This window comes from Thiorhodococcus minor (assembly GCF_010820565.1).
Lineage (GTDB): Bacteria > Pseudomonadota > Gammaproteobacteria > Chromatiales > Chromatiaceae > Thiorhodococcus > Thiorhodococcus minor.
Window position 1 is genome coordinate 1 of record NZ_JAAIJQ010000004.1, and the last position, 57,671, is coordinate 57,671.

At 65.4% G+C, this 57,671-nt stretch carries 42 protein-coding genes; 22 read left to right on the forward strand and 20 right to left on the reverse strand.

Annotated features, from left to right (window positions below; translation table 11 throughout):
- The 3 genes from G3446_RS01995 to G3446_RS02005 form a co-directional block, all read left to right on the forward strand.
- The coding region (locus G3446_RS01995) for a tyrosine-type recombinase/integrase (protein ID WP_164450727.1) at positions 1-708 on the forward strand (708 nt) is incomplete at its 5' end.
- 575 nt (positions 709-1,283) lie between these two features.
- Entirely contained in the window at positions 1,284-2,330 is a 1,047-nt protein-coding gene (locus G3446_RS02000) for a thioredoxin family protein (RefSeq protein ID WP_164450728.1), read from the forward strand.
- A 730-nt stretch (positions 2,331-3,060) separates the two neighbouring features.
- The gene (locus G3446_RS02005; RefSeq protein ID WP_209262221.1) at positions 3,061-4,998 is read left to right on the forward strand and encodes a mechanosensitive ion channel domain-containing protein; all 1,938 of its coding nucleotides are present in this window, start codon (positions 3,061-3,063) and stop codon (positions 4,996-4,998) included.
- A 271-nt stretch (positions 4,999-5,269) separates the two neighbouring features.
- Here the strand turns inward: G3446_RS02005 and G3446_RS02010 are convergent, their stop codons facing one another.
- Positions 5,270-6,742 carry a sigma-54-dependent transcriptional regulator gene (locus tag G3446_RS02010; protein ID WP_164450729.1) on the reverse strand — a complete coding sequence of 491 codons (1,473 nt, stop codon included), beginning with the start codon at positions 6,740-6,742 and terminating at the stop codon, positions 5,270-5,272.
- A 240-nt stretch (positions 6,743-6,982) separates the two neighbouring features.
- On the opposite strand from G3446_RS02010, the gene G3446_RS02015 reads away from it, so the two are divergent.
- Positions 6,983-8,167, forward strand: a complete 1,185-nt coding sequence (locus G3446_RS02015; RefSeq protein ID WP_209262222.1) for an ABC transporter substrate-binding protein — start codon at positions 6,983-6,985, stop codon at positions 8,165-8,167.
- Positions 8,168-8,181: 14 nt separating this feature from the next.
- Positions 8,182-10,485, forward strand: coding sequence for an EAL domain-containing protein (locus G3446_RS28910; protein WP_164450730.1), 2,304 nt, complete (start codon positions 8,182-8,184; stop codon positions 10,483-10,485).
- A gap of 1,027 nt (positions 10,486-11,512) precedes the next feature.
- On the opposite strand, the gene G3446_RS02025 is transcribed toward G3446_RS28910, so the two are convergent.
- Positions 11,513-13,618, reverse strand: a complete 2,106-nt coding sequence (locus G3446_RS02025) for a sensor histidine kinase (protein ID WP_164450731.1) — start codon at positions 13,616-13,618, stop codon at positions 11,513-11,515.
- A gap of 174 nt (positions 13,619-13,792) precedes the next feature.
- On the reverse strand, positions 13,793-14,509 hold the full coding sequence (locus tag G3446_RS02030; RefSeq protein WP_164450732.1) for a response regulator transcription factor: 717 nt from the start codon (positions 14,507-14,509) through the stop codon (positions 13,793-13,795).
- 312 nt (positions 14,510-14,821) lie between these two features.
- Here G3446_RS02030 and G3446_RS02035 point away from each other — a divergent pair, with 312 nt between their 5' ends.
- The 6 genes from G3446_RS02035 (at position 14,822) to G3446_RS02055 (ending at position 19,982) form a co-directional block, all read left to right on the forward strand.
- On the forward strand, positions 14,822-15,367 hold the full coding sequence (locus tag G3446_RS02035; protein WP_164450733.1) for a PspA/IM30 family protein: 546 nt from the start codon (positions 14,822-14,824) through the stop codon (positions 15,365-15,367).
- On the forward strand, positions 15,364-15,921 hold the full coding sequence (locus G3446_RS02040; RefSeq protein WP_164450734.1) for a hypothetical protein: 558 nt from the start codon (positions 15,364-15,366) through the stop codon (positions 15,919-15,921). Before G3446_RS02035 ends, G3446_RS02040 begins: the two co-directional genes overlap by 4 nt.
- Before the next feature lie 25 nt (positions 15,922-15,946).
- Positions 15,947-17,170 (forward strand): vWA domain-containing protein, encoded by a 1,224-nt coding sequence (locus tag G3446_RS02045; protein WP_164450735.1) that lies wholly within the window; start codon positions 15,947-15,949, stop codon positions 17,168-17,170.
- Between the two features lie 252 nt (positions 17,171-17,422).
- Positions 17,423-17,593 carry a hypothetical protein gene (locus G3446_RS27425; protein WP_167757058.1) on the forward strand — a complete coding sequence of 57 codons (171 nt, stop codon included), beginning with the start codon at positions 17,423-17,425 and terminating at the stop codon, positions 17,591-17,593.
- A 457-nt stretch (positions 17,594-18,050) separates the two neighbouring features.
- Positions 18,051-18,689 carry a biliverdin-producing heme oxygenase gene (locus G3446_RS02050; protein WP_164450736.1) on the forward strand — a complete coding sequence of 213 codons (639 nt, stop codon included), beginning with the start codon at positions 18,051-18,053 and terminating at the stop codon, positions 18,687-18,689.
- A 621-nt stretch (positions 18,690-19,310) separates the two neighbouring features.
- Positions 19,311-19,982 carry a DUF3334 family protein gene (locus tag G3446_RS02055; RefSeq protein ID WP_342450006.1) on the forward strand — a complete coding sequence of 224 codons (672 nt, stop codon included), beginning with the start codon at positions 19,311-19,313 and terminating at the stop codon, positions 19,980-19,982.
- A gap of 137 nt (positions 19,983-20,119) precedes the next feature.
- Here the strand turns inward: G3446_RS02055 and G3446_RS02060 are convergent, their stop codons facing one another.
- From G3446_RS02060 to G3446_RS02075, 4 genes are all read right to left on the reverse strand, one after another.
- On the reverse strand, positions 20,120-20,557 hold the full coding sequence (locus G3446_RS02060) for a DUF2934 domain-containing protein (protein ID WP_164450737.1): 438 nt from the start codon (positions 20,555-20,557) through the stop codon (positions 20,120-20,122).
- A 195-nt stretch (positions 20,558-20,752) separates the two neighbouring features.
- Complete coding sequence (locus G3446_RS02065) at positions 20,753-23,275, reverse strand: FtsX-like permease family protein (RefSeq protein ID WP_342450007.1); 2,523 nt, start codon at positions 23,273-23,275, stop codon at positions 20,753-20,755.
- Entirely contained in the window at positions 23,272-24,018 is a 747-nt protein-coding gene (locus G3446_RS02070; protein WP_342450008.1) for an ABC transporter ATP-binding protein, read from the reverse strand. The genes G3446_RS02065 and G3446_RS02070 overlap by 4 nt, the downstream gene beginning before the upstream one ends.
- The gene (locus tag G3446_RS02075; RefSeq protein WP_164450738.1) at positions 24,015-24,254 is read right to left on the reverse strand and encodes a hypothetical protein; all 240 of its coding nucleotides are present in this window, start codon (positions 24,252-24,254) and stop codon (positions 24,015-24,017) included. The genes G3446_RS02070 and G3446_RS02075 overlap by 4 nt, the downstream gene beginning before the upstream one ends.
- Before the next feature lie 264 nt (positions 24,255-24,518).
- Between G3446_RS02075 and G3446_RS02080 the strand changes: the two genes are divergently transcribed.
- The 3 genes from G3446_RS02080 (at position 24,519) to G3446_RS02090 (ending at position 28,592) form a co-directional block, all read left to right on the forward strand.
- Positions 24,519-25,865: a polysaccharide deacetylase family protein gene (locus G3446_RS02080; protein WP_164450739.1), complete on the forward strand. Its 1,347-nt coding sequence runs from the start codon at positions 24,519-24,521 to the stop codon at positions 25,863-25,865.
- A gap of 81 nt (positions 25,866-25,946) precedes the next feature.
- On the forward strand, positions 25,947-27,413 hold the full coding sequence (locus tag G3446_RS02085) for a glycosyl hydrolase family 57 (protein WP_164450740.1): 1,467 nt from the start codon (positions 25,947-25,949) through the stop codon (positions 27,411-27,413).
- Between the two features lie 111 nt (positions 27,414-27,524).
- A complete protein-coding gene (locus G3446_RS02090; protein WP_425338377.1) occupies positions 27,525-28,592 on the forward strand; it encodes a DUF2333 family protein in 1,068 nt (355 codons plus the stop codon).
- A 115-nt stretch (positions 28,593-28,707) separates the two neighbouring features.
- Here the strand turns inward: G3446_RS02090 and cysC are convergent, their stop codons facing one another.
- Positions 28,708-29,370, reverse strand: coding sequence for an adenylyl-sulfate kinase (gene cysC, locus G3446_RS02095; RefSeq protein WP_164450742.1), 663 nt, complete (start codon positions 29,368-29,370; stop codon positions 28,708-28,710).
- A gap of 97 nt (positions 29,371-29,467) precedes the next feature.
- Here cysC and G3446_RS02100 point away from each other — a divergent pair, with 97 nt between their 5' ends.
- The 3 genes from G3446_RS02100 (at position 29,468) to G3446_RS02110 (ending at position 33,857) form a co-directional block, all read left to right on the forward strand.
- Positions 29,468-30,220, forward strand: a complete 753-nt coding sequence (locus tag G3446_RS02100) for an ABC transporter ATP-binding protein (protein ID WP_245232247.1) — start codon at positions 29,468-29,470, stop codon at positions 30,218-30,220.
- On the forward strand, positions 30,217-32,580 hold the full coding sequence (locus G3446_RS02105) for an FtsX-like permease family protein (RefSeq protein WP_164450743.1): 2,364 nt from the start codon (positions 30,217-30,219) through the stop codon (positions 32,578-32,580). Before G3446_RS02100 ends, G3446_RS02105 begins: the two co-directional genes overlap by 4 nt.
- Positions 32,581-32,642: 62 nt before the next feature.
- A complete protein-coding gene (locus G3446_RS02110; protein ID WP_164450744.1) occupies positions 32,643-33,857 on the forward strand; it encodes an efflux RND transporter periplasmic adaptor subunit in 1,215 nt (404 codons plus the stop codon).
- A 21-nt stretch (positions 33,858-33,878) separates the two neighbouring features.
- Here G3446_RS02110 and G3446_RS02115 read toward each other — a convergent pair whose 3' ends face one another.
- The gene (locus G3446_RS02115; protein ID WP_164450745.1) at positions 33,879-35,108 is read right to left on the reverse strand and encodes an FHA domain-containing protein; all 1,230 of its coding nucleotides are present in this window, start codon (positions 35,106-35,108) and stop codon (positions 33,879-33,881) included.
- Between the two features lie 1,185 nt (positions 35,109-36,293).
- Between G3446_RS02115 and G3446_RS02120 the strand changes: the two genes are divergently transcribed.
- The gene (locus G3446_RS02120) at positions 36,294-39,092 is read left to right on the forward strand and encodes a 1-acylglycerol-3-phosphate O-acyltransferase (RefSeq protein WP_164450746.1); all 2,799 of its coding nucleotides are present in this window, start codon (positions 36,294-36,296) and stop codon (positions 39,090-39,092) included.
- A 105-nt stretch (positions 39,093-39,197) separates the two neighbouring features.
- A complete protein-coding gene (amrS, locus tag G3446_RS02125) occupies positions 39,198-40,286 on the forward strand; it encodes an AmmeMemoRadiSam system radical SAM enzyme (RefSeq protein WP_164450747.1) in 1,089 nt (362 codons plus the stop codon).
- A 295-nt stretch (positions 40,287-40,581) separates the two neighbouring features.
- Here the strand turns inward: amrS and G3446_RS02130 are convergent, their stop codons facing one another.
- The 4 genes from G3446_RS02130 to G3446_RS02145 form a co-directional block, all read right to left on the reverse strand.
- The gene (locus G3446_RS02130; protein WP_164450748.1) at positions 40,582-41,574 is read right to left on the reverse strand and encodes an alpha/beta hydrolase; all 993 of its coding nucleotides are present in this window, start codon (positions 41,572-41,574) and stop codon (positions 40,582-40,584) included.
- A gap of 72 nt (positions 41,575-41,646) precedes the next feature.
- Positions 41,647-42,261: an AmmeMemoRadiSam system protein A gene (gene amrA / locus G3446_RS02135; protein ID WP_342450009.1), complete on the reverse strand. Its 615-nt coding sequence runs from the start codon at positions 42,259-42,261 to the stop codon at positions 41,647-41,649.
- Positions 42,248-43,033: an AmmeMemoRadiSam system protein B gene (amrB, locus tag G3446_RS02140; RefSeq protein WP_164450750.1), complete on the reverse strand. Its 786-nt coding sequence runs from the start codon at positions 43,031-43,033 to the stop codon at positions 42,248-42,250. The genes amrA and amrB overlap by 14 nt, the downstream gene beginning before the upstream one ends.
- A gap of 110 nt (positions 43,034-43,143) precedes the next feature.
- On the reverse strand, positions 43,144-43,479 hold the full coding sequence (locus G3446_RS02145; protein WP_164450751.1) for a hypothetical protein: 336 nt from the start codon (positions 43,477-43,479) through the stop codon (positions 43,144-43,146).
- Positions 43,480-43,578: 99 nt separating this feature from the next.
- On the opposite strand from G3446_RS02145, the gene G3446_RS02150 reads away from it, so the two are divergent.
- Together G3446_RS02150 and G3446_RS02155 are read left to right on the forward strand one after the other, a co-directional pair.
- Complete coding sequence (locus tag G3446_RS02150) at positions 43,579-45,516, forward strand: transglycosylase SLT domain-containing protein (protein WP_245232248.1); 1,938 nt, start codon at positions 43,579-43,581, stop codon at positions 45,514-45,516.
- Positions 45,517-45,729: 213 nt separating this feature from the next.
- Complete coding sequence (locus tag G3446_RS02155) at positions 45,730-46,362, forward strand: hypothetical protein (RefSeq protein WP_164450753.1); 633 nt, start codon at positions 45,730-45,732, stop codon at positions 46,360-46,362.
- Between the two features lie 22 nt (positions 46,363-46,384).
- Here G3446_RS02155 and G3446_RS02160 read toward each other — a convergent pair whose 3' ends face one another.
- The 6 genes from G3446_RS02160 to G3446_RS02185 form a co-directional block, all read right to left on the reverse strand.
- Positions 46,385-47,662, reverse strand: a complete 1,278-nt coding sequence (locus tag G3446_RS02160; RefSeq protein WP_164450754.1) for a TPM domain-containing protein — start codon at positions 47,660-47,662, stop codon at positions 46,385-46,387.
- Positions 47,663-48,037: 375 nt separating this feature from the next.
- Positions 48,038-48,838 (reverse strand): sulfite exporter TauE/SafE family protein, encoded by an 801-nt coding sequence (locus G3446_RS02165; RefSeq protein WP_164450755.1) that lies wholly within the window; start codon positions 48,836-48,838, stop codon positions 48,038-48,040.
- A gap of 72 nt (positions 48,839-48,910) precedes the next feature.
- On the reverse strand, positions 48,911-50,050 hold the full coding sequence (locus G3446_RS02170) for a helix-turn-helix transcriptional regulator (protein WP_164450756.1): 1,140 nt from the start codon (positions 50,048-50,050) through the stop codon (positions 48,911-48,913).
- 326 nt (positions 50,051-50,376) lie between these two features.
- Positions 50,377-50,811 (reverse strand): phosphate-starvation-inducible protein PsiE, encoded by a 435-nt coding sequence (locus tag G3446_RS02175; RefSeq protein ID WP_164450757.1) that lies wholly within the window; start codon positions 50,809-50,811, stop codon positions 50,377-50,379.
- 71 nt (positions 50,812-50,882) lie between these two features.
- Positions 50,883-53,951: an efflux RND transporter permease subunit gene (locus tag G3446_RS02180; RefSeq protein ID WP_164450758.1), complete on the reverse strand. Its 3,069-nt coding sequence runs from the start codon at positions 53,949-53,951 to the stop codon at positions 50,883-50,885.
- Complete coding sequence (locus G3446_RS02185; RefSeq protein WP_342450010.1) at positions 53,948-55,108, reverse strand: efflux RND transporter periplasmic adaptor subunit; 1,161 nt, start codon at positions 55,106-55,108, stop codon at positions 53,948-53,950. The genes G3446_RS02180 and G3446_RS02185 overlap by 4 nt, the downstream gene beginning before the upstream one ends.
- Positions 55,109-55,402: 294 nt before the next feature.
- Here G3446_RS02185 and G3446_RS02190 point away from each other — a divergent pair, with 294 nt between their 5' ends.
- Entirely contained in the window at positions 55,403-56,125 is a 723-nt protein-coding gene (locus G3446_RS02190; RefSeq protein ID WP_164450759.1) for a class I SAM-dependent methyltransferase, read from the forward strand.
- 237 nt (positions 56,126-56,362) lie between these two features.
- Here the strand turns inward: G3446_RS02190 and cysZ are convergent, their stop codons facing one another.
- Entirely contained in the window at positions 56,363-57,598 is a 1,236-nt protein-coding gene (gene cysZ, locus G3446_RS02195; protein ID WP_164450760.1) for a sulfate transporter CysZ, read from the reverse strand.
- Positions 57,599-57,671 lie beyond the last annotated feature (73 nt).

Sequence of the window (57,671 nt, forward strand, 5' to 3'; positions counted from 1 at the left end):
GCCCTCGAAGTCCCCGAGCACAGTGGCCTGATCGAACGGGTCTTGGCCATCCCGTCCAAGCGCTATGAGCGCGCGCCCATCGCCTACCTCACGCGCGTGGAAAGTGAGGCGCTGCTCGCCGCCCCGGATCTGTCGACGTGGCTCGGACGACGCGACCGCACCCTGCTGTTGGTGGCGCTGCAAACCGGACTGCGCGTGTCCGAGCTGATCGGCCTGCGCTGGCAGGATGTCACGCTCCAAACCAGCGCCCATGTGCGCTGCCTCGGCAAAGGCCGCAAGCAACGCTGTACACCGCTGCGCCCGGAGGCCGCGTCCGCGTTACGGGCTTGGCAGCGCGAGCAGGCTCAGGGATCTTCGGCCATCGTGTTCCCGTCGACTCGAGGAGGAGCACTCAGTCGTGACGCCGTGGCCGATCTGCTGAAGAAGCATCTGGCGCAGGCCCGCCAACAGTGCCCATCATTGGTCGAAAAAGACATCACCCCGCATGGATTGCGCCACTCCGCCGCCATGGCCCTGTTGCATAGCGGCGTCGACTGCGCCGTCATTGCCATGTGGCTCGGTCATGAGTCGATGGACACGACCCAGATCTATCTCCATGCCAGCCTGGAGCTCAAGCAGCAGGCCCTCGATCGAACGACACCACTGAGTGAGGCCCGTGGCCGGTATCGACCGGACGACGACTTGCTCGCCTTCCTGAAGAGCCGCTGATAATGCCGAGTCGAGTGGCCCCGCAGCCCAGTCGCCATACGGTGCTTGCAGGGTGACTCGGCATTATTCGGCACCCGGGATTATGTCGATAATGCCGGGAACGGCATTATCGACATTCCGGCAATACGCACGCGCACACGCCTACCCGGGACTACCGGCCTCGCGCTTTGCGCTTCCCTGGCCGGCAGCGGACGAGGGCCGCCAGCAACCAGCAGCTAGCTTAGGCGAATTCCTAGAATCCTCGTACCAGTCGCCTGCAAGCGAGTCGCCCGCAAGCGGGCTCCTACGAAGACGGCGCCTTGGGAGCCCGCTTGCTGGCGATCCTGGGGCTTAGGCGGGAAAAATGACCGGCGGAGAGCATCCTGCCCTCATCCCGTCACCCGTTTCCTGAGTGTGAAAGGCTGGTAAGAAGATTTCGAGAAGAGGATCCGCGGCGCCCTCGGATGAGCGGTCTCGAGCGCGCCGAGCGTCGAGGGCTCTGGCGTTGCTCCTGTCGTTTACGGCCCGGTCGCTGTTTTTCGGTCGACTGGCCGCACCTCGTCGGTGGACTGATCCAAGAAATGGTGGGAGCGCTCATGAACGTCGCCCGATTCCGTCGTGTCCTCTTCCTCGTTATCCTCTGGGCCGCTAGCCTGGGCGGGTCGCTGGCTGGCGATTTCGAGGACGCGGCCATCATGCACATCGCCTATCCCGAGTGGTTCAAGGAGAGCTTCCTCGAGCTGCCGGAAGACATCGAGGAGGCCATAGCGGCGGGGAAGCGGGGGGTCATGGTGCTGTTCACGACCGAGGGCTGCTCCTATTGCGCCGAATTCATCCGGACCAGCCTGGGTGAGGCGAGTCTGGCCGAGCGCGTCCAGGCCCAGTTCGACGCCATCGGGCTGGAAATCTTCAGTGACGCCGAAATGGTCGCGCCGGATGGCAGTCAGCTGCGGGTGAAGGCATTCGCGGATCGCGCGGGCGCCGGTTTTGCCCCGACCCTGCTGTTCTATGGCGAAGGCGGCGAGCTCCTCTACCGCGGCGTCGGCTATCAGGATCCCGAGCGCTTCGCCAGCGTTCTGGACTATCTCGGCGGACACCAGCAGGAGGGGCAGTCGTTCAGGGACTTCGTCATTGCGCGAAGCGCGGGGCTCCAATCTCCGAGCGAGGGCTATCGGCTCGCGCCAGATCCGCTCTTCTCGCCACCGCCCTACGCCTTGGATCGCAGCCGCATGCCCGCGGATAGGCCACTGCTGGTGATCTTCGAGACCCATGGCTGCGAGCCCTGCGCCGGCATGCACCAGGAGGTGCTGGCGCTGCCTGAGGTTCGCGCGCTCCTGGGGCGCTTCGATGTGGTGCGACTGGACGCCGAGGGTGCGGATACCCCGGTTCTGACGCCGGACGGTCGGCGGACCACTGCTGCGGCGTGGTTTGCGGAGACCGGTCTCACAGGATTGCCGGCGCTCTTGTTTTTCGAGGAGCAGGGCCTGGAGGTCTTGCGAACGGACGCCTTGGTCTTGCGCCAGCGCATGGTGAACGCGCTCATGTATACCTTGGAGCGCGCCTACGACAAGGATTGGACCTATCAGCGATTCGCCCGCTCCAAGGCCTTGGAGCGCATCGAGGGCGAGGAAGCGCAGGAATGAGGCGAGCCCGGCAATCGGGTTGGAATTGGTCGAATGGCCCATAAAACAGGCCGCGGGGAAGACAATACAAGCTCGCCGACAATGACCGACTCATCAGCGCGATCTCTGGCCTCGGTCGTCCGTGGACTGTTAGGGTGGACGAGCCGGAGCCAAGCCCACCGAATTCCGCGGCGGCATTGGCTGGCTGTGCTGCGAGACCTAAAAGAAATTCTGCGTAGGTCGGGCTGAAATGCGAAGCCCAGCATGGCGGCCAGCCTAACGCTTTGATGCTTGGGCAAGGTGCGATCTTCGCGGTGTGCCCGGGATACTTTCGCAGTCTTGGCGCTTGTCCACGCAAAGCGGTCGGGCGAAACGACGGCCGAGGCCGGATTTCGAGAGCCCTTACTGCTAGCCGACGACCTTGGTCATCAGTCGGGCCGGTAGGGTGGGCGAGCGAGAGCGAAGTCCACGGAATGCGGCGCCGGCGTTGGTGGACTGCGCTGCGCTTGTCCGCCCTTCGGAAGACAACTGGCCGAGACGATGATCGGCGCCCAGCCGACAAAGGCATCGACGCTTGCCTTACCGGCGCGCCTGGTCACTCTCAACTTACATGGCTGGACCAGGTCATTGTCCGCCGGTCTCCCGGTGAGCTGACGGCATCCTTCGAGCTTACATTCGAGTCATCGCGGCAGCGGACCTCATCCGCTCAGTCGGCGAGTACTATGAATTCAGATTTCACTGGGGGAAACGCATGTTTGGAAACCGCCTCCTGCACCTGCTGATCGCGTGCAGTCTGAGCGTCTTCGTCGCTACTTCATCCTTGTCTCTGGCCGCTCAAGCCGATTCGGAAGCGACTGCCGCAGCGGCGGCGACCGTCGACCTGTCCGTTCCAGCCGAGGAGCTCGCGCTGCTGCTCAAGCCGATGACGAAGACCGAGCTGCTGGCCGAGGCGGAGGCTTGGCAGGCTGTGCTGCGGACCAAGGCGCAGGAGATCGCCCACGCGGAGATCGCCGTGATGCGCCAGAACAAGGAGATCAAGGCGGCCGAGGTCATTCAGACGCAGGCGGAGGCGGCGCAGGCAGAGCTGAGCGAGGTTCGGGAGAAGGCGCAAGCGGCCAAGGCGTCGGGTGATTCAGCGCAGATTCAAGAGGCCGAGGAAGCGGCGAAAGCGGCGCAGGCCAAGGTCGATCAGCTGGGCGAATCCGTTGACGCTGCCGCGGCGGCTGCCGAGAAGAGTGCCGAGGCGAAGCGGCTGCTGGGCGCGGATGCGGAGGTCAGCCTCGATGCGGTCTCGACGGCCGCCGAGGAGGCGGGTGCCGCGCTGGATCGCGTGAAGAAGGTGGCGGCCGAGGTCGATCCAGAGGACGAGGCTTCGGTCGAGAAGGCGGCGACCGAGGCCAAGCAGGCGACCGTGGAGGCTCAGAGGGCGGCTGCGGAGGCCGAGTCGAGCGCCAGCAAGGCCGTCGCGGCAATCGCCGATGGTGTCGTCGATGGACAGGAAATGGAGGCCGCCGACTCGGCAATGGAGGCCGCGCAAGATGTCCGCAGGGACGAGAAGGCTCGGCTGCTCGAGCGCCTCAATGCGCTGCGTGAGGACCGGACGGTGATCATCGACCACCTCAAGGCGGCGCTCGACGAGCTGGAATCCAAGACCGACAAGGACGACAGCGAGACGCTCGCGAAGATTCAGGACTACAGGCTCTACATCCGCTCTGTGAGTGGTATCCGCGTCGATGTGAAAGACACCACGTCGGCCTGGGTGGCGGTCAAGGGCTGGCTGACCTCGGACGAGGGCGGTCTGCGCTGGGCGATGAATCTTGGCATGTTCGTCGGTATCCTCTTCCTCGCTTGGTTTTTGTCGAAGATGCTCAGCCGGGCCACTCACCGTGCCTTGCGCGTTATCGGCAATGCCTCGCAGCTCCTGGAGGACTTTCTCGTCAGCAGCGTGCGATGGGTGGTGATGGCTGTCGGTCTCATCATGGCCCTGGCCGCGCTCGAGGTGAGCATCGGGCCGCTGCTCGCGATCGTTGGTGCGGCGGGCTTCGTCATTGCCTTTGCCCTGCAGGACTCACTCAGCAATTTCGCCAGCGGGCTCATGATCCTCTTCTTCCGTCCCTTCGATGTCGGGGACATCGTCGACGCCGGTGGGGTGTCCGGCAAGGTCACCGCCCTGAACCTGGTCTCCACCACCATTAAGACGTTCGACAACAAGAACATGCTGGTGCCGAACAACAAGGTGTGGAACGACGTCATCACCAACGCGACCGCGGCGCGCACGCGCCGCGTCGATATGGAGTTCGGGATCGGCTACAGCGACGACATGGATCGCGCCCAGGCCATCCTGGAAGAGCTGGTCGCGGCTCACCCCAAGGTGCTGCGGGATCCGGAGCCCACCATTCGCCTGAGCGCCCTGGGCGACTCCGCGGTGAGTTTCATCTGCCGGCCCTGGGCCAGCACGGCGGATTATTGGGATGTCTACTGGGACATCACCAAGGCCGTGAAGCAGAGATTCGACGCCGAAGGCATCAACATCCCCTTCCCGCAACGGGATGTTCACCTCTACATCCAGGAAGGCGCGAGCGGGGGAGGGGCGCAAGACAAGCTCGGGCGCATCGCTGCGCCAGGGGCTACCGGATCATCCCGGTCGATTCCCGCCGAGGATGACGGAGAGGATCGCGCCGAGGGCTGATCTTGCGGGCAGGGTCTTGGAGCTAGTGAATCCTGTCCGTTCTTCGAGACGCGCTTCCGACGACGGCAGGGCTGTATTCGGACTTCTCAGGCTCGCCTGGTCGGCTGGTGCGTTTAAGGCGGTCGGCCGACCGGCGATGATCGATCCCTGATCGGCTGAGGTGCGGGATCTCTCGGAGCCCACTCCGGTAGCTATTCTTCCCGGCGTCGCCATCGTCTGGGAGGCGCTGCTGGCGCGGGTCCGCCCCCGGAGGATTGACCGCCGGCTGCTCTCACCCCTCGATGTGCCGCTTCGCGGTCCTCCGGTCGAGCCCGGTCACGCGGGCGACCGCCTCATAGGTCCCCAGCTTTTCGTAGAGCCTGCGGCAGTAGCCAGCGAGCAGGCCGGCCGCGTCGAGGCTCCCGGCGTCAGCTCCCGAGAGCCAAGGGTCGGCCTTGGGGTCCTGACTGCCGGGCAGCGCATCCGGGACATAGCGCCCGTTGAGGATGATGCGGCGCAGGGCCTGCTCCAGCTCCCGAACATTGCCTGGCCAGGCGTAGTCCGCGGGAAGCTCGGACAGGGCCTCCATGATGCGCGTCCGCAGGGCATCGGCCGCCTCGCCGACCATGCGGCCGAGGAGGGCGCCGACCAGCTCTTCCAGCTCGTCCGGGGTATCGGCCAAGCGCTCGCGCAGCGTGGGGACGCAGATGATGTTGCCCGAGAGTCGGTAGAAGAAATCGCGCCGGAAATCGCCGCCGCCCAATAGCGCTCCCAGCGAGCGATTCGTCGCCGCCACGATCCGCCCCTCGAAGCGCTGCGGCTGGTGGCTGCCGACCGGCGTGAAGGTCCGCTCCTGGAGTACCCGCAGCAGCTTGGTCTGGACCGGGAGCGAGACGTCGCCGATCTCGTCGAGAAAGAGGGTCCCGTGGGAATCGCAGCGCGCGAAGAGGCCGTCATGGTTGTCGACCGCGCCGGTGAAGGCGCCCTTGCGATGGCCGAAGAGCTCCGACTCGATCAGCCCCTCGGACAGCTCGGAGAGATTGGTCGCGATGAAGGTGTCCTCGATTCCGCGCGCGAAGCCATGTCCCGGCCCCTCAAGCGGGATCGGGCCGGAGCGTCCGATGGCGGCCGCCGCCGAGCCTTTGCCGGTGCCCGTTTCGCCGAGCAGGAGGGTCGAGAAGTCCTGCATGCGTCCCCAGAGTAGTTGGGTGTAGCTGCGCAGATCTGTGGTGAAGACGCTGTTCCAAAGCGCGCGGCGCAGCGCGCGCATCGGCTCGCTACGGCCCACCAGGGCGCGCTCGATGAAGTAGTAGGCGCGGCGCAGCTGGTAGTAGAGGGCGACCCAGCGGCGCGACTCGCGTGGGTCGAAGCCATAGCTTCCGAGCCGATCCAGCAGGCCGGGCATCCAGCTCAGATCCGCGGCGGCGGCTCGTCCGCGCCGTTGATGCTCGATGAGCCCATCCAGCAGCCGGTAGGAGTGCTGGTAGCCGTGAAAGAGATAGACCTGGCGCATCAGTGCCTGATCCTCGCCGTTGAGCTGGTCGAGCCGCTCCAGGCCGCGCTCGCGCAAGGCGTCCAGTCGCGCCTCCAGGGCCGGCATCAGCTTGTCGTAGAGGTCCGCTTGCGAGACGGCGCGGGGCGCGTCCCGACCGAGGAGCCGGCTCAGCCGCTCCTGATCCTGGCCGAATGGATTGGCGTAGACTGTCTCGGTCAGGAGTGAGAAATAGGCGCGCTCGTCCGCGCTCAATCGAGGTCTTGCCGGCATGGCTGGGATCCGGGGCTTGCTGGACTCGGGGCCTCGAGCTTCGGGGTTTTCGCCGGCCTGGGCAAGCCCGGGTGACGCCTGGCCCGCGATCGACCTGTGATCGGAGGTGTGAGGAAGATCGGCAAGCGGACGAATCGCCTAGCTTAGCATGCGATCTTGGGTCAACCATTGTTCGAGCCTATCTCAGGGCGGATGCGAGATGCGTCTTGTGACCCCTTTCGAGACCATTCAGGGGGATTCGTGGATCTTTGGAAGCGTCTTTTCTCGACCTTTGCCGGACTGTTCATCGTCACGGCCTGTGGTGCCGCTCCGCCAGCGTCGCCCGTGCTGGTGGGCCTGGACGCGGAGTTCGGTCACCGCACCAGCACCTCGGCCCAGGCCATCCAACGCGGCATGGAGATCGCCATCGCGGAGATCAACGCGGCCGGCGGGGTGCTCGGCGGGCGGCCGCTGAAGCTGGTGACGCGCGATAACCGCTCGATCACCGCGCGCGGCGTCGACAATCTGCGTGAGCTGGCCAAGCTCCCGGACCTGGTCGCGGTCTTCGGCGGCAAGTTCAGTCCGATCTATGTCGAAAGCCTGCCGGTCGTCCATGAGCTTGGTGTCCCCCTCATGGACCCATGGGGTGCGGCGGACATCATCACGGATCATGACTATCGGCCGAGCTATACCTTTCGGCTGTCTCTGAAGGACTCTTGGGCCGCGCCCGTGATGCTGAGGTTCGCCAAGAAGACCTATGGTGCGGAGCGAATCGGCGTGCTGCTGCCCAATACGGCCTGGGGCCGGAGCAATGAGAGCGCCATTGCGGCGGCGGCCGCCGAGCTTGGCGTCGAGCTGATTGGCGAGCGGTGGTACAACTGGGGGAATCCATCCTTCCTGCGCCATTATCTCGAGCTCTCGCGGCGGGATGCCCAGGCGATTCTGCTCGTGGGCAACGAGCCGGAGGGCGCGCTCCTGGTGAAAGAGATGGCCGGGCTGCCGGAGTCCGATCGGCTGCCCGTGGTGAGCCATTGGGGCGTGACCGGTGGCGCCTTCGCGACGCTCGCGGGGGATGCGCTCCAGGAGATCGAGCTCGCGGTGGTCCAGACCTACAGCTTCGTCGGCCGCTCCGATCCTATTGCGAAGCGTGTCTTGCAGGCCCTGCGGGAGCGTTACGGCGTTGCTGGGCCGGCGTCCGTGCCGAGTCCCGTGGGCGTGGCGCACGCCTATGATCTCACCCATCTTCTGGCACGCGCGGTGAATCTGGCAGGCAGCACAGACCGCGCCGCGATCAGGCATGCCTTGGAGCATCTGGGGCCCTACCAGGGGCTGGTGCGCCACTACGAGCGCCCCTTCACGCCGGAGCGACATGACGCGCTCTCTCAGGAAGACGTCTTCATGGCGTATTACAAGGAGGACGATCAGCTCATTCCCGCGCGCGACTGAGCGGGGTGCCCCCTGTGGACAGTCCCCAGGTGCGCGGTCCGGCGAAGCACTCTCGGCTCAAGCGGCGGGTGCAGCGGGCGGCGTTTCTCGTTGCCATGGTGGTCGCAGGCGCGATCGGAATCGCCGAGCTCACGTTGGCGCTTCACGATATCCCGCGATCCGCGCGAGAGGCCAACGAGACGGCGGCCCGGGTGTTCGGCAGCTATCTGAGCGCGACGCTGGACAACCGCGTGGACGAGATCGTCCAGCTCGCGAACAGCACCCTGGTCTGGACCGCGCTGTCCGACTCACGCGATCGCGACGCCTATCTGGCTCCCTTCCTGGAAGATCGCAATCGGGCGCTCCCGAGCAGCCAGCTCGCGCTTCTGGACTATCGGGGCCGCTTCGTCGCGGGCGATTCCAGGCTGCCCGAGCGTGGAGACGACGCGGTCGCGCTTCTGGTGGAGCAGGTGCTCTCGCGACAGACGCCCGCCACCAAGCTCATCTCGGTCCCGGACGGGCGTTTCTGGGTTGGTGTCCCCATCGAATTCCCCTATGCCGAGGGCGTTATCGGAGTCCTGCTGGGTGCGATCGATCTCGAGGCGATGCTGAGCTCCGAGGTCGCCGAGGAGCTGCGCGAGCGCGGTGTCATCATCCGTGGCGGCGATACGCAATGGCAACTGCGCGGCGAGCCGGATCGTCCTGGTTTCGCGCGGGCGACCTACGCGCTGCATCATCCCGACATCCCCCATCTCTACGACCTCCAGCTTGAAGTCCACTCCACCACGAGTCCCTGGCAGAAACCCTTGCTGATCCGCGGCGCCGTCTTGGTGCTGGCGTCGATCGCCGCGGCGAGTCTGGTTTGGTGGCTGGCCGGCATGGTGGCGGGTCCGGTCAGCCGGAGGCTCGAGCGGCTTGCCGAGGTGATCGTCGAGAATCCGGCATGTGCCCCTGAGGACATTCCGGCAGATATGCGGGGAGATGAGATCGCCGTGCTCGGCGACGCCCTGCGGCGGGCGCTGGTCGCTCACCGCAAGGCGGAGCATGAGCTGGCCCAGCTCGCCTATTTCGACAAGCTGACCGGCTTGATGAACCGGGCGCGCTTCGAGGAGCGGGTCGACGATGCCTTGAAGCGCGCCCGGCGTGCCGACACCGAGATCGCGCTGCTCTTCGTCGATCTGGATCGCTTCAAGGCCGTGAACGATACCCTGGGCCATGAGGCGGGCGACACGCTCTTGAAGCAAGTGGCGCAGCGCATCATCGACCGGGTGCGCACCACGGACGCGGTCTCGCGCCGCAGCGGCGACGAGTTCACCCTGCTGGTCGAGAGCAGCAAGGAGAAGACGGGCGCGGCGCACTTCGCCGAGGATCTGATCGCCCGGCTCTCCGAGCCCTATCGCCTCGACTCCGGCGCCATCGTGAACGTCGGCGCGAGCATCGGCATCGCCTTCTATCCCTCGGACGGGGAGACGGTCGGGGAGCTGCTGCGTTGTGCGGACACGGCGATGTACGCGGCCAAGGAGCGGGGTGCGGGCAGCTATTGCCTCTACTCCCGCGACATGGGCGTGGCGGTGCGTGATCGCCTCGAGCTGGAGGCGCGTTTGACCCAGGCCGTCCATGCGGGCGAGCTGGAGGTCTGCTACCAGCCCCAGGTCCGCCTTTCCGACGGTCGGATGATCGGCGTCGAGGCGCTATGCCGCTGGCATGACGCGGCGCTTGGCGAGGTGCCGCCGAGCGTTTTCATCCCCATTGCCGAGGAGACCGGCTTGATCCGTCCGCTCGGCCTCTGGCTGTTCCGTCAGGCGTGTCGGGAGGTCGCGTGCTGGGACAAGCCGGAGGAGGGGCTTGCGTTGGCCGTCAACATCTCGACCGTGCAGCTCACGGATGACTTCATCGCGCTGCTTCGCGAGCTGCAAGCAAACTGTCGCGCCTCCGGCACCCGGCTCGAGCTGGAGCTGAACGAGGCATCGCTGGTACGCGCACGGCCAGAAGTGGCGGCCGTTCTCGATGCATTGAATGCGCTCGGTGTCGCCGTAGTCATGGATGACTTCGGCTCGCACTACTCCTCCCTGCGCTATCTGAGGCATTTCAAATTCAGCAAGCTCAAGATCGATCTCAGCTCGATTGAGGGCTTGGAGACGAGCGAAGAGGACGCGCTCATGACCTCGACCCTCATCAGCGTGGCACATCAGCTCGGACTCGAGGTCATCGCCGAGGGTGTCGAGACCGAGGAGCAGCGCGACAGGCTCATTGCCGAGGGCTGCGACCTGGCACAAGGCTTTCTGTTCGGCCGGCCGGTTGCTGGGGAGCGGCTGCGCACGGCCGCGGTGCCCGCCTAGCCGGTGGCCTGCCGGGTCGAGGCACTGAGCCCGCGCCTGGTCCGGACGCCAGATCTCTCATGCCCTTTCGGTCAGTCCGTCCCACCTCGCCGACCCGGTCATCCTCTGATTTTGTGCCGCTGTTCTCATCCTAGGCCCCATCTGTCGAGCCTCGACTGGTCGCCGCTCGACCCACTCCCGAACTGTGACCGCAGTCCCATCCGTACCCCTAGCCCTGTCCTAACCTGAAGTCGTGAGGAGCATGAGCAGAGGGGCTGGAGTCCCCGCGGACTTGAGGTGAGAGCCAGGCTGTTCGAGGGCTCGAAGACTCAGGAAAGTGGAAGAGGGTGTCCGTCGCCGAGCAGTGCAGGTCTTAAGGAGCGATCGGCCGGCCGAGCAAGCGCATCCGCCAACCGGAGAAAGACCATGTCGTACATGTATCAGTGGTTTGGGGGCATGACAGGTTGGGCATTCTTGAGCGGATGCATGCTGGGTATGGCATCGCTGGCAACCCGCCAACAGATGCGTCCTGTACGGCTCCCGCCAACGCAAGCGGAGCAGCTGCAGAGAAGAGGGCAGTAGCAGCGCTGTTCCGCCGAAGTGCCGGGGGCGTCTCGGCCGGGTGGGAAGGGAATCCATCACCCACGGCAGGGCACCCATCGATCAGGTGAAGCAGTCGAGATCTGTGGGTGCCCTGAATCAGACAGCAGGCAGTAGAGTTGATGGGCAGTAGAGTTGATGGCCAGTTGAATTAATGGTCAGTTGGGTCGATCGTCAGGTGGGCTGATAGGCAAGCAGGCAGGTGGAGGGAGAGGTCTCGCGGGCATCGGAAGCCCATCCTTTGGCAGCAAGTGGTCGATGAGACCACCGCCGGCTCGGGCTCTAGAGGCGCGGTCGTTGGAAGGCGCCGAGCCGGCGAGAGGATCGAGATTGGCAGCCGCCTCTTGGGTCACTGGGAAGCAGGGCGCAGGGACGCCGCTTCTTGATGGATGTCTTGGTGTAGGAGCTTCGAGCTGGTGGGTCTGTTGCCCTGACGAGTGGCTAGCCTCTATGGCGCCCTCGTCAGGGGCATGTCGACGCAAATCTCGACCCCTGGGCTCCGGTCGACGACCGTCACTCGTCCCCCCATGGCTTGGCTGAGGCGCTGTACCAGCGCAAGGCCGATTCCCGTCCCCGAGATTGCCTGGGCCTTGGCCGCGCTCCCCCGATAGAAGAGATCGAAGATCCGCTTCCGTTGCTCTTTCGGAATCCCAGGTCCGAAATCACGCACGCCGACGCGCAGCTGGCTCGCGCCCAGGAGCTCGCAGCGGATCTCGATACGCCGCGTCTGCGCCTTGGCCGAGAACTTGAGGGCATTGTCGACTAGATTGATGAGGATTTGGGCGAAGGCGTCGGGGTCGACCAGGATCTCGGCATCAAGGTCGCAGCCTGTTTCCAGGACGAAGCCGGCGCGCTCGACCTGAGTCGTGACGCGCTCGCGCACCTTGGCCATCAGTGCGCCGATGCCCATGGGTCTTGGCTCCAGCACCAAGGCATCGCGTCCGATGCGCGCCAGCTGCAGTACGTTGGCAATGAGGCGCGAGAGCCGCTCGCTCTCCTCGTGAATGAATCTGTAGTAGGTCTCTTTGCGTGCCTCGGTTGCGAAGCCGGCGCGCAGCATCTCGGCATACATGCGGATGGAGGTCAGGGGCGTCTTGAGCTCGTGGCTCACCGCCGAGACGAAGTCCTGCTGCTGGCGCACCAGCGCGAGCTGGCCGAGGCCCAGGCGATACATGAGCCAGCCGCCGGCGACCAGCACCAGCGCCAAGGCTCCCGCCATCCAGCCGATGACGGCCGCGCCTGGGGGCGTCGGGAGCTGGCTGACGCTGAAAATCAGCTCCAATCCGCCGAAGGGCTCCTGCATCCGCGTGCGGTAGAGCAGGGCGCCCGTCATCGGCGAGCGACCCTCGTCGAGCGGTGTCGAGCTCAGGTCGTAGCGTCGATTGGGCCGGGCGCGGAAGCTCGCCAGGATCTCGCTCCGATAGGCGACGATGAGATGTGTCGTATGTGCGAGCACGGTCGTCGCGAGCGGCCTGCCGATCAGCGCATCCAGGAAGGGCTTCTGCTCGATGAGGGCGCCCTGGATGAGCCTTGCGCCCTGACGCCAGACGGTTCGGAACAGCAGGAGATGGCCGGAGTCGAGAAGGCCCACCTCGAAGGGCTCGACCGTGCTCTCGAAGAGCTGCACGGGTCTGCGCCTTTCCGCGTCTTTCGCCTGTGTGTCCAGGGGCTTAGCGACCGGCGCCTCGGGTGTGGATCGAATCGCCCGATCCGTGTCGTCCCGGATCGACTTGTCCTCCAGGGCCGCGTTCTGGCTGCGCAGCGCCAGGCCCTCGTCGAGCTGCAGGGCGTCGATTCCTTTCGCGCGCGATGCCATCTCGGACTTGGGCGCGGGAGCGGCCTCTTTGCGCGCGAGGCGCTCGAATGCCGCCTGGGAAAGTCGGCTTGCGTCCTCGGGCTCGGCTTGGGGCGGGGCGACCTCCTCAGTCTCCTGCGGAGCCGGCGCTTCTGCCAGCTCGGTGTCTCCGAGGCCGCCGAGCTCAGGGAGCGACCTGGGTGTACCTGCCGGCTCAGGCGCGAGCGCGGCCGAGCCCGCAAGCCCGGGGCGGCGCTCGCGCGCGTCGCGCTCGACCAGGCGGTTTCCGACCAAGACGCCGCGAATCTGCTGCGCACGCGCCTGCCGCAGCGCAAGCTCCGCGGCGTCGACCCCATAGTCCGCGGGCGAGATCCCAGCTTCTGGCACCAGGGGCGAGCTGAATGCGCCGTCGGCCGCGACTTCGAACCAGCCGATGAGCCCCGGGATCCTGTCTCCGCTCGGCAGCTCCGCGAGCGGAGAGCGCCGCGTGTAGGAGGCTGCCGCATCACCTGACCTGACGAGGAAGGCGTAGTCCTCGATCGGCCTGGCGTCCTCGGTGCGGGCGATGGCGACGAGCGCCTCATTGACGCGATCTGCAAGCTCCTCCGCAATCAGCTGCTGCTGCCGAAAGGACTCCCACTTCATCTGGTCGTAGGCCTTGTGCACCAGCAGCAGGCTGGGCACCGCTAGGGCCAGCACGAAGAGCGCGATCCCGAGCCTCAGCCGATTGCGGGCGCGGCTGTGATCCGAGCCTTTCATCTCGAGCGGCCAGCCTCCGGCGGCCAGCCTCCAGCTCCGCGCGGTGTACCCTTGGGGTGGACGAGCCAGAGCGAAGTCCACCAGGACGCACCAAGACAGCTTCGGTGGTCGCTCGTCCCGCGCAAGCCGCTGCGAAGCGCGGCGATTCTCTTGCAGCTCGGGTATCGGGCCATCCTAGCCATCCCCTCCGCTCGCCGCGGCCATCAGCCGGTATCCGACACCCCGCACCGTAATGAGCACCCGCGGCTCGCCGGGCTCAGGCTCGATCTTGCGCCTCAGCTTGGCGATATGGATGTCCACCGTGCGCGTCTCCATGCCGCAGTCGCGCGCATAGCCCCAGACCTTGTTCAGCAGCTCTTCGCGCGAGACGGGACGCTCCGCATTGGCGGCCAGGTACTTGAGGATGTCCACCTCGCGCTGGGTGAAGGGGATCTCCTGGTCTCCTCGGCTGCCGCTGAGGTTGCGGGCATCCAGCTCCAGATCACCGACCATCAACCGGTCTTGCTCGGCCTCCAATGCCCCACTGCGTCTGAGCACCGCTTGCACGCGCAGCACCAGCTCGGTGACCGAGAAGGGCTTGGAGACATAGTCGTCGGCCCCAAGCCGCAGCCCCTGGATGATGTCGGCGTCCGCGGTGCGCGCCGTCAGCATGATGATCGGCTGGGCGCGATCGACGGCGCGCACGCGGTCGCAAATGGCGAAGCCGTCGATGCCGGGCAGCATGATGTCGAGCAGGATCAGATCGAAGGTGCCGGTGAGCGCCTTGGCGAGCCCGGCCGGGCCGTCCTCGGCGCTTTCGACCTCGAAGCCGTGAAAGACGAAGAGATCTTCAAGACCCACGCGGATGGGCTCTTCGTCCTCGATGATGAGCAAGCGCGATTTGCGGGGCATGGGGGAGAGAGTTGTCAGGTGTCAGGTGTCAGGTGTCAGGTGTGGGCGGGTGTCATGGGGTGGGAGGTTCCGCTGTTGTCTTCGGCTTTCAGGTAAGCATACCTCCAACGGATAGGAGACTTGCGCGATTCTGTGTGGGCCTACCAGCATCACACTGCCCACTGCCTGAAGCCTAGCCGCACAAGCCGAGCGCCTCGGTAAATTCCTTGTAAAACATCCTCCAAGGCTTTTACCAAGCCCTGTCTACGCCACTTCGATGCCGCTCCATAGACTGAAAGCCAGAGTCGATGAAACAGAGCGGAGGTGACGAAGATGGCATTCATGACCCGATTGTCGCGCCTAATGCGGGCGGATCTGCACGCCATGCTGGATCGGTTGGAGGCGCCGGATCTGGTGCTTGCCCAAGCGGTGCGGGAGATGGAGCAAACCCTGGAGCGGGATCGGCGTGCCTTGGCGCGCCAGGAGCGGGAGCGCGCCAGGCTGGGGGACCAGAAGGCGGCGCTGGAGAGCACGCTGAGACAGACGGCGGAGGCGCTGGAGGACTGTCTCGCCGCGGGCCAGGAAGACCTGGCTCGTCCTGTCGTTCGCCGCCGTCTGGAGACCGAGCGCCGTGTCGGGCAGCTCCAGCAGCGCCTGAGGGAGCTTGAGGTCGACTGCGAGGCTCGGCGGCAGCGTCTGGCCGAGCAGGAGTCCAGGCTCGCGGACTTGAGGGCGCGTGCTGCGCTCTACCAGGAGATGGTCGAGCCGGAGGAGGAGGTCTACCGCGAGACCTGGCCAGCGTCCTCCGATGCCGTTCGCGACGCCGATGTCGAGGTGGCCCTGCTGCAGGCCAAGCGCCAGCGGGGGGCGGCATCATGACCAGGCCAGGATTCGGCGAAGGTGTCTTGGTCGCGCTCGGCGCCGCGCTGCTTGCGAGCGTCGCGCAGACAGGGCTGAGCCTGTTGATTCCCAGGGCCGATGTTGCGCAGCTTCTCTGCATGGGCCTGGGTCTGGGCTACGGGCTCTACTTGCTGGCACGCAGCGGGGAGAAGGCGGGGCGTGTCGTCATGGTGGTCGGCTGGATCACGGTCAGTCTCATCGTGGCCGGCTTCTCCAGCGGGGCTGGACTGCAGCTCCTGACGCAGCTCGTCCTGGTTTGGCTGACGCGCGTCCTCTACTACCAGGCGCAGCCTCTATCGGCCGTGCTGGATCTCGGGCTTCTGCTGCTCGGCCTCGCCGCGGCCCTCTGGGCGCTCGAGCGCACCGGGAGTCTCTTCCTGACCGTCTGGATGCTCCTTCTGGTCCAGGCCCTCTTTCCACTCATTCCACGCCGCTGGGAGGGGACTCGCCCGGACGAGCCTTCCGAGGACCCTTTCGCGGCCGCGGAGCGCGCGGCCGAGCGCGCCCTGAGCCGGCTTTCGGCACGCCAATGAGTCTTTCTGAAACACGGAGCAGATCATGAAAACGCCTACCAAGACCACGCTTGCAGCCTTGTCCCTGATCGGGATGACCACGGGCGCCGTGCTCTACTATCCGGCCATCCAGTCGGCCGAGGTGACACGCCCGCCGGCCCCGCCACTCGTCGATCCAGCCCCGATGCCAGGTATCGTCCAGCATCCGGTGATCGAGGCCGTCTTCGTGCTGGATACGACCGGCAGCATGGGCGGCCTCATCCAGGCGGCGAAGGACAAGATCTGGTCGATCGCCTCGACCATGGCCGCCGCCCAGCCGACGCCCGAGATCCGCATGGGCCTGGTGGCCTACCGCGACCGGGGTGACGACTATGTGACCCGCGTGGTCGATCTCTCCAAGGATCTGGATGCCGTTCACAGCGAGCTGATGCAGTTCCAGGCCCGAGGCGGGGGCGATGGCCCCGAGAGCGTCAATCAGGCGCTGCATGATGCGCTGCATCGCATCGGCTGGAGTCAGGATCCCAACGCCTACCGCGTGATCTTCCTCGTCGGCGATGCGCCCGCCCACATGGATTATCAGGATGACGTGCCCTATCCGCAGACGGTGGCCGAGGCCAAGCGGCGCGGGATCCGGGTGAACGCGATTCAATGCGGCACGCTGACCGACACGCGCGCCGAATGGCAGCAGATCGCGCAGCTCGGCTCGGGGAGCTATTTCCAGGTCGAGCAGGGCGGCAGTGCCGTCGCCATCGCCACGCCTTATGACAAGACGCTTGCCACCCTGTCCGCCGAGCTGGACGCGACACGGATCTATTACGGGAAGCGCGAAGAGCGGGCCAAGCGTCGCGAGAAACTGGAGTCCGAGCGCGCGGCCAAGGCCGCCGCATCTCCGGCGGCCCTCGCCAGCCGGGCTGGATTCGTCACCTCAGAGGTCGGCAAGTCGAGTCTGCTCGGCGACAAGGAGCTGGTCGAGGAGGTCGTCAGCGGCCGGGTGGATCTCGCCGAGCTGCCGGCGGAGGAGCTGCCAGAGCCCCTGGCCGACCTGGACGCGGAGGCGCAACAGGCCGTGATCGCCGAGACGGCCCGCAAGCGCCAAGCACTCGAGGGCGAGATCCAGGCGCTGACCAAAGAGCGCTCTCGGTACCTCAATGCCCAAGTGGAGGCAAAGGGCGGGGCCGAGGATTCACTGGATCACAAGATCTTCAGTGCCGTCCGTGAGCAGGCCGCAGACAAGGGGCTGCACTACGACAAGGCGGCACCTGTCTACTGATCCGGGCGCGTTGTAATGACGGCACTCGCCTGGTGCCGTCTCGGCCAACAGCCGCCTCTTCAGCGGCGCGAAGGTGGGCTCGGCGTCTCGCCGCGTCACCATGGGTCGGCCGACGATCGAGGGGCATCGGGGTGGACAAGGAATCTCTCGGAGTCGACTGTACGAGATCGGCCTCGGCAAAAGAGCCCGAGGCATTGCAGTAGGAGTGCCGTACAATCGTAGCATTCAAGGATTCTTACAGAGAGGCGCCCGATGGCAAAACCCAATTACGCGTTCGAGAAGCGGCAGCGAGATCTGGCAAAAAAGGCCAAGAAAGAGGAAAAACGCCAGCGCAAGATCAGCTCGCGGGAGAATCCGGAAGAGAAGGATCGCGCGGAGCCGACCGCGCCAACGCCGGAGGCCGATACGAGGACGTCTTCCTGAGCTCGGCCGCGATCTCGGTCCGGGTACCTGGGCTCGGGCTCGCGCATCAGCTCCAGGTTAGGTGACCGGTCTGTCAACAGGGCGTCGATCATCGTTTCGACCACGGCCTCCTCCTTCTGGCTCCCACGGCGTGGGTGCGAGTCGCGAGGCTCCGGCGTCGCTTCGCGGGCCGCTGGAGCCTCGCGACGCGCGGGACGCGGCCGGGAGTCCAGTGTGAGAAGCTCCGGGTGGGGTAGACGCTGGACCAAGCGCCGATCAAGGCCAACGGGTCCGTCGACCCGTATCCGGACTTTCAGTCCCTAGGCTCGACCCACCAGCTTCAGCTAGTGGCTGTTGAGTTTATAACGACTTAGATCTGGCAAAGTAGAATGAGGTCGAGGCGCGGAGGCGGAGCTCTCCAGCCGTCGCGCGGCGATGGGGTAGACTCTCGCTTGTCGTCTCTCAGCAGGATCATCGAATGACGGAGCCCCTTGTCCAATGTCTACCTGGAGGCCTGAATCCACCATGTCTGGCCCTTCGGTTGCGCCACGATACCTCAGAGGCGCATGCGTCCGTTGAAAGGCTGCCCGTGATGGTGGCGCTGATGTCCGATGGCGCGACGCTCGATGACTATCGGCGCTATCTTCGCATCATGGCAGGGGTCTACTCGCCCTTGGAGGAGCGCCTCTATGGCGCCCTTCCCGGGGATCTGGTCGAGCGCTTGGGGGTGCGTCCGAAGCTGCCGGCTGTGCTGCGCGATCTCGCGGAGCAGGGTGAGGCTTGGACGCCGAAACCCATGCCGGCTCGCAGACATGATCCGCTCGAGCCGCTCACGCCGGGTAACGAGAGCGCGCTGGTAGGCGGGCTCTATGTCCTGGAGGGGGCAACGCTGGGCGGTCGTACCATCGCGCGTCATCTCGCGCGCATCCTTGGCGAGGCCTTTGGCGCGGGCCGTCTTCTCGATTTCCATGGCCGTCGGACCTCCAGGGTCTGGAAGCATTTCTCCCATGAGCTGAACGCGCTGGCGGAATCTGGGCGTCTGGATGCGGACAGTGTCGTGCGCGGCGCGCTAGCGACCTTCGGCTATGTGGATCGCAGCCTCTCCCAGTGGGCGTGAGCCGCTGACGCGCCCATGATGGTTTGATGCCGCTGGCGGGGTGGTCTGTGGATGTCATCACACCGCTTGGCGCCGAAATCCATTACAAGGATCGAGCGGATGCGGATGCCGGCCCAGCTGCCAGCTTGGTGATATCAGGGCGGCTTTTGGCCTCAGGCGCTTGTCGGGGGCGGCGAGGGCGCTCGGACCCATAAGATCGAGCCCGTAATCCTAGAAAGAGCTACCAGCTACCAGCTACCAGCTACCAGCTACCAGCTACCAGCTACCAGCTACCAGCTACCAGCTACCAGCTACCAGCTTAGAGCTTTGTTTTGGAGCTGCTTTCGGGTCTTCTCCGAGTCATCCAAAGGGGTGAGCGGCTGGTCGGCTAGAAGATCCGGCAACCGTATGATCTTCATCCGCTGTCGGCTGGTAGCTGGAAGCTGACTGCTCCAATTAGGGTAATCATTTCCGGAGACGCTTTAGGATCGATCGATGCAATCTCGGGCGGCGGGGTCCAGTCCCTTCATGCGCGATCCCGAGATGCGCTACCAACTCCACTCATCAAAGAGCCTTGTCGGTCCGCTCATCCCGCGAGCTGCCGTCGCTCCGGCTCAACAGCCAGATTGCAGGAAAGAGACAGTGGCCGCAAAGTCAAAAACACTCACGACTGATGACATCCTGGTGCTGCTGTGCGGCTCCGTGAAGAAGGTGCTCACGACCGCGACGCAGACCGACATCAACTACTCGCCCATGGTGCAGAAGATCACCCGCACCTGCCTGCGACCGGATATCGGCTGTTTCGTGCTCTTCGACGGTGGCTTTTCGGGGCTCGTCATCATGAATTTCTGTGCGCAGTCGGCCATGGAGATCTATCGCGCCTACATGATGAGCATGGGAATGCCAGAGTCGGAGCTGGCAACTCAGCATACCTCGGACGAGGTCGGCAACATGCTGGGCGAGCTGATGAATCAGATCGTCGGCGACTTCACGGGTAAGGTGGGTCACGAGCTGATGGTCTCGATCAATCAGAACCAGCCCAAAATGCTCGCCATCAACAAGGAGGTGCTGGTCAGCATCGACACGAATCTGGACCGCGCGCAAGCCCGGCGCGTCTCCTTCACCACGGAGCGGCGCAACGTCTTCTACATGGAGCTGGCGATGGACAAGACCGAGTTCATCAAGCTCCACGATTTCGAGCGAGAAGAGGTCGACCCAGATCGGATCGTCGAGGAGGCGAGCCAGAGAACCGTGGCGACGACCTCGCGCGAGGATGTCGTCGATCAGGACTTGCTCGACGAGCTGGGCATCTGAGCCTCTGTCGCGCGGGCGCGGTCCCGCGCGCTCACCCGGTGGTCAGCCGACGCCGCTGGCCCCAAGGCTTCTCCACAAAGGCTCGAAGGGTGCGGCTCCCGCGGGGCAAGCAGCCTCGATCGCTCGCGCCCGTCTTGCTAGCGTCCGGTCATTGTCTTGGCGCGTGCGATCAGCTCGTCGATCTCCTGCTCGGCGAGCGCCCAGTCTTCAGCCTCGTGCCCAGGCGCGAAGTTGCGCTTCTCGGCGCGGTAGTAAGCCGCTTCCTCGACCATCTTGAGACGCTGTGCGGGGCTGACGCTGGCGAGCCGATGTAGGCTTCCGGAGCGCTCGGAGACCGGCTGGAGGGCGTGCGCCTGCGGTGCCGCTGCCGGAGCGGTTTTCGGCGTCGCCGCCTTCGCCGCGGTCTTCTTGGTCGTCCTTTTCGCCGCCGTCTTCTTGGCGACCTTGGCTGAGGTCTCTGGCGCTGGCGTCGTCTTGGCCGACGATTTGCTGACCGTAGCCTTCTTGGAGGCCGCCTTCTTCGAAGCCGTTTTCTTCGCCGCCGTCTTCTTGGTTACGATCTTGTCGTCAGCCATGTCTATCGCTTGCCTCTTAGCTTGATCAAGGTTTCATTCGTGGTCGTCAGACTCGCGCCCTAATGAAAAAGTGGCCCGCATCGTCCATTGGGGCACAGCTGGGCGATCTTGCAATAGGATACACCCAAACCTAGATTTTTCTGGCGTTCTCGTACAGCTGATCGCGGGACTCGAGTGCTGACCCGAAGGCCAGCATCACTCGGCGCGGAGGGCCCTAGCAGGATCGGCTCGAGTGGATTGCCAAGCAGGATAGACCCCCGCCAGGAAAGCCGCTAGCCAGGCCATCAACACCCCTGAGATCAATGGGGAAGGCTTGACAGTCATCTCCATCGACCAGCCGAACGAGCGCAGGTTGATCACCTGGATCAGCAGCTCGCCCATGAGGAGTCCAAGAGGCAAGGCCAAGATGCCAGCGGCGAGGCCGAGCATGGAGGTCTGCGTCAGGACCAGGATGCCGAGCTGGCCGCGGGTCATCCCGGTCGCCCGCATGATGGCATATTCCCGCCGCCGCTCCAGCTGCAGCGCCATGAGCGCACTGAGGATGCCGACGAAGGCGACGCCGATCGCAAGGAGCCTGAGGACTTGGGTGATGGCGAAGGTCTGATCGAAGATCGCGAGCGAGCGCTCGCGAATCTCTGCGCTGCGCGTGACCAGTATGGGGCGGTCATAGACCTCCACGAGCCGCCGGGCCGCTGCGAAGACGCCTTGTCCATCTGTGCCCGGCTCCAGGACGAGCCCGAGCGATGAGATGGCGTCATCCTGCCAGAGCGTGACATAGTGCTGCCGCGCCAGGACGAGCATGCCATTGTCCGATCCGTAGTCGCGAAAGATTCCACCAATCTCCAGATCGCGCCAGCCGCCGGGGGTGAAGAGACCGACCCGATCGCCAACGGATAGCTGGCGATGATAGGCGAAGGGCTCAGAGGCGAGCATCGCCTCCCCGCGCTCGAAGCGGGGCCAGAGCTCCTCCACCTCGCGACCCTCGAAGGCAAATCCGCGATGGCTCGTGGACGACGATTCGAGCGCGAGCAGACGCACGCTGCCGTCCGCCGTGGTGACGCGGGCGGCTCTGCCTAGGCTGACATCGGCGATCCCAGGAATGCCTCTCAAGGATTCCGCGAGGTTGCTGGGAAGCCCGGCCGCCTTATCCGCGCCGCTGTCGTTGGGCAGCGTCACATAGATGTCGCTGCGCAAGGTGCCGGCGAGCCAGTGGACGAGGCTCGCCCGGAAGCTGTCGATCATGACGCCGACCCCAACCGTGGTGGCCACTGCAATGGTCAGGGCGGCGGCCGCGATCCCGGTTCTCAGGATTGCCGCGTCGATGCCGCGTCCCGCCAATAGACCAGGGAGTCCAAGGGTGCGGCCGGCCCAGGGTGTCAACGACCTGGCGAGGCCCTTGAGCAGCGCGGGGACGCAGAAACTGTAGCCGAGGATCAGGACCATCAGCGCCGCAAAGCCCAGCGTGAGGGATCGGCTCGGGATGAGTGTGGCGAGCCAGCCGATGGCGGTCAGGATGAGTCCGACCATTGCCAGGCCCAGCACCCAGCGATTTGCGCGACGCTCCAGGCCGGTCTCTTGCAGCACCTCTCTGGGCTGTGAGCGCGCGGCCTCGAAGGCGGGCCCCAGTGCGCCGATCAGGGTCACGAGCGCGCCGATGCAGACTCCCTTGAGCAAGGCGGCAGGGCCCAGGTCGAGACTGCTCACCGCGAGGGCGAAGTAGAGATCATTGATCGTCCGGGTCACCAATTGGACCAGTCCCCAGCCGGTCAGAATGCCCAGGGCGACGCCGAGAAGGGCGCCGATCGCCGCGAAGGTCATGGCCTCCCCGACGACGAGGCTGAAGAGCTGCCCGCGCGTGCAGCCGAGCGTGCGCAGCGATCCGAGCAGGCGTCGGCGGCGCAGGACGGCGAAGGTCATGGTGTTGTAGATGATGAACCCCCCGACCAGCATGGCGAGCAGGCCCATGGCCGTGAGGTTGATGCGGAAGGCGCGGGTCATCTGCCTGAAGGTCTCGCCGCGCTGACCGGCATCGACCAGACGCAGGCCAGGCGGGAGGCGCGCGCGCGCCGCCTCGACCTCGTCGGCCTCCAGGACCAGGTCGACATGGTCGATCAGACCGAGCCGCCCGGTCAGCTCTTGCGCGGTCGAGATGTCGGCGATGGCAAGGCCGCTCGAGCTGGATCCGGCGGCCGAATCCATGACGGCGACGACGCGGGCGGTCTCTTGCCGGCCCGCGAGCTCGACCGCGATGCGGTCGCCGGGCGCGACGCCCAAATGCCGGGCGTCCTCGCTGTCGAGCAGCAGGGCCCCTGGCGTCGAGAGCAGCTTGGCCAGGCCGTTGCCCTGGAGCTTGGAGACGTCCTGCTGACTACGCAGTTGCGTATAGGTGAGCAAGTCCAGGCCGATCAGCGTCAGTGTGCTACTGCCGAGCTTGATGGTTGCTTCGATGATGGGTGAGGCGGCGGTGGCTCGCAGATCCTGCCTCAGGCGCACGAAGAGGCTGTCTGGAATGCGTCCGCTGGCGGCCTCGATGCGGTGTGTCGCGCGACCGGCGACCTGCTGTACGGACAGGTCGAAGGCGCGCGTCGCGCTACTGTTGGCGACGTCCACCGCGATGACGACGGCGACGCCCAGTGCGATCCCTAGGATCGAGAGTCCCGATTGCCAGGGATGTCGCGCGAGGTCGCGGAGACTGGCGCGCCGCAGCAGTCCGATCACCAGGAGAAATCCCCTGGGGATTCGGCGATCTGACCGTGGTCGAGCGTCAGGACGCGGTCGGCGATGCTTGAGACGGCGAGGCTGTGGGTGACCAGGACGAGCGTCTGATTGCGCTCATGGAAGAGCTCGGAGAGCAGGGCGAGGATCTGCTCGCCCGTTTCCGCGTCGAGATTTCCCGTCGGCTCGTCGGCGAGGACCAGGCTCGGCTGATGGATGAGCGCACGCCCGATCGCGACCCGTTGCTGCTCGCCTCCCGAGAGCTGGTCTGGATAGGCGCGCGACCTGGAGCCTAGGCCGAGCCGCTCAAGGAGCGTGCCGACGCGGCGGGCGATGTCTCGGCCTCCGACGCCGTTGAGCTCCAGGGGCAGGGCGAGATTCTCCGAGACCTTGAGGGTTGGAATGAGGTTGAAGAACTGGTAGACGAAGCCGATCTCGCGCCGTCTGAGAAGCGTCAGCGCCGGCTCGCCCAGCTCGGCCAGATGGTGCCCGAGGAGCTCCACCGTGCCGCGGTCGGGCCGATCGATCCCCGCGAGCATGTTCAGCAGGGTCGACTTTCCCGAGCCGCTGCGTCCCAGGAGGGCGACGCACTCGCCCGGCACGACCTCGAGGCTGACAGCGTCGAGCACGGGGTGAAGCTCACGGCCTTCGCGATAGGCCTTGTGGAGTCGCGACGCGCGCAGGATGGGCGCAGGTCTGTCTTCTGCGACGGCTGTCGCGAGGCTCGGGCGATCTGGCGCGCTCACGTCAGCCAACGCATCAGATAGTAGACTTGCTGCCCCTCGGAGGATGGCGAAGGACCATAGACCAGGGCTGGATGGAGGCGTTGCTCCGGATTTGCGCCGGCACGTGCCGCCGCTTCGTCCTCGACCAGGGTGACACAGCCGGCGGGGAAGCGGGTACGCGACCGCTTCGGGCTGCGGATCAGCGCGAAGCGCTCGGTGAGTGACCTGGAGTCTGGATCTATGATGACGTTTGGCATGATCTCCCGACGGCTCGCTCGCACCTCTCTTGCAAATGGTGGGCTTCTTGCGGGGCTCAAGGCCGCTGCGCTCGTTTCGTTCACGGACGAGCACAGATCGAAAGGGGTAGACTGGAGCACGCCGCCGCGCCGCGCCAGGCGTAACGCCCCGGCGAGGCGAATCGAAGTCCCCGAGCGAAGCTGGGCTGAGTCATTGGGGCCTAGTGAATTGCGGCCGGCTGGTTTGGTATTCTTCCCTCCTCGAATCCTCACGGGCTCTCGATCATGAAGATCGCTCACCATGCGCTTGTGCTCAATCTCCACCAGCCACTCGGCAATCTCCAGGACCTCCTGGGGCATCGCGCCTGGGAGGCGAAGGAGATCCTCTTCGCCTTGGATCGGATCCCGAGAAGCCTCTGGGGGCATGAGGACTTGGCGCGGGTCCATCTCTCGCTCTCCGGGACCCTTTTGGAGACGCTCGCGGATCCGGGCTTTCAGCAGCAGGTCTACGGCATTGTCGATTGCGGCTCGCTGCTCTGGCACTTCCAGAACCAGGCCCTCTTCGAGATCGTCGGGACGGGCTACTATCATCCCGTGCTGCCGCTGATCCCGGAGGCCGATCGCAAGGAGCATCTGCAACGCTGGCTGGGGATCGCGCACCACCTCCTGTGGCGTCCCCGTTTCCAAGGCTTCTGGCCACCGGAGATGGGCTTCAGCATGGAGCTCATCCCGCTGTTGCGGGCCTTCGGCTATCGCTATGTCTTCGTCGACAGCGAGCATGTGGAGCCGGTCACCGAGATGAGCTGGCAGGAGCTTCGCTACCGGCCGCACATCGCGCGCCACGGCGGGCATGAGATCGTCGTCGTCGTCCGTGACCGCGAGCTTTCCGATGCGCAGGAATCCGGGATGGAGCTGGGCTGGCTCCTCAACGAGGTGGCGGAGCGGACCAAGTGGTGCGATTTCCCGCCCTTGGTCACGACCTGCACCGATGGTGAGAACGGCGGCTGGTTTCGCAATGTCACCGAGGGTGCGAATTTCTGGAGCGCCTTCTATCTGCCGCTGCTCGAGCACGCGCGCAGCGACGAGGCCAGCCTGCGCCCGACATTCGTGCACGACTACCTCGACGCCTATGGCGCCCATGGCGAGGTGCGTGTGCGCACCGGCGCCTGGAACACTGGTTGGCATCATGGACGCGACTTCACCCAGTGGACGGGATCCCAGCGGCAGTGCGATACGCTCGCGGCCTTTGCAGAGCTGAGCAAGGAGGTCCACGATGCGCGTTGGCTGGCCGGCGAGCGCGGCGTGACCGAAGACGGCGAGGCGGAGGCGATCGAATTCGCGCTTTGGCACCTTTTGATGGCGGAAACCAGCTGCAATCTCTACTGGGGAGAGGCCTGGGTGCCGCGCGCCGAGGCCGAGCTGCAAGCGAGCCGCGATGACTTGGCCCGGGCGATCGCCCTCGGTCAGCCGAGTGCGGCGCCGGCGGAGGTGCGGGGGCAGGAGGAAGCGGCAGAAATCCTTTCGGCCGAGCCGGAAGCGGCGGCGGGCGAGGGTCGATCCGCTCCGATCGCTCAGGCAGAGACTCGGCCTGTGCCGCGGGAGAAGGATCGGCCAGGCCCGGCTCGCTCGTGAGCCCCGGCTCGATCGTCAGATCATGTCCCTTCACAATGTCCGTCCATCATTTCGTCCATCCATGATTTCGAGGAGCGCGCCGTGAGCTCAATGCCAGAGTACGTTGGAGAGGTTCCGAACATCTGCGGACAAGAGTCCGAGGTGGAGACGGTGGTCGCGCGCGGCCGCGACCGCGGGCTCTTCGCCGATACGGGTGGGATCGATTTCGGCGGTATCCGCAGTGCTTGCGCCATCGCTCTGCATCAGCATCAGCCGCTGATCCCGGCCGGTGGCGACGATCTCCATACCGCCGCCATGATCAGCAATCTCCAGTACATGATGGAGCATCAGGACATCGGCGATAACCACAATGCGCCCGCCTTCGTTTGGTGCTACAAGCGCATCGGAGAATTCGTGCCCGAGCTGGTGGGCGCGGGGAAGTCGCCGCGCTGCATGCTCGAATATTCCGGGACGCTGCTGCACGGCCTGCGCAAGATGGGCGAGCACCACGTCATCGACGCCCTCAAGAACGTCACCTGCAATCCAGATTATTCCTGGGCCGTCGAGTGGCTAGGGATGCCCTGGGGGCATGCGGTCGCGCCCTCGACGCCGGTTCAGGACTACCGGCTGCACGTGCGCGCTTTTCAGCACCATTTCGCGGCTATCTTCGGCTGGGAGGCTCTGGAGCGGGTGCGCGGCTTCTCGCCGTCCGAGATGGCGCTGCCGAACCACCCCGACGTTGCCTACGAATTCGTCAAGACATTGGTCGATTGCGGCTACCAATGGGTGCTGGTTCAGGAGCACACGGTGCAGCAGATCGGCAATGGCAGCCACCCGGAGCGTCCGCACCTCCCGCATCGGCTGGTCTGCACAAACTCGCAGGGAGAGACCGCGAGTATCATCGCCATCGTCAAGACACAGGGGTCGGATACCAAGCTGGTCGCCCAGATGCAGCCCTGGTACGAGGCGCAGAGTCTCGATCGGGTGGAGCTTGCGGGCAAGTCCATACCGCCGCTGGTGACCCAGATCGCGGATGGCGAGAACGGCGGGGTGATGATGAACGAGTTCCCGTCCAAATTCATGGAGGCGGTCAACGGCGCCAGTCACTCGCAGACCCCCTTGATGAACGTGAGCGAGTATCTCGAGCACCTCTTCGCGCTCGGGATTCGAGAGAGCGATCTCCCAGAGGTCCAGCCGCTCTTCCAGGACCGCATCTGGGCGCGCATGCAGCCTGGCGATGGTCCCGAGAAGCTGGCCAAGACCATCGAGGCGCTCAGGCAGGAAGATGGCCAGTTCCACATGGACGGCGGCAGCTGGACGAGCGACCTCTCTTGGGTGAAGGGCTACGACAATGTGCTCGGACCCATGGAGGAGGCGAGCGCACGCTTCGCCGAGCGGGTCCTGGGGTCGGGCGCCGCGACGGACGATCCACACTACCGCAACGCGCTGTTCCACCTCATGGCGTCGCAGACGAGCTGCTACCGTTACTGGGGCCAGGGACTTTGGACGGATTACGGACGTGAGATCTGCCGACGCGTGACCGACATCATTCGGCACGATTTCGATTGAGACCACGCTGTCGACGCCGGCTGGGAATCGACCGCTTTGCCCCAATCTTTACAATGGAATGATTAAGTCCAATTCTATTAACAATGTCAATGCTTGGAGACATTCATGAACATGCAGACCGCCCTTGGGAAGAAGGGGCTCGCCGAGCGAATCAAGGCCCTGATCGCGCTCTATGATCCGCGTATCTGGAAGGAGAAGGGTCTCTGGTGGACCGGCGGGCTCTTCGTCGTTACCTACATTATCGTCGTCATCATCCTCGGTGTCCTGTGGTCCCGCACGCCGGGGACCTTCGATGTCCGTGAGAAGGCGATGGAGCTGGCGGGTGATGACGAGTCGCGGCTGGTCGTTGGAAGCTATACAACCGCGGCCGCGATCGGCATCGCGGAGACGCTCCTCGATAAGCCGGGCGGGTATCTCAGCAACGATGTCTCTCCTCCGGGCATGTATCTCGACAACATCCCGAATTGGGAGTTCGGTGCTCTGACAGAGCTGCGTGACCTCGCCGACACCTTGCGCAACGACTTCAGTCGGGCTCAATCGCAGTCGATCGAGGACAAAGACCTGCAGATTGCCCAGCCTCAGTTCAACTACAACTCGGACTCCTGGATCCTGCCGTCGACGGAGTCGGAGTACCGCAAGGGCGTGAAGGCGCTCGAGCGCTACTTCGCCCGCCTCTCGGATGAAAATGAGCGCGATGCTCAGTTCTTTGCGCGGGCGGACAATCTCTCATCCTATCTAGAGCTGGTCGAGAAACGACTGGGCAATACGGCGCAACGGCTGTCATACGCCGTTGGGGGGCGCGATTTGAACACGGATCTTGCCGGGGATCCCAACGCTCGGCAGTCAACGCCAGCGCCGCAAGAGTCCAGCAATAAGACGCCCTGGATGCAGATCGACGATGTCTTCTTCGAGGCGCGGGGCTACACCTGGGCGCTTCTGCATACGCTCAGGGCGATGGAGATCGACTTCGGGCCTGTCCTCAAGGACAAGAATGCCCTGGTCTCGCTGAAGCAGATCATCAGGAAGCTGGAGGATACGCAGGACGCGATCTGGAGCCCGCTGATCTTGAACGGCACGGGCTTCGGACCCATGGCCAACCACTCGCTCGTGATGGCCTCCTACATCGCGCGGGCGAACGCGGCCGTGATCGATCTGCGCAAGCTCTTGCAGCAAGGGTAGGCGCGGCGCCTCCTGTGAGGCGAGCGTAAGAAAGTGGGGAGCATCGCGGTCGCGATGCTCCCTTTTTTTGGTGCCCTGCGATATGGGTCTTGGGACGCCGGTCTCAGTCGAGCGCCTAGGCCGTGGCGCCGATGATGCCCTGGGTCGTGAGGTAGTGAATGACCTCGTCAGCGAGCACACCTGGCGTCTTTTCGGACGCCTGCAGCACCAGCTCGGGCGCGGACGGTGCCTCGTAAGGGTCGTCGATTCCGGTGAAGTTCTTGATCTCGCCGGCGCGCGCCTTCTTGTACAAACCCTTGGGATCGCGGGTCTCGCACACATCCAGGGGGGTGTCGACGAAAATCTCGATGAACTCGCCCGCGTCCATGGTGCGGCGAACGCGGTCCCTGTCCTGCCGATAGGGACTGATGAAGGCCGTCAGCGCAATGATGCCGGCCTGCGAGAAGAGGTGAGCAACGGCGCCGATGCGCCGGATGTTCTCCTCGCGATCCATGGCGGTGAAGCCGAGTCCGAAGCGCTCGGCAAAGTCGTCGCCATGGGCTCCGCGCAGCATGCCAGGGCCGGCGTTGAGGGCGTGCCGCACATTGTCGCCGTCGAGCACGGCGCTGTGGACGCCCATCTGGTGCAGCTTGTGGTCCAGCGTGTTGGCAACCGTGCTCTTTCCGGACCCGCTCAGGCCGGTGAACCAGATGACGCAGCCCTTGTGGCCCTTCATCGACTCTCTGAGCGATCTGGATACCTGATGCTCGTGCCAGGTGACATTGGTGTCATTCGTCATCGCGAATCGTCTTCTCTTCCGTTGTTCGCCGGCCGTTTTTCCGGCGGTGTTACTATGAAAAGACGCCCGGGCCGAGTCTCCGGATCCACGGGCATCCATGACGAGCTTGCCAGACCCAAACCGCATGAGCGCTCGCCAAGCACCTCCAGAGCCGATCTTTCGGGCACGCGGCCTGACCAAGGTCTATGCGATGGGGGAGGTGAGCGTCCAAGCCCTGCGCGGGGTGGACGTCGACCTCTTTCCGGGGGAGCTGGTCGTGCTGCTCGGTCCCTCGGGCAGTGGCAAGTCTACACTGCTCAATATCCTGGGTGGTCTGGATTCGCCCTCCAGTGGCGAGGTCGTCTGTGCAGGACGCGACCTGGTCCGGATCGGAGAGCGCGAGCTCGCGCGCTTCCGCAGGGAGGTGGTGGGGTTCGTGTTTCAGTTCTACAACCTCATCCCCAGCCTGACGGCGCGCGAGAATGTCGCCATCGTGACCGAGATCGCCACTGATCCCATGGCACCCGAGGAGGCCTTGAGCCTGGTCGGCCTGGCCCAGCGCCTCGACCATTTTCCGGCGCAGCTCTCGGGCGGCGAGCAGCAGCGCGTCGCCATCGCGCGAGCGGTCGCCAAGCGTCCTCAGGTGCTGCTGTGCGACGAGCCGACGGGCGCCCTCGACTCGACCACGGGGGCCTTGGTGCTGGAGGTGCTGGACCGGGTCAACCGCGAGCTTCAAACGACCACGGCGGTGATCACCCACAACGCCGGAATTGCGGCCATGGCGGACCGCATCATCCGGATGAGCGACGGACGCATCCAATCGGTCGAGGCCAACCCGCGGCGGCGCCCGCCGAGCGAGATCCATTGGTGAGCGCCCTCACCCTCAAGCTGCTGCGCGAGACCTGGGGGATGCGTGGCCAGGCGCTGGCCATCGGCGTCGTCATCGCGGGCGGCGTGGCGACGCTCATCATGTCCTTGTCGACGCTCGACGCCCTGACGCTGACACGGGATGCCTTCTATCGGGACTACAGGCTCGCACACGTCTTCGCCACACTGAAGCGGGCGCCCGAGTCGCTCGCGGAGGCCATCCGCGCCATCCCGGGCGTGCAGTCGGTGGAGACGCGCGTGGTGGCGTCGGCGAGTCTGGACGTCGCCGGCTTCGAGGATCCGGCCACAGGTGTGCTGGTTTCCTTGCCGGATGGCCGCAATGCCGAGCACAACCGCCTCTACCTCAGCGAGGGCAGGCTACCGGAGCTGGGGCGCGATTCGGAGGTCGTGCTCGGTCAAGCCTTCGCGAGCGCGCACCATCTTCGACCGGGAGACAGCCTGGCCGCGGTCATCAATGGCCATCGCCAGCGGCTGGATGTCGTCGGCATCGCCATGTCGCCCGAGTACATCTACCAGATCAAACCGGGCGATCTCTTTCCGGACTTCGCGCGGCATGGCGTGCTCTGGATGAGCCGCACCTATCTGGCGAATGCCTACGACATGGACGGCGCTTTCAACGACGTGACGCTGCTGCTGACCCGCGATGCCCGCCCCGCCGACGTCATCGAGCGCTTGGACCTGCTGCTCGAGCGCTATGGTGGGCTGGGCGCGATCCCGCGCGCGGATCAGCTCTCGGAGCGGTATCTCAGCTCGGAGCTCGAGCAGTTGGAGGGCATGGCCAAGCTCATGCCGAGCATCTTCCTGGGCGTCGCCGCCTTCCTCTTGAACGTGGTGCTATCACGTCTGATCGGGACGCAGCGTGACCAGATCGCCATCCTCAAGGCGTTCGGCTACAGCCATTGGCAGATCGGCGCGCACTATGTGCAGTGGGTCCTGCTGATCCTGCTGGTCGGGCTCCTGCTGGGCGTCCTAGGCGGGCTCTGGCTCGGACTGCAGATGGCGGAGCTCTATCGCGAGTTCTTTCGTTTGCCCTACCTCAGCTTTCGGGTGCGCCCCCAGGTCGTCGGCATTGCCGTCTTCGTGACGCTGGCGGCCGGGCTGCTTGGCACCCTGTCGGCGGTGCGGCATGCGGTCGGACTGAGGCCCGCCGAGGCGATGCGGCCGGAGCCGCCGCCGAGCTTTCATCCCACCTTGGTCGAGCGCTGGGGACTTCAGAGCCTTCTCGCTCAGCCGGCCAGAATGGTGCTGCGCAACCTCGAGCGCCGCCCGGGCAAGGCGCTGCTGTCCATTCTGGGGATCGCCATGGCCTGCGCAGTCCTCATGGTCGGGCGTTTTCAGGAGGGTGCGCTCGACTACCTGGTCCAGGTCCAGTACGGACTGGCCCAGCGGGACGATCTCACCGTGACCTTCGTGGAGCCGACATCCAGACGCGCGCTCTTCGACCTCGGCGCCATGTCGGGAGTCGATCTGGTCGAGCCGTTTCGGCAGGTGGCGGTGCGCCTGCGTCATGGGAGCGCGAGCTATCGGACCGGCCTTCAAGGGCTGGAGCCTGGGGGCAGGCTCAGGCGGGTGCTCGACGACAGGCTCGCGGTGCGGCCGCTACCTCAGGCCGGCGTGGTCTTGAGCGACCATCTGGCGACCATGCTGAGGATTCGGCCTGGTCAGACGCTGAGGATAGATGTCTTGGAAGGGCGGCGAGCGCGCCTCGAGGCGCCGGTCGTCGGCGTGGTCCAAGACTTCACCGGCGTCTCGGCCTATATGGATCTCGGCGCCCTGAACCGATTGCTCGAGGAAGGCGATGCCATTTCGGGCGCCTTGCTCTCCGTCGCGCCCGAGGCGCGCGATGGCATCGTCGCCGCCTTGAAGGAGGCGCCGCGGGTCGCCGGTGTGACCGACCGCCTGACTGCCATTCAGAGCTTCACCGACTCCATGGCGGAGATCGTCCTGAGCTTTGCCCTGGTCGCCTCGCTGCTGGCCGCGAGCATCGCCTTCGGCGTCGTCTACAACAATGCCCGCATCGCGCTCACCGAGCGGGATCGCGAGCTGGCGACCTTGCGGGTGCTTGGCTTCAGTCTCGCGGAGATCGGCTTTATCCTACTTGGAGAGCTAGCCCTATTGACCCTGATCGCGATTCCCGTCGGCTATCTCGTCGGCGTCGGCTTGATCGCGCTCATCGTGCAGGGCCTGGATTCCGATCTCTACAGGATTCCAATGATTATCGAGCCACGCGTCTATGCCTTCTCAGGGACGGTGATTCTGGTCTCCGCCCTCGTTTCTGGTGCCTTGGTGGCGCGCCGGCTCCGCCGTCTGGACCTGGTCGCCGTGCTCAAGACCCGGGAATGAGTGTCGACGACGTCATGGAGCCTTGCGTCTTCGAGCTACTCCGGGGTGGGAGGTGATCTGAGATGGCTCGCCGCTACCCTGCGCTGGTGCGTCGTAGCTCGGCGCTGCTCGCCGTCTCCATGCTGATCGGGGCGGTCGTCTTGGGTTTTCGACCCACGCCGAGGCTAGTCGATACCGAGCCGGTCGCGCGCGGGCATCTCGCCGTCACGGTCGAGGCCGAGGGGCGCACCCGCGTCATCGACCGCTATCGGATCTCGGCGCCGATCGCCGGTGTCGTTCGCCGTCTGACCCTGGACGTGGGCGATGCCGTCGCGGCCGGCGATGTCGTTGCCGTGCTGGATGCCTTGGCAGCACCCGCGCTGGACAAGCGCAGTCGCCAGCAGGCGCAGGCGCGTGTCGCTGCCGCGGAGGCGGAGCTGGCCGCGACGCGCGAGGCCGTCAAGGCAGCGCAGGCGGCGGAGGCCTACGCCAGCAGCGAGCTGGCACGCCTCGACCCTCTGGGGCGGCAGGGCATGGTGTCGCGCACCGAGCTGGAGAAGGCGCGCTCGGACGCGCGGCGTGCGACGGCCGAGCTGGCCTCCGCGCGGTTCCGTGTCAGCACTGCGCAGCACGAGCTGGAATCGGCACGAACGCAGCTGACCTTCGCGGGTGAGCCCGACGGCGCCGGGGCAGGGGTCGTCGCGCTGAGAGCCCCGGTTGGTGGCCGCGTGCTCAGGCGCGAGCTGGAGAGCGCCCATGTCGCCCAGCCTGGCGATCCCATCCTGGAGATCGGTGATCCGGCACGACTCGAGGTCGAGGTCGACGTGCTTTCGGCCGATGCGGTGCGGATCGCGCCCGACATGCGGGTTTGGCTGGAGCGTTGGGGCGAGTCGGAGCCTCTCGAGGGGCGGGTCGAGCGGATCGAGCCGACCGCCTTTACCAAGATCTCCGCCTTGGGCGTGGAAGAGCAGCGTGTCTGGGTGATCGTCGGGATCCTCTCACCGCATGACCGCTGGGCGCGGCTCGGCGATGCCTACCGTGTCAACGCCAGGTTCGTGCTCTGGGAGGCGGACGACGTGCTCAAGGTGCCGACCAGCAGCCTCTTCCGTCACCGTGATGCCTGGGCTGTATTCGCTCTCGTCGATGGCCGCGCGCGACTCAGGCCGGTGCGTGTCGGACAGCGCGGGACCCTGTACTCGCAGGTGCTGGAGGGGGTCGTCCCGGAGGATCGCGTCATCGTGCACCCGGACCGCGAGATCTCGGATGGTGCTCGCGCTCGAGAGCGCGCCGCCCATTGAAGCCAGGTGTCTCGCGGCGGCCTAAGGCGTCTTCTTGGGCTGGCGCGCGAGCATGAGGCGCATGCGGTTTTGATCGATCGCGATGGTATCGCCATCGGCAAGCAATCTATTGTCGACGCGCGCGTCGTTCACATAGATGCCGTTGGTGCTCTTGAGGTCTTGGATGCGGAGGCCTTGCTCCGTTCGGACGAGCCGGGCGTGGTAGCGGCTGACCCTGAGGTCGCGGATGCAGAGGTCGTTGTCGCTGGCGCGGCCTATGGTGAGGGTGTCCTTGTCGATGGGGAGCTCGAGGTTGCGGTCGTACTCCAGGATGAGGCGGGAGATCCTCGTCCCTTGAGATTGCCCATCGGCGTCGTTGTCGGCGCGTTTGCGCGGCGCCTCCCATTGCAGGGCATTGAAGGTGGTCTGCACCAGCTCGGGCGTGATGCGGCGGATCTGGCCGAGACAGGCATTGAAGAGGACGAAGTCGCAGAGCGTATTGATGAGGCGAATGCTGCCGCCGGTCAGCATGTGGATGCGCGACATGGCGCGCTCGCTGAAGGGGTTGCGCTCCGCCTGGGCGACATAAAGGATCTGATAGTCGATGTAGGCGCTGGTCTCGGCCTGCGAGAGCGGCTTCAGGTAGGTCTGGAAGCGTACCAGGCGCTGCACGTCCTCGAGCTCGGAATGGGCCAGCGTGTGCTGGAAGCCGTCTTGGCCGATCAGCATGACGAGCAGGCGGCGCTTCGTCATGGGCCCTTCCGCCTCGTCCCGCTCGACGAGCTCGGGGAGCAGCTTCAAGATCCCGGGCTTGAGGTTCTGCGCCTCGTCGATCACCAGCACCAGGGGACGATCTGCCGTGCTCTCCGCGTCGACCATCTCCAGGAAGCTCTCGATCATCAGTCGTCTGTCGAGGCCCTCGGGGTCCAGGTCGAGGCCGTGGAGGAGGATCTGCAGGAAATCGTTCTCCGCCAGCATGGTGCGGTTGATCTTGACGACTCTGATGTCGTCCGAGAGACGCTCGACCGCATGGCTGACCAGTGTCGTTTTTCCCGAGCCGGGCGCGCCGTTGACGACGACGACACCGCCCTCGCTCCCTCCCAAGACTGCCTCGATCTGGCTGATGGCCTTGCTCAAGGCGTCGTTGAGGTAGGGCTCTTCGACGTCTGAGTTGTTGCGGAAGGGCGGAGCGCTCAGACCGTAGAAGTCGAGGTAGTTGAGCTTTCCAATCGAGGCGATGCGTGACTGGGTGGAAAGCTCGCTCTTAGCCATGACGGATGCCATTTTGTCGGTGCTACATCGATGTAGAGGCGTGGACCGAATTGTAGCAGGATGAAGGGTCTAGGCGAGATTTGTGGCGATGAAATGACAATTTGGCACGTCGAAAGTACGAAACTTGTGAGCCAGGAATCAACTTTGATTCCTTTCTCTTACTGGCCCCATTGACCTGGGCCTGTGGGCGCCTTGGCTGTCGACCGGCCGCCGCAACCATCCAGGTATTCGACTGGCTGACGCAAGGGTCGAGCCCGATCGCCATGGATCCGCAACAGGTATCTGTCATCCTGCAGGGTTTTCGAGGCCGTCGCGACGGACTGGAGGGCAGGGTGAAGGCTCGGTCCAAGACCTCGCTATCTGGACAGGATGCGGGTGAGCCATGTGTCGCGATCGCGACACATGGCTCTACGCGGGCTAGATGGAGATGCTCGGAGCTCGCTCATGAGCCTCGCGGTCTTGCCCCATGCGTACTGAATCGTACTGAGAGGCCTCAGGCCTAAGAGCCCCCGGGACCCATGTGGGCCGCCGTTCGGTCGAGACGATACGGCCCTTCATGCAGGCTGAGGGCTGCCTCAGCACGCGCCTTCGGCGCTCGGGCATCCCGAGCGCGGGCAGCCCGCCTGACCCGAGGTACGGCTGCATGAGCCCGTGCCGAGACAGCGCGCACAGCTCTCCAAGCAGAGTCGTTGGAGTCTCTTCTTCGTGCCGTTGTCCAAGCAGCGTAGGTCGGCGGCGCAGATGTGTCCCTGCTCCAGCAGCTTTCGGGCGAGATCCAGAGGAATCTCAACGCGTAAGGACGCTTGCTCGCTAGCCCCGGGGCCGCTGCCGCGTGCAAAATCCAGCCAGTCGTTGACCGCGTTTGCCATGGTTAAATTCCTCCTCAGCCAATGCTCGGTGGTGAAATAGATAATGATTCTCGATTGCGAATCAAGGGGGTGGCGGGCCTCTAGCACATGCGCGAGCTCGCAGGGGCCTTGCCTGCGAATCCGGGCGTTTGGGTCTCGGAAGTAAATCCAGCTGGGGAAGGGGGGGCGAGGATCGAGCCTTTTCGGCCCGACTTGATGGAGGCGCGGGCGGGATGGGTTTATGCTCGATGGGCGTCCGCCCCGTTGATGACGATCGAGCCAGACAGCTAGCCCGGGCGCGGTGGCCAGCGTCCGCAGCATGCGCAATCGGAGCACCATGACCGAATCCGACGAATTCATCCACCTCTCGGAGCGACTTCAAAACATCCTGCGTGCCTTCGTCCGGGAGTCGCGCATCCAGGAGCCGAGCGGAGGCATTGGTCTGGACACGCGACTGGAGTCGGATCTCGGCCTGGATAGTCTGAGTCGCTCCGAGCTGATCTCCAGGGTCGAGTCCGGATTGCGGGCGAGGCTGCCGGACGAGGCCCTGTTGGCCGCGACGCCCCGCGATCTGCTTGCCTTGCTCGGAGAGGAAAGTGCTGACCGCGCGATGCCTGCGGCGCGCCGAATCGACGCGGGTGCCGCCGTCGTTGGAGTCCCCTCAGGCGCGGCGACGCTACTGGACGTTCTGGCCTGGCACCGCGACCACCATGGCGGGCGCACCCACATCACCTATTACGACAGCCAGGATGCGGCGCATCCGATCAGCTACGCGGACTTGGCCTCGGGCGCCGCGCGCGTCGCCGAGCGGCTGCGGAGCGCCGGCCTCAAGTCCGGCGATCGGGTTGCGGTGATGCTGCCGACGAGCCCGGACTATTTCTTCAGCTTCTTCGGGATCCTGGTGGCCGGCGGGGTCCCGGTGCCCATCTATCCGCCGGCGCGGCCGCAGCAGCTCGAGGACCATCTGCGCCGACATGCCCGGATTCTCGAGAATGCCGGCGTCGTGCTGCTCGTCACCGTGCCCGAGGCGCGCTCGGTCGCGCACATCCTCAAGGCGCACGTGGGCTCACTCAAGGACCTGATGACCCTGGAGGCTATCCTGGACACGCCCGAGATCTCGGCCTGGGCGGAGCCGAGGGCCGACGACCTGGCCTTCCTCCAGTACACCTCGGGCAGCACCGGCAATCCCAAGGGCGTCATGCTCTCGCACGCCGATCTCTTGGCGAACATCCGTGCCATGGGCGAGGCCATCGCGATCGGCCCGGACGACGTCTTCGTCAGCTGGCTGCCCCTCTACCACGACATGGGGCTGATCGGGGCCTGGCTGGGGAGTCTCTACTTCGCGGTCCCTCTGATCTGTATGTCGCCGCTGGCCTTCCTGGCGCGCCCCAGGCGTTGGCTGCAGGCGATCCAGCATCACGGGGGAACCCTGTCGGCCGCTCCGAACTTCGCCTACGAGCTCTGTCTGACGCGCCTCTCCGACACCCAGCTCGAGGGTTTGGATCTGAGCAGCTGGCGGCGCGCCTTCAATGGTGCCGAGCCGGTAAGCGCGGAGACGCTGCGGCGCTTCAACGAGCGCTTCTCGGCCTATGGGCTGCGCCCCGACGCGCTCGCGCCCGTCTATGGTCTAGCCGAGGCGGCCGTGGGATTGGCCTTTCCGCCGCCGGATCGCGGACCGCGTATCGATTGCATCGACCGGGTGCGCTTCGCCAGCTCAGGCTATGCGCTGCCCGTCCCTTGCGAGGACCCGGACGCGACCGAGGTCGTCGCCTGCGGCCGGCCCTTGCCCGGCTATCGGGTGCGTGTGGTGCGTGCGGAAGGCGAGGTCCTGCCGGAGCGCCACGAGGGTCTGCTCCAGTTCCAGGGGCCATCGGCAACCCGTGGCTATTTCGACAATCCCGAGGCGACCGCTGCGCTGATCCGCGATGGCTGGCACGAGACGGGGGATCGTGCCTATCTCGCCGGCGGCGACATCCATCTCACGGGACGCGTCAAGGATCTGATCATCCGCGGTGGCCGCAACATCTATCCCTACGAGGTCGAGCAGGCCCTCGGTGAGCTGCCGGGAATTCGCAAGGGCTGTGTCGTCGCCTTCGCCGCCAAGGATCCCAAGCAGGGCAGCGAGCGGCTGGTGATCGTGGCCGAGTCCAAGGAGCGCGATCCGGCGCGCCGCACGGCCTTGGCCGAGCGGGCGCGCGAGTGCGCGAACGACATTCTCGGCTTGCCGCCGGACGAGATTGTGCTGGCCCCGCCGCGCGCCGTGCTCAAGACCTCTAGCGGCAAGCTGCGGCGTGTCGACACACGGGCGCGCTATCTCGAGGGAAAGCTGTTCCAGGGTCCCCCGAGGCCAGCGGTACAGCTCCTGCGGCTGGGGGCGACCGCCATCGTCACGCGCGCGCGACACTTCATGCGCCAACTGCCCGGCAGCCTCTATGCGCGCTATGCCTGGCTGGTCTTCTATCTGATCGCCCCGCCGTTTTGGATCCTGGTGATGCTGACACCCCGGCTGAGTTGGCGCTGGGCACTGGCGCGCACGGGCATCCGTCTCCTCGGCGGGCTGACGGGAGTCCGCCTGCGGGTGAGGGGGCAGGAGCGGCTGCCGCCGGCCGGGGCCCCGCTCGTGGTGGCCGCCAATCATCAGGGCTATCTGGATGCCCTGGCCTTGAGCGCGGCCATCGCGCGTCCGTTGGCCTTCGTCGCCAAGCGTGAGCTGATGGAGAGCGCCTTGGTCGGGCGTTTCCTTGCCCGCATGGGGACGCTCTTCGTCGAGCGCTTCGATCTCCACCGCAGTCAGGCAGAGTCCGCCCAGCTGAACGACGCACTCGGGCAGGGGCAGAGCCTCGCCTTCTTCCCCGAGGGCACCTTCCGCGAGCAGCCCGGATTGCTGCCCTTCCGCATGGGCGCCTTCGCGGCCGCCGCGCAGGCGTCAGCGCCTGTCCTGCCGGTGGTCATCAAGGGGACGCGCGAGATCATGCCGGGCGACAGCTTCAGACCCAGGCCCGGCAAGGTCGAGGTCGTCATTGGCTCGCCCATCGAGCCGCACGGCACGGACTGGCGGGCGGCCGCCGAGCTCAGGGACGCCGCTCGGGACCAGATCGCCGCCGAGCTGGCAGCCCACAGCTCCACCACCCCTTAGTCCATACTTGGAGCGAGGGCCTTTGGCGATGAGCCGAAGGGCCGCGGGCTGCGGTACCTCCAGGTATCGCACCTCAGAGGTCTAGACGCTGGGGGAATTCCGACCATGAAAGAGGCACGTTTCTATGACCGGCTGGACAAGGACCGTGTCCAGTGCCGTCTTTGTCCACACGACTGCGTGATTGCCGACGGCGCCCGCGGCGTCTGTGCCGTGCGCTACAACTCGGGCGGCACGCTCTACACCTTGGTGGCCGATCGCGTCATCTCACGCCACCTGGATCCCATCGAGAAGAAGCCGCTCTTCCACTTCTATCCCGGCTCGACGTCCTATTCCGTGGCCACCATCGGGTGCAATCTGCGCTGCAGCTTCTGCCAGAACTGGGAGATCAGTCAGTGGGCGCGAGAGCGCTTCCCGAAGCATGTCGAGCCGGTGAGCCGGGCGCCGGACGTGGCGGTACTCTGTCCGCGCTTGGCCGAACTGGGTGACGAGGTCCCAGGGGACCCAGTCACGCCGGCGCAGATCGTTCAGGGTGCGCGGGCGAGCGGTGCGAGGTCCATCGCCTACACCTACACCGAGCCCACCATCTTCTACGAGCTGGCCTATGAGACCGCCTGTCTCGCGAAGGAAGCCGGCCTTGCCAATGTTTTCATCAGCAACGGCTATATCAGCGAGGCCCCGCAGCGTGAGATCGCCTCCGTCTTGGACGCGGTCAATGTCGATCTGAAGTTCTTTCGCCAGGCCAGCTACAGCCACCTCAGCCGCATCAAGCTGCAGCCGGTGCTCGATGCCATCGTCCGCTATCACGAGCTCGGGGTCTGGCTGGAGGTGACGACCCTGGTGATTCCCGAGGTCAACGACTCCGATGAGGAGCTGCGCGACATCGCCGAGCTCATCTGCTCGCTTTCCCCGGATATCCCCTGGCACATCTCGCGCTTCCATGGGGCCTATGAGATGAGCAATGTCCCGCCGACGCCGGCCGCGACCCTCAAGCGCGCGGCCGAGATCGGGCAAGCGGCCGGGCTGAGATACATCTACCAGGGCAATTTCCACGGAGCGCACGGCGAGAGCACCTACTGCTACCACTGCGGCCATCTACTGATCCGCCGCTATGGCTTTCAGCTGATGTCCAACGTCGTGCGCAAAGGCGCCTGCCCGGAATGTGGCACGGTCGTCAGCGGCATCGGGCTCGGCTAGCGCGGTTGGCGCTTCTTCGAGGTCAAGAGCCGGCCGCTTGAGCCGCAAAGACACGAAGGACGCGAAAAAGAGTAGGGCATTGGTGGGGTAAGAGCGGCCAGCTCCCAGCTGTTGGTTTGACCTAGTTTGTGCGCATTGTGGCCTTTTCAGCCCAGCTGACCCTGCGCGAGCGCCACCGATTGGCGAACTGTCCGACTCTACAATATACGCGGCTGGCGGCTGGCGGCTGGCGGCTGGCGGCTGGCGGCTGGCGGCTGGCGGCTGGCGGCTGGCGGCTGGCGGCTGGTAGCTCTCTTCAGCCTCGAGACCTACATAAACGCTGGATCCGCTCGCCTTGAGCTCCGGCCTCTTCACCCGAGGGCAGGGGCGCGCTCGGGTCGCTCAGCCAGGCGAGGATGTCCCGGCGGACGCGCTCGCCTTGGCGGTCGCGCGGCAGGATGTGCCAACCTTGGGTGTAGAGGACGAGCCGCAGGCGTGACGGTGCGGCTGGCGCCCTTCGGATGAGGCGGCAGAATGCCTTTTTGGGGATGATCTCGTCGTGCTCGCCATAGAGCAGCAGGATGGGTACGCGATCGGCCAGGCCCGAGCGCTGGGCCGCGTCCATGAGCTCGGTGACGCCCCAGAGTGCATCCACCCGCGTCTCCTTGATGACCAGCGGATCCGCGCTCATGGCGCGAAGGAGCTCGGGATTGTCCGTCGGGCTGATATCCACGCTTTCGCCTGTCAGCTTGAGCCAAGGTAGCGTATGAACGGCGGTCTGGAGCGCGAGGCGCTGGTACCAAGGCATGGTGTCGCGCGACCAAACGGCGGGGGCGATGAGGATGAGGCCCGAGATCTCGAGCGGCGGGTCGGCCGCGGCGAGCATGGCGACCGCGCCGCCCATGCTTTCGCCGGCGACATAGACTGGTGTCTTCGGATGGCGCGCCTGCAGCAAGCCGACTAGCTCCCTGAGGTCCCGGGCCAGTCGCTCGCTGCCATGCCAGCGGCCGGCCTTGTCCGTCGCGCCGAAGCCGCGCTGGTCGGCGGCATAGGTGGTGATGTCGGCCGCCCGAAGCTCTTCGGCCAGTGGGGCGAAGGCATGGCCGTAGTCATTGAAGCCGTGGAGACCGAGCAGAATGGCCTTGGGCTCCCCGGGGCTGGCCCAGCGCCGCAAGGGCAGACGATAGCTGTCCGACATGACGGCGTGATCGGATGCGAGCATCGGCTCGCGGTCGAGCTGGCTGGGTGGGACGACCTCTGGTGACGCGCAGCCCGTCAGCAATGCCGCTGCGAGGAGCAGGTGTCTCATCAGAAGGGCTGTGCGCGCGTCGAGGAGGCAGGAATTCATGGTATCAGGCACCGCTTAGGTGCTCTCAGGGGCTCAGTCGAGGCGGGCTGCGCGCTTCGCATGCGCAGCCCGCCCGAAGGATTCCGTGGCGTAGCGCAGCACTTCCAGATCATCGGACCAGTCATCCATCGGCAGGCCGGCCTTGCGCTTCAGGTGGGCGAGAAAGTCGATGGGATTAGGCAGCTGCTCCCAAACCGCGGGAAGGAAGGTCCCCCGGTGCCGCTTGTCCTTGAGGATGAGACCATCCACGCCCGGGCGCAGCTGCGCGAGCAAGTCCGCCTCGGACGCGAAGGCGATCGGCTCCGGGACCGATAGGACGGACACCTTGATGGTCAGACGCGGGAGCTCGGACTCCGTCATCGGCGCAAAGCGCGGGTCCTGAAAGGCCGCTGCGAAGGCGTTGTGAGCCACGTCCTGAACGAGCGGGCAGTCGGCCTCAAGGGCGCCGATGCAGCCGCGCAGGTCGCCATCCATCTCGAGCGTGACGAAGGTGGCGCGCGGCTCGCGCAGCCGCTCCGGATAATCGGACGGGCTCGGCACCCAGGGCGAGCCCTGCTCCAAGGCCTTCGCGATAGACTCCGCCGCCACATCCAGGAGGATGGCGCGCTCCTCGCTGCTATAGCAGCCGGGGGACTCAGTAGAAGCCATAGGCACCATACCCCACGACCCGATCGCGTGGTCCGGCGGTGTCGCCCGAGCTGCGCAGGTCGAGCGTCTCGGCCCGCAGGCCGCGACGCTTCGCGGTCTCGAGCAGGCCCTTGACCGGGATGCGGCCACAGGCCTGCCGCTCCCCGATGTCTTCCGGCCGCAGGGCCTCAATGGCGCAGGAGGTGGCGGTATCGAGCCGTTGCGCCGTTTCGTAGCTCATGTAGTGACTGAGGTCGGAGCTGATGACGATGAGCGTCTCATCGCCACCCCAGAGCAGATCGAGCACTTCGGCGACATCTTCGGGGCGCGCATCGCCGACGACGAAGGGCGCGAGCGAGAACGCCCCCAGCTCCTTCTGCAGGAAGGGGAGCTGGACCTCGAGGCTATGCTCGAAGGCGTGCGCCTCTTCCATGATGCGAACGGCGGGATGGCCGAGCGCGCGCTCGATCGCGCCGCGGTCCAGCGCGACCTGCCCGAGGGGGGTCTCGAAGGCATGGGCATCGCTGGTCGCGAGGCCGCGCAGCGGGACCCGGTGCGAGGGGCCGAGCAGCACCACCTTGGTGATGCTGTCACCTGCGTCGGCGAGCGTCGCATAGGCCGTGGCCGCGATTGGCCCCGAGTAGACGTAGCCCGCATGCGGCACGATGATTGCCTTCGGCCGCGGCCGTGTCGACTTGGCTTCGGCCATGAAGTCATCGAGCATACGGCTGAGCGTCTCTGCGTCGCCGGGATAGAAGCGGTTGGCGACAGCGGGTTTTCTGACGAGAGACATGGGTCGACCTCCGCGTCGGTTTGTGCCATGGGTCGCGCGCGATGCGATGCGCGGCACGGTGATTGGGGACGGACGCCTCGCTTGGTCTTCTAGTCACATATTAGACGCTGTCAGCCGCCTTTCTGCTCCTCCTGCTGTGGCGAGAATTGCTCCAGCAGCTTGGCGCAGCCGGCGGCATCCTGCACCCACTCGATGCCCGTATCCACTGGCGCCGCGCGACTCTTGGCGCGTATCTTGGCGACGGTGGCCGCGATCATGTCGTCCCGAGCCGAGGCATCCAGGGCCCCTTGCGCATGGGCGGTATCGGCGGCCAGGCAGACGCCGGCCTGGGCGCCCATCAGCAGGCCCCCGGCCGCGCCCATGCCGGCGCCGACGCCGACCGCGAGGACACCGCCAACCGCAATGCCGATCAACAGGAAGACCAGCGCCATGGTGACTGCTCTCATAATTCCTCCGATCTCAATGCCTTCTTCGATCTCAATGACTTCTTCGATCTCATGACTTCTCCGAAATTCAGCTGGGCTTGGCTCAGGCTGCGAGCGTCCATGCTAAACCCTGTGCTCGTCGCAGTCTGCACCTGGGGAGCCGGGGATGCGCGAGCAGACCAGCGCAGTGATTTTCTCGCCGCGGAGCGTGCGCTCGCGCGGGGCGAAGACCTGGTGTTGGAGACTCTGCAGGCAGGGCTCGGGGACTATCCGCTCTTTCCCTACCTCGAATATCAGGCCATCACGCGGGACCTCGCTGCGGCCGCCGACGCGCGTATCGAGCGCTTCCTGAGGCGCTATCCGGACTCGCCCATGGCCGAGCGCCTAAGGGCGGCCTACTTGAAGCGGTTGGCCGGGCAGGGACGCTGGTCGGAGTATGTGCGTCTCTATCGCCCTGGGGCTTCCGTCGAGCGTCAATGCCTCTATCTGCGCGCCCTGATCGAGACGGGGAAGGCCGATCTCGCGCTGCCCGAGGTGGAGCCCATCTGGCTATCGGGCCAGTCGCGCCCGGGCGCCTGCGACCCCGTCTTCGAGGCTTGGCAGGACGCCGGACAGCTCACGCCGACGCTTGTCTGGGAGCGCCTGCGTCTCGCCATGGACACCGGCAGCTTGGGGCTCGCGCGCTATCTCGGGCGTCTTCTGCCCGACTCGGAGCAGCCTTGGCTCGCCCTCTGGATGGAGGTTCGCCGTGAGCCAGCGCGTCTCGTCGACGAAGATTTTTCCGGCAAGTCGCATCCCGTCCGCCCCGACATCCTGACGGACGGCATCGCCAGGCTTGCGGACCAATCGCCGGATGCGGCTCGGCGCGCGCTTCAGCGATACGCCGCCGAGATGGCGCCCGCCGAGCGAGCGTCCGATCATGCGCACGCCGCCGTCGCGAGGGCGCTCTTGGCTTCTGGCGACCGCGCCGGCTTCAGGGTTTGGGATGGACTCGAGCCGCGCGAGAGCAATCTGGGCGAGCAGGAGCGGCGGATTCGCAAGGCGATCGAGCTCGGGGCATGGGATTGGGCGGCGACCTGGATCCGCGCGATGCCCGATAGCCCGGCGAAGCGCGATCACTGGCTCTACTGGCTTGGCCGAGCGGAGGCCGAGCTCGGGCACATTGACGTAGCCGAGCGCATCTATGCGGAGGCGGCTCGTCAGCGCAGCTTTTGGGGCTTCATGGCGGCTGATCGCGTCGACCGTCCCTATCGGCTCGATCATGCCCCGACGCCGGCCGATCCCGACCGGATTCGCGAGATCGTTCGCGCGCCTGCCTTCGCTCGGATCCGCGAGCTCGACCGTCTTGGGCGCGACACCGACCTCCGCCGCGAATGGCGCAACCTGACCCAGGGTCTCGACCGAGGCGGCCTCATGGCGGCCGCCTATGTTGCCGATGCCTTCCGCTGGCACGATCAGGCCATCTTTACGCTCGCCAAGGCCAGCTATTGGGATGACCTGGAGCTGAGATTTCCGCTGGAGCATCAGGAGCTGGCGCGAGACATCGCTTGGCAGACGGGCATCGAAGCCGATTGGGTGATGGCCGTCTTGCGTCAGGAGAGTGTCTTCGCACGCAAGATCGCGTCGTCCGCGGGCGCCATCGGCTTGATGCAGCTGATGCCCGCGACGGCCGCCGAGGTCGCCGCGGGGCTCGGGCTGCCGAGGCCGTCGCGCTGGGATCTCTTCGATCCGGAGCTGAGCGTCACGCTCGGCGCCGCGTATCTCGCGCGGATGCGCGACCGCTTCGGGCATGCGGCCCTGGCGACGGCGGCTTATAACGCGGGGCCGCATCGGGTCGTGCGCTGGCGGCCGCGCGGCTGCGAAGCCGTCGATCTCTGGATTGCCGCCATCCCCTTCCCCGAGACCAGGCGTTACGTCGAGCGCGTGATGGCCTATCGCATCATCTATGCAGCCCGATTCGGCAGCGAGCCGCTGCGCTTGAGCGAGATCCTTCCCACTGTCAGCGGGGATGATGGCCTCGGCGAGCGGTCGACGCCCAAGGTTGCGGGCGGCGGCTGAGCCTTGGGCAGGGCTGTATGGCCTGGACTCCGCCATGCGGACCCTGGGCGGCTCGGTTCTAGAGTCTCAATGAGGGTTGGGTCTGGTATCATAAAGGGATTTTGTCTTGGCATCTTCTCATTGCCTTGCTTTTCTCGATAGGATCTTGGACGGCCAGGCTCGGTTGGATGATGCCGAGCGCCTCACGCTGGCCTCATGTGGATAACGCGCTCTATGCAACGGATGTTTCTCCGGCGATCCCGCGCCTCGATGTCGCTGCGCGCCGGCCTCGTCATGCTTTTCGCGCTCGGCTGCGGCTCTGGTGATGCGGCGGCCGAGACGCCGGCGGAGGCGATGGCTCGCGCCATCGCGCGGATGATGGAGAGCATGGGCTTCTCGGGCGCCGCCGGTTACGACGCACCCGCCTATCCCGATGCTGGCGCCATGCCCGGCTGGCCGGGACCCATGACGCCCTGGCCAGGTGGTGCGCTGCCGGATTCCGGGGTCTCTGACATGGCTGACTCGGCCGTGGATGGAATGACCCGCATGGGCCAGCAGATGATGCAGGGCATGCAAGGTCAGGCGCCTGGCATGCCTTGGGGGCAGACCTCACTGGGAGGCGTGTGGGAGGACAATCAAGGCGGGGTCCTCATCGTTCAGGGGAGGCGCTACCGGCTCTACTCGCAATGCAGGGGCTACATCGAGGGCGGCATCCGGCTCTCCGACAATCGCCTCGAGCTGAGCAACGACGAAGAGGGTGTGACGCAAGGCTTTGAGTACGCCTTGGACAAAGGACGCCTCGCACTGAGGAGCGACGACGGGCAGGTCTTCCTCTACCGCCGCCTGATCCTCGACCGGAAACCTTGACGCTGGCGAGGTCCCGGGCGTGTCAAGGCGCCGGATGGACGATCTCGATGCGCTCGCCATCCCGCAGCAGGGTCAGACGCACCATTTCGCCTCGCGCGACCGTGTAGAGGTGGCTGAAGACCCATTCCATGGTGGGATTCTTTTCGCCGTCGAGCTTCAAGATCTTGTCGCCGACCTGGAGGCCCATCTTCTCGCCGACCGAGTCGGGATCGACCGATAGGATGACAAGATCTTCTTGTCGGAAGGTGAAGCACCAGCGACACCTCTCTTCCGCCACCATGGGCTCCGGGAGCTCGGGGAAGGCAAAGGCGAACTCGCCCGCGCCCCAGGGCATGGTCCAATGGTTGTTTTCGTCGAGGCGGATGTATTTCTGCATGGCGACGAAATCGATGCGCCAATAGCGCTCCTCGCGGCGCATCAGATAGGGGTTGCAGACCCCAGGCTCAGGGTCGTACTGGACGACTGCCAGCCTGCCCCGTATTTGATAGCGCTCTCCTGTGCAGCGCCTGTGCTCGCGCGCAACATTGCGCATCTGCGCCTTGGTCACGACCCAATCCTTCAGCATCTCCTGCGAGTCATGGGTGTAGATGTCCAGATCCGGGCGCGCGTTGCCTTCCTCCATGGCTTGGATGTAGGCGTTGACCGTCTCGACGGGGTCGCCTTCCGCGCGCACGTCCGGCATGGGTGTAATGTCCTCCGCGCTGCCCGAAGGCGCGGGAGCGGTGATCTGGGCGCTCGCCGCGGCCGGCTCCTGGGCCAAGGCGGCTTTGAAGTCGATGTCTTTCGCGGCTTCCTGCGCACGCGTGACGATGCGCTCGCTCGCCGCGACGATGCCTTCGCCCACGCGTCCCTCGCGGAAGAAGGATGCCATCTGGGTCTCTTCGAGGAGATCTACGAAGGGCGCCGGGTAGATCGGCTCGAGTGCGCTGCCGACCTCGAGACGCACCTCGCGCCGATGCGGGCTGACCACGAGCAGCAGGCGCTTTCCCGGCTCGCAGACACCCTCGGTTTCGAGCTCCGAAAAGCGTTTCTCGGCGATCACGCTGGTGCTGACGGGAGATGAAGTGGTGAGGACCCGGTAGTCGATCCCGTAGTCCTCCAGCAGTGCGTGATGGTAGTCGACGACGTAGGCAGACTCGCTCTCGCCGAGCGCGCCTGCCTCGTCCATGATGAGCTGGATCTCGACGACAGGCGACTCCGTCAGCGCGAGCCTCAGGCTCTGCATGGCCAGTAGGAGCAAGCCCAGAGCGATGAAGAGACGGGCCTTGTCCACTAATCCGGGATTTCGATTGGCGCTCATATTCAAATGCCCCCGAGCCCAGCGAGCGCCGCACGCAGCTCGGTTGAGCTGTGGTCGCGTGCGCCGCCCGGCAAGCCGGATAAGCGAGATCTATGGGTGGAGGGCCGAGCCATCCTCTGAGTCTGATTCCAGCGCATGGCCTAGGTCAACTCCGGCCGATTCCTGGCCGGAAATCGCGCTCCCGAGGGCCCAGCCCGAATCGAGCATTCAGCCGTCAGCGATCAGCCTCCAGCAGACTGAAACCATGCATGTGTCGGATCTTCTGGCCGACCGGCAGCCCATCCGTTGGGTGAGTCGCAGAGCACCTGAAAGCAGCTCCCAGACGAAGCTTAACGCTGGCTGCTGGCTGCTGGTGGCTGGCAGCCATTCTTGGGGTCAACTGAGCCCGAGGTGTGCGGCGACCAGTATCAGAAGGACGCCGAAGGTGCGTTTGAGGATGGTGATCGGAAGACTGTGAGCCAGCCGAGCGCCAAGGGGGGCTGCGGGGATGCTGGCGATGAGAATGATGACGACCGCGGGCCAGTAGATGAACCCAGAGCTCAGCGGTGGAAGGTCGAGCTGCCCCCATCCCGCGATCGCGAAGCCGATGGCCCCGGCGACGGCTATGGGGAGTCCGCAGGCTGCCGAGGTCCCGACGGCCTGGCGCATGTCGATTCCATGGCTGCTCAAGAAGGGGACCGTCATGGTGCCGCCGCCGATCCCAACCAAGGCCGAGAGTAGCCCGATGCCGCCACCCGTCGCCGTGAGCTTCATGCTTCCGGGCAGCGCGGCACCTCTCGCGCCCGCGGGCTGACCGCTCAACAGCATCTTGATGCCCAGGGTTCCGAGAAAGACGGCGAACAGCCGTTTCAGCCAGAGATCCGGGATGTAGGAAACGATGGCGGCACCTAGCCATGCGCCGGCGACGATGCCTGGCGCCATCTTCAGCACGATGTCCCAACGGACGCTCCCGCGTCGCTGATGCGCCAAGGTCGAGGCGGCGCCGGTGCCGATGATGGTGGTCAGCGAGGTCCCCACGGCCAAATGAGGTATCCAGTCGCCCGACAGCTGAGCCTCGGCGAAGACGACGATAAGTGCTGGTACGATCACGGCGCCTCCGCCGACGCCAAGGAGACCGGCCAGGACGCCGGCCAGCGCGCCGATCGCAATGTATGCGGGGATCTCGAGCAGTGTCATCCCGGGCGCCGCCGCCAGCACCCAGGGGCCAGCCCGCGGGCGCGCCTTGCGGGCGGGCTCACTGCGGGCGGCTCAGCACTGCTCGAGCTCGGGCGAGGGGGACCGCGTCCTCTGCTGGGGGCTTCGGGGAGAGGTCGCGCTGGCCGAGATCGCGGTCAGCTCGGCTTCGAGGCCGAGAACCTTGGAGATCATGGCGGTGCGGCTCCTGACGTCGATCTTGCCGTAGATCCTGCGCAAATGGTCCTTCACCGTCTTCTCGTCGATGCTGAGCTCCGCGGCGATGTCGGCATTGGAGAGGCCGCGCATGACGCAGAGCGCGACTTCGACTTCGCGCCGCGAGAGTCTGCTGTGGACCAGGCGAGTCGCCAGTGCTTGGCGTCGTTGAATGGGCTCGACAGCAATGACGATGACTGGCGCGGCTTTCCCCTGCCCAATGCAGTGCGGGAGCGCCCGAGCCTCGCGGTCGATCCAGCTCAGCAGGCTGCGATCGCCGAGCGGGAGAATCCGAAGCCGGAAGACCCGATCGCCTTGGCTGCGCCAAACCGATTTGGATTCGGCCAAATAGCGGATGGCTTCCGGAGCGGCCTCCGACAGCAGCTCTTGGACGCTGTCATTGGCGTAGACCAGCTGGTTGTCGCCGGTCAGCGCGAGCAGGCCCGTCTGTGGGGCGGCCGAGTGCGAGTCGTTGGCCTCGTTGAAGACCATGGACATCGCGATATGCGGTGCGATTCCGCCGATGAGCTCGAGCTCGTGATCGGTGAAATCGCTCCGGCTCGCACGCCGATGCAGGCGTAAGAGCGCGATCGCGCCACCGCGCCAGCCGGCGACCACAGTCAAGGCATGCTCGAAGCCGAAGCGCGTGCGCGCGCGCTGCACGGTGAGTGCGGCGTCCGGATGGCGAGCAAGCACGCTCGAGAGCTTGCTCGGCTGGTTCAAGCGCGTGGGACAGCGCGTGCTCAAGGAGCAGGGATCTGTCGAGGCATGCTTCTGCAAATAGGCCCTGATGAGACCCGCGTCCTTGCCCGAGCACTTGCCTTGGGCGATCTCGTAGGTGGTCCGATCGATCTGATACAAGGCTCCGGCATCGAAGGGCACGAATTCCTGCAGGCTCGCCAGCACTCTGTCGGAGATAAGCTCCTCGCCCTGCAGCGCATAGAGTGAGTTGACGAGGCCAAGCACCTGCTGCTTGGAGGCATTCAAAGGGTCCTTCATGTTCCATGACCTATGGCGATACGGATGGGATTGCGTCCAAGGCGATGCTGAGGCTGTCGTCCGAGATGGGGCCTCGCGTCGTTTGAAGCGCGAAGGATGCGCCGTCGCGCTTCTTGGGGCGGATTGAGCGCGACGGCGACGTCAGCGATCGGCCGCAGCCGGGGGGCGAGCGTCTAGGCTGGGCGGCGCTTGCAGGCCAGTCGATGTCATCAGGCACGGCTCTGATGTGACTCCAGGATGTCGCTGGTCCGGGCTCGATGCGTCCTGTCACATTCTGTGACAGCGATTGATGCAGTGTATCGCGATAGAGCCACTTGCTTTCGTCCTTACCCCTGGTGCCGATCCTCTTCATGGCGCTCGGCTTTCCCCATTGTCTCAGCACTGTAGCGTTGGCTGAAGCGGATGATGAGGATGGCGAGGCTGACGAGCAGGATGGCGCCGCCTTCGTAGATCAGATTCTCCGGAGCAATATTCTTGCCTTGTAGCACGATAAGGCGGGAGAGGGCGGTGACGGCGATAAACATGGGATAGGTGAAGGGAACGCTACGTCGGAGGAAGTAGACGTTCGCCATCGCCATGATCTCGATGAAGATGAACATGAGCAGCAGGTCTTCGAGCCGAACCTCGCCATGCTGATAGATGCCGTGTATGAGCTGGCCGATCCCAACGAGCGCAAGCCCGCCGACGCCGACGAGCACGGCCTTCTCGATATAGAGAAAAAGGATCGACAGCCATCGGTCGATCGGTGTTTCTGAGTGCATTCTCTCCTCTCCTGATGACGCGCACGCTCTGCCCGAGGCCAGCGCGTGATGCGCCCAATCGCTTGTGTGGGTCAGGCTGTGCTGGCTTTGGGGGACTCTTCGGGCGGGCGCAGCTCCTTTGGCGAAAGCAGCATATAGAACGCGGGAACAACGAAAAGTGTAAAGAGTGTCCCGATCCCCAGGCCGGTGACGATCACCAGTCCGATATCGAAGCGGCTCACGGCGCCCGGACCGCTTGCCGTCAGGAGCGGGATCATGGCGACGAGCATGGCGACCGTGGTCATGAGGATGGGGCGCAGCCGAATCGCCGATGCCTGCTCGACCGCGTCCTGCTTGGAGAGGCCCTGTTTCTCACGCACCTGGTTGGCGAACTCCACGATGAGGATGCCGTTCTTGGCCACCAGGCCGATCAGGGTGATGAGCCCGACCTGGGTGTAGATATTGACGCTCGCGAAGCCGAGGAACAGAAAGGCCATGGCGCCGGCGATGGACAGGGGCACCGACATGAGGATGACGAAGGGATCGCGCCAGCTCTCGAACTGGGCCGCCAGCACCAGGTAGATGATGAGGAGCGAGAGGAAGAAGGTCACCTCGAGCGCGGCGCCCTCGCTCTTGAACTGGCGCGATTCGCCCTTGTAGTCCCAACGCACTCCGCGCGGAAAGAGCGCTTCCGACGCTTGCTCCAGGTACCTCAGGGCATCGCCCAAGGTGACGCCGGGCACCATGACGCCGGAAAGGGTGATGGCGTTGAGCTGCTGGAACTGCATGCGCTTGGATGGCTCGACCTGCTGTGAGAAATCGACCAGCGCGGCCAGGGGCACCAGCTCGCCGGAGGCGCTGCGCAGGTAGAAGTCCCCAATCTCACCTGTGTCGTTGCGGAATTTCTGGGCGACTTGGGGGATGACCTTGTAGCTGCGTCCCTCGAGACTGAACCAATTCACGTAGTTGTCGTTCAGAAGCGACGAGAGACTCTTGCCGAGGTCTTGCATGCTGATGCCGAGGTCGCCCGCGAGATCCCGATCCACCTCGATGAGGGTGCGCGGCCGCTCGAACTTCACGTCCTGCTGCAAGAACATGAACTGACCGCTCTGCATGGCCTTGCCGAGCAATTGGCCGGAGAGGGCGTTCAGCTCCTCATAGGAGCGGTCGGAGACCATGACGAACTCGACCGGAATGCCGCGGCCGGGTGTCGGCAGACTGGGCCTGGGGAAGACCACCGTCTGCAAGCCGGCTACCTGGCTGAGGGCGCCTTGCAGCTGGGGCTGCACCTCCATTTGCGAGCGCTCGCGCTCGGAGGGCGGAGGCATCTTGAAGCCCCCGAAGGTCGTGCTCTGGTCGCCGCCGAATCCCGCCAGGATGAAGCTCTCCTTGTACTCCGGGATGGCCTCGAAGATGGGCAGGATCTCCTTCACGTAGCGCAGGTCGTAGTCGATGGTGGCGGTCTGAGGCGCGGTGGCCATCATGAAGAGGATGCTCTGGTCCTCGGTCGGGGCGAGCTCCTTCTTGGTCATGCCGTACATGGCATAGATGGCGCCCAGAATCACGATGGCGACCAGCACGGTGGCGGCGGGGTAGCGCAGCCAGCGGTGCAGCAGGCCGCGGTAGCCGCCGGCCAGTCGCTCGAAGGTGTGCTCGACCCAGCGCTCGAAGCGCCCCTGGCGCTCGCCGCTGACGAGCACCTTGGACGCCAGCATGGGCGACAGGGTGAGCGCCACGACACCTGAGATGAGCACGGCGCCGGCGAGCGTGAAGGCGAACTCGGTGAAGAGTGAGCCGACCAGGCCGCCCATGAAGCCGATGGGGGCATAGACCGCAACCAGGGTCGTGGTCATGGCGATGATGGGGATCGCCAGCTCGCGCGCGGCGTCGATGGCTGCCGTGAAGCGCGGCTTGCCCATCTCGAGATGGCGGTGCACGTTCTCGACCACCACGATGGCGTCGTCGACCACCAGCCCGATGGCGAGCACCATGGCGAGCAGGGTCAGCAGGTTGACCGAGAACCCCATCAGCAGCATCAGGAAGCCGGCGCCGATGATGGACAGCGGCACGGCGACCGATGGCACCAGGGCCGCGCGGATCGAGCCGAGCGACAGGAAGATGACGAAGAGCACGATGAGCACCGCCTCGGCGAGGGTCTTGAAGACCTCCGCGATGGAGTCCTCGATGAACTCGCTGGCGTCGTAGGCGGTCTTGGCGCTCAGGCCCTCTGGAAACTGGGTGCGCAGCTCGGGGATGAGGTCGCGCACGCGCTCGGCGACGTCGAGCGGATTCGAGCCTGGCGTCTGCTCGATGGCGATAAAGATCGCGGGGATGCCCTTATAGAGGGTGCTGGAGTCATAGTCCGCGGCGCCGAGCTCGACGTCGGCGATGTCGTCGAGCCGCACGAGCGCGCCGTTCTCGGCGCCCACGACCAGGCGGCGGAAGTCCTCGACGCTGCTGACGTCCGTCGTGGCCGAGAGGTCCACCTGGACCATCTCGCCGCGGATGTTGCCGACGCCCGTCAGGTAGTTGTTGCTCTCGAGCACCTGGGTGACGTCTGTGCCGCTGACGCCGAGCGCGGCCATGCGCGCCGGATCCAGCCAGATGCGCATGGCGTAGGTCTTGTTGCCGATCAGCTCCGCCTTGGCGACGCCCTCGAGCGCCTGCAGCTGCGGCTGAGCGACGCGCAGCAGGTAGTCCGTGATCTGCGGCAGGCTCATCTCCTCGCTGTAGAAGGCGAGATACATGAGCGCCGTGGTGCTCCCGGTGGTGGAATCGATGACCGGGTTCTGTGCCGCTTCCGGCAGGACGTTGAGCTGGCTGGCGACCTTGGCCTGGATCTCGGCCACGGCGGCATTGGGGTCATAGTTCAGCCGCATGTGGGCCTCGATCACCGAGGTGCCCGCCGAGCTGGTCGCCGAGAGATAGTCGATCCCGTCGGCCTCGGCGATCGCCTGCTGCAGCGGCGTGGTGATGAAGCCCTGCACCAGCTCGCTGCTGGCGCCCGGATAGGCCGTGCTGACCGAGACGACGGTATTCTTGGTCTCCGGGTACTGGCGCACCTCGAGGCCGAGGAAGGCGCGCACGCCCAGGATGAAGATCAGCAGACTGACGACGGTCGCGAGGACGGGCCGCCGAACGAAGATGTCGGTGAAGCTCATGGGGTCGATGCGCTGGGCGTTGGCCCTTGATGCGAGCCTGTACTCGGCGCCTCCTCCTTGATGCGGATCTCTTGGCCGTTGGTGAGCTTCACCTGGCCCGCGAGCACGACTGTATCACCATCGGCGAGCCCCTCCAGCACGGCGACACGGCCGCCGCGGGCATCGCCGGTGCGAATTTGGCGGCGTTGGACCTGCGGCTTGCCCTCTACCTCACGGACGAGGTAAACGGAGTCGCCGTAGGTGCTGAAGGTGATGGCCTCGCGGGGCAGCGTGAGCGTCTCGCCCCTGGTCGGCAGGAGCGTGGTGACGCGGGCGAACATCCCCGGGCGGAGTGCCAGATCCTGGTTCGTGAATCTGGCCCTGACCTGGACGTTGCGCGTCCCCTGATCGATCGCCGGGCTGATGGCCTCGATGCGGCCGCTGAAGACCCGGTCAGGATAGGCGGCGACGCGCGCCTGGACCTCTTGACCCTTGGTCAGCACGGCGAGGTGACGCTCCGGAAGACTGTAATCGACGAACGTCGGATCCAAGGCCTGCAGGGAGACGATGCTCGAGCCGGCGGGCAGGTACTGTCCCAGGTTGACCTGGCGAATACCGAGCTGTCCCGAGAAGGGGGCGCGGATCGCCTTCTTCTCGATGGTGGCCCGCTTGGCCTTGACCTGGGCCCTGGCTTGATCGAGGGCCGCCGTGATCTCGTCGACGTCGCCTTGGGCGACGGCGCGGTCCTTCAAGAGGCTGCGATTGCGCTTGAGCTTGATCCCTGCCAATCGCTCCGCGGCCAACAGCCCGTCGAGATCGGCGCGATCGACTTCATCGTCCAGCCGGATCAGGATCTGACCCTTGGTGACCATGGCGCCAGACTCGAACAGGATCTCCTGGACCTGCCCCGGCACCTGATTGTTGACCAGGGTGCCCTGGACCGCCTGCACGGTTCCTACTGCCTTGAGACTCGGCTGCCAGGTCTCGGAGGTGACATGGGTGACCGAGACCACGGGTGCGGGCCTGGGCCGGGAAGCGCCCGCCATCTCTTTCTGTATCTGCGTGTACTTGATGAAGGCCAAGCCGCCGACGATGGCGAGCAGTGCGATGAGAACCAAGAGGAAGCGGGAGATCATGGGCAGTAGCTGAGCCTTGTGGGGCCGGTGGACCGAATCCATGGGCGGCTTGCGGCGGGCGAGGGGACGGCTGCAGGGGATGAGCGCCCCACCTCGGGCGCCATTATTGAGCCTGTGCGCGCCGATCCGCGGTGCCGCAATCCGAAGGCCTTCCAGTCGGCGGCTCGCGAGCGACCTCGGATGCCGGATGCACTGTCCCCTGCTCCTGGTCGCTATGATGCTAGAAAGCGCGCGCGCCTGCCAGCGATGGGTCAGAAGCGCATCGACGCCGATCGCTGGCGGCCGACCGCGCCTTCTCTACACGCCTTGGCGGCTTCAAGAAGGAGCATTGTGATCATGAGCTTGCAATTCAAAATCAACGACCCGGAGGCCTACCGCAGCTGCGGCGAGCTGGACGTGATGCGGGACCTGCTGCGCGTCGCGGGAAGACGCGTCATCGAGCTGGGCTGTGGCGCCGCCTGGATGACCAGGCAGCTTGTCGAGCAGCTGGATGCGGCGCAGGTCACGGCGACCGAGGTGGACCGGATTCAGCATGCGAAGAACCTGGAGATCCAGGATCTGCCCAAGGTGAGCTTTCGGCTGGGTGGCGCGGAGGCCATCGACGCGCCGGACGCCAGCTATGACGTCGCCCTGATGCTGAAGTCGCTCCACCATGTTCCCGTGGACCGGATGGACCAGGCGCTCCGGGAGATCCACCGGGTGCTCGTCCCAGGTGGACTGCTCTATGTCTCGGAGCCCGTCTACTGGGGACCCTTCAACGAGGTGATGCGCCTCATCCACGACGAGCGCGAGGTGCGGATCGCCGCCTTCGAGGGGTTGCGGCGGTCGGCCGACGCAGGTCTATTCCAGCTTGAGCGTGAGGTCTTCTACCAGGCGGAGGGCGTCTACCCGGACTGGGACAGCTTCGCGGGCAGATTCCTGCATGTCACCCACACCGAGCATGATCTCGACGACGCGCAGATTGCGCGCGTTCGAACGGCGTTCGAGCGGCATCTCAGGCCCGAGGGCGCAGGCTTCATGAAGCCGCACCGGGTCGACCTGCTCCGCCGGGTGTCTTAGACGCTGCTTGGATCCCTGCATGCCGAGACCGCGGAGCGGTCTATCTCGACTTGGACAGGATCAACAGGAAGTCTCAAGGTTTACAGGATTCATATAAGGCGTTCTTTTACCCAACGAAATCCTGTCAATCCTGCAAATCCTGTCCATTTCTGACGCGCGGTTTCCGAAGACGGGACGACCATCTTCAGACCACTTCTCGACTCGCTTACAGCCTCTGCGTCTCGCCTCAGGCGGGCATCAAGCCCGGTCTGAGGCGCTTCGCGGCTCGCCGCCCGAGCGCCGCGATCCAGCTCCTGTCAGCACCGACTTGGCCTCGTTGACCTTGGCAGCGAGGTAGTCGGAGCCGCCGCGGTCTGGGTGTAGTCGCTGGATGAGGCGTCGATGGGCTGCCCGGACGGCTTCCTCGTCCTCGTCCGGGCCGATGCCCAGGATCGCGCATGCCTCCGAGCCATCCATTGCGCGCGGCTCGGGTGCGGCTCTCGTCTCCGGACGTTGATTCGGCGGCGGCCTGTGGAAGACATGGCCGCGCGCCTGGCTCAGATAGACCTCGAGCGCCTCGGCGGAATCCGCGTCGGTCTGGTAGAAGGTTCCGAGCAGGTCGAGCAGCTCCTCGGTGGCGACCTCCTCCAGGCTGCGACCCCGCGATGGCCCGGCGAGGATCTCTCCGTTGATGCGGCCGGACAGATGATCGATCGTCAGCAGGACATGGCGGGTGGCCACTCTCGACTGATGCGGCCCTTGGTAATTGCTCGCGGGCTTCAGCTCGCGCAGCCACATCGCCGTGGCACCGGCCACGGCGCTCGGCATGAGAATGAAATTGAGGATCGGCACCATGCCGAGCCCAGCGGCCGCGGCGCCGAACCCGAGACTCAGGGTACGGCGCTCGCCGAGCCGTTGGCGCATCTCGCGGAACTTGAGACCGTGATTGCCCATCGGGTAGTCGCAGTACTGCACGGCGAGGATCCAGGCCGTGTAGAGGAACCACAGCGGCGGGCCGGCGACAGGCACCAGCATGAGCAGCAAGAAGGGGATGGCGAGAAGCGTGGCGTAGAGGATCTTCTTCAGCTCGTCGATCAGGGTCGGGATAAGCTCGGTCAACAAGCGCCGATAGTCGTTGTCTTGCTCGAGGGGGCGCCCAGTGAGCATCAGCTCGACCTTTTCGGCCAGCAGATTGTTGAAGGGCGAGGCGATCAGGTTGGCGACCATTCCGAAGGTGTAGAAGACCACCACCAGCATGACCAGAATGAAGACCGGCCAGAGCAGCCAGTCCAGCCAACCGAGCCAGCTCGGCACCTTGGAGTCCAGGAGCGCCATGAGCGCTTCGAATTGGGCGACGCCGGCGTAGATGGCGCCGGTGAAGACGAGGATGTTCACCAGCAGTGGAACGACGACGAAGGGCCGCAGTCCGGGCCGGCTGATGAGCTTGACGCCCTGCAAGAGATAGCGGGCGCCTGAGAAGGCGTTCGTGAGCATAGGTCTCTGTGAAGCGGTTATCCGCCTGTGTGTCTCCAGATGGCTGCGCGTTCTGCCGAGCCGTCGGCTCGCG

What these genes read in the sequence shown, in the direction of transcription:
- G3446_RS02110 (WP_164450744.1), top strand. Translation starts at nt 32,643, where the DNA reads ATGGCTCGCCGCTACCCTGCGCTGGTGCGTCGTAGCTCGGCGCTGCTC.
- G3446_RS02025 (WP_164450731.1), bottom strand. Translation starts at nt 13,618, where the DNA reads ATGAAAGGCTCGGATCACAGCCGCGCCCGCAATCGGCTGAGGCTCGGG.
- G3446_RS02180 (WP_164450758.1), bottom strand. Translation starts at nt 53,951, where the DNA reads ATGAGCTTCACCGACATCTTCGTTCGGCGGCCCGTCCTCGCGACCGTC.
- G3446_RS02160 (WP_164450754.1), bottom strand. Translation starts at nt 47,662, where the DNA reads ATGAGCGCCAATCGAAATCCCGGATTAGTGGACAAGGCCCGTCTCTTC.
- G3446_RS02185 (WP_342450010.1), bottom strand. Translation starts at nt 55,108, where the DNA reads ATGGATTCGGTCCACCGGCCCCACAAGGCTCAGCTACTGCCCATGATC.
- G3446_RS02115 (WP_164450745.1), bottom strand. Translation starts at nt 35,108, where the DNA reads ATGGCTAAGAGCGAGCTTTCCACCCAGTCACGCATCGCCTCGATTGGA.
- G3446_RS02030 (WP_164450732.1), bottom strand. Translation starts at nt 14,509, where the DNA reads ATGCCCCGCAAATCGCGCTTGCTCATCATCGAGGACGAAGAGCCCATC.
- G3446_RS02130 (WP_164450748.1), bottom strand. Translation starts at nt 41,574, where the DNA reads ATGAGACACCTGCTCCTCGCAGCGGCATTGCTGACGGGCTGCGCGTCA.
- G3446_RS02005 (WP_209262221.1), top strand. Translation starts at nt 3,061, where the DNA reads ATGTTTGGAAACCGCCTCCTGCACCTGCTGATCGCGTGCAGTCTGAGC.
- G3446_RS02080 (WP_164450739.1), top strand. Translation starts at nt 24,519, where the DNA reads ATGAAGATCGCTCACCATGCGCTTGTGCTCAATCTCCACCAGCCACTC.
- G3446_RS02040 (WP_164450734.1), top strand. Translation starts at nt 15,364, where the DNA reads ATGACCAGGCCAGGATTCGGCGAAGGTGTCTTGGTCGCGCTCGGCGCC.
- G3446_RS02050 (WP_164450736.1), top strand. Translation starts at nt 18,051, where the DNA reads ATGACGGAGCCCCTTGTCCAATGTCTACCTGGAGGCCTGAATCCACCA.
- G3446_RS02000 (WP_164450728.1), top strand. Translation starts at nt 1,284, where the DNA reads ATGAACGTCGCCCGATTCCGTCGTGTCCTCTTCCTCGTTATCCTCTGG.
- G3446_RS02165 (WP_164450755.1), bottom strand. Translation starts at nt 48,838, where the DNA reads ATGACACTGCTCGAGATCCCCGCATACATTGCGATCGGCGCGCTGGCC.
- cysC (WP_164450742.1), bottom strand. Translation starts at nt 29,370, where the DNA reads ATGACGAATGACACCAATGTCACCTGGCACGAGCATCAGGTATCCAGA.
- G3446_RS02010 (WP_164450729.1), bottom strand. Translation starts at nt 6,742, where the DNA reads ATGCCGGCAAGACCTCGATTGAGCGCGGACGAGCGCGCCTATTTCTCA.
- G3446_RS02190 (WP_164450759.1), top strand. Translation starts at nt 55,403, where the DNA reads ATGAGCTTGCAATTCAAAATCAACGACCCGGAGGCCTACCGCAGCTGC.
- G3446_RS02150 (WP_245232248.1), top strand. Translation starts at nt 43,579, where the DNA reads ATGCTAAACCCTGTGCTCGTCGCAGTCTGCACCTGGGGAGCCGGGGAT.
- G3446_RS02075 (WP_164450738.1), bottom strand. Translation starts at nt 24,254, where the DNA reads ATGCCAAACGTCATCATAGATCCAGACTCCAGGTCACTCACCGAGCGC.
- G3446_RS02045 (WP_164450735.1), top strand. Translation starts at nt 15,947, where the DNA reads ATGAAAACGCCTACCAAGACCACGCTTGCAGCCTTGTCCCTGATCGGG.
- amrB (WP_164450750.1), bottom strand. Translation starts at nt 43,033, where the DNA reads ATGTCTCTCGTCAGAAAACCCGCTGTCGCCAACCGCTTCTATCCCGGC.
- G3446_RS02035 (WP_164450733.1), top strand. Translation starts at nt 14,822, where the DNA reads ATGGCATTCATGACCCGATTGTCGCGCCTAATGCGGGCGGATCTGCAC.
- G3446_RS02100 (WP_245232247.1), top strand. Translation starts at nt 29,468, where the DNA reads ATGACGAGCTTGCCAGACCCAAACCGCATGAGCGCTCGCCAAGCACCT.
- G3446_RS02120 (WP_164450746.1), top strand. Translation starts at nt 36,294, where the DNA reads ATGACCGAATCCGACGAATTCATCCACCTCTCGGAGCGACTTCAAAAC.
- G3446_RS02090 (WP_425338377.1), top strand. Translation starts at nt 27,525, where the DNA reads ATGCAGACCGCCCTTGGGAAGAAGGGGCTCGCCGAGCGAATCAAGGCC.
- cysZ (WP_164450760.1), bottom strand. Translation starts at nt 57,598, where the DNA reads ATGCTCACGAACGCCTTCTCAGGCGCCCGCTATCTCTTGCAGGGCGTC.
- G3446_RS02170 (WP_164450756.1), bottom strand. Translation starts at nt 50,050, where the DNA reads ATGAAGGACCCTTTGAATGCCTCCAAGCAGCAGGTGCTTGGCCTCGTC.
- G3446_RS02060 (WP_164450737.1), bottom strand. Translation starts at nt 20,557, where the DNA reads ATGGCTGACGACAAGATCGTAACCAAGAAGACGGCGGCGAAGAAAACG.
- G3446_RS27425 (WP_167757058.1), top strand. Translation starts at nt 17,423, where the DNA reads ATGGCAAAACCCAATTACGCGTTCGAGAAGCGGCAGCGAGATCTGGCA.
- G3446_RS02155 (WP_164450753.1), top strand. Translation starts at nt 45,730, where the DNA reads ATGCAACGGATGTTTCTCCGGCGATCCCGCGCCTCGATGTCGCTGCGC.
- amrA (WP_342450009.1), bottom strand. Translation starts at nt 42,261, where the DNA reads ATGGCTTCTACTGAGTCCCCCGGCTGCTATAGCAGCGAGGAGCGCGCC.
- G3446_RS02145 (WP_164450751.1), bottom strand. Translation starts at nt 43,479, where the DNA reads ATGAGAGCAGTCACCATGGCGCTGGTCTTCCTGTTGATCGGCATTGCG.
- amrS (WP_164450747.1), top strand. Translation starts at nt 39,198, where the DNA reads ATGAAAGAGGCACGTTTCTATGACCGGCTGGACAAGGACCGTGTCCAG.
- G3446_RS02175 (WP_164450757.1), bottom strand. Translation starts at nt 50,811, where the DNA reads ATGCACTCAGAAACACCGATCGACCGATGGCTGTCGATCCTTTTTCTC.